The sequence below is a fragment of the Spirosoma jeollabukense genome, assembly GCF_054777855.1.
Window position 1 is genome coordinate 1,066,750 of the sequence record NZ_BAAHAD010000001.1, and the last position, 57,671, is coordinate 1,124,420.

Below are 57,671 nucleotides of genomic sequence, written 5' to 3' on the forward strand. Positions count from 1 at the left end.
GTGGACAGGTGTTACGCCCGGAGCCTATCGGCTTGCGCAAGCGTAACGTAGCGCACACGTCCCGCGACAGTGTACCGTGTCGTTGACGCTACTTACAGGCTCTCTAAACTCGTGTGCTTGAAACTGTCGAAGTATTTCAGGCCGTAACCAAACATACGATCCATACTCGAATGAGCGAAGAGAATAATGCCAGCCAGCATCAGCGTCTGCATACCCATCATCAGGCCAATTAATCCAATAACAATACCCAGACCTTTGTGATGGACAAGGTTATACAAGACTGCGCCAACCGCTGGATTAATGACATAACCAATCATGCTCAGATCAGGGACCAATAACAGGGCGGGGAACCACCACCAGGCGAAACTCAACCGGGAGAAAAGGTAAATAGCACCCAGAAACTGGAACAATTCTTCGGATTTCAATAGCGTTTTCATGTTTCTTCGTACGATTAATAGGAATGACTGTTGAGATAAGGGCGATTAATTTGTACCAACTGCGGGTGTAAATGGTCGCTTCAACTGGTTCTCCGCAAACCAGGTCAGCGTTTCGGTTAGTGCCTGATTCATGGGCGTCGGCTGGAAATCCGGGAATAAAGCCAACACTTTTTTATCATCGAGTATGATTGTGTTCTCGTAGAGATACAGCATCTCTTTCACTTCCCGCATAACAGGCATGAATAAGCCTAACACGCTGAATAAAAATCGACTATGTAGCTGCACGTTCAGCGGTTTACCGGTTTGGGCACTAATTTGCCCAAACCACGTCCGCATGGATGGCACCGTCGTTCCACCATAATTCCAAACTTCATAAGGTATGGTAGATGGAGAGTCCCACTGCCGTATCATCAGCCGGACAATAATTTCAGCGGCATCCTTCGTATAAACCACCTGATGCGGAATATCAGCGTTCGCAATCCAGGGCATGGCTTTACCATTCAGCGCATTTTCGAAGATGGGTCTTATACCCTCATTCAAGACGTTGGGTCCCCAGAAGTCGGGTAGCCGGACATTCAGTACGTTGCACTTTCCAGCGTTGGCGGCCTGTTCCAGCATGGCTTCGATCTCAACGCGTAGCTGACCTTTTCTTGTGCAGGGATTCGGACGACTGTCTTCCCGAATGGGCTCTTTCGTATTCCCGAAATTGTAGACGTTACCGGGGAGCACAATCGTAGCATGGTTTTGAGCAGCCGCGTTGATGATCTTCTGTGTAGCCGTGTCCATGTTTCCGAACCACTTGTTGTAGGGGTAGTTAATGCCGTGGAAAATGAAATTTTTATCAGCAGCAAGCTGATTGAGCAACCCCGCATCCTGCACATCCCCTTCAATAATAGTGAGCGTTGGCTCATTAGGGAACAAGGCCTCGGCTTTGGACCGATTGCGGACAAGGACCGTAACAGGGAATCTGCGGGCGAGGAGGTTAGCCGTTACAGCGTAGCCGATGCTTCCGGTTGCGCCTAAAACGAGGATAGTTGGTGTGGCATTCATGACGTTCGTGTGTTGATTAGTACACAACAAAGGTCAGGCTACCAGGTCACGTGGTCATTGACGAACTACGCAAATCGAGTGACCGATTGCGAAAAAGTGAACGGTAATTCACTAGCCGCAACGAAGGTAGTAGCACCTGCGTAATTAGTATTGTAGCCCTACTCGTCCGACCATACTCCTATTTTAGTATGAAACACATCTTCCTTCTTGCATTTTCATTCGGCTTATCGGTATCGGCGCTGGCGCAGGAAGTCGTGACTGATACGAACTATTACACGCCCCCGGCCCAACGTCGGCAAATAATTACCCCTGACCCAGATCAGCGGTATACGCCCTACCAACCAACCCGCACACCATCGACCGCCCGATACCACAATGGTCCGGATGCCGACAATCCGCTGTTTCACCAACTTCGTGAAGTGCAGACGTGGTATGTTGGTGCTGAAGGCGGATTCCGTTCCGATGGCAGTACATTAACAAATTCATTCAACGGCTTGATCAGCAATGTTACTCAGACAAAACCGTTCTGGGGCGTATTACTCGGATATACGTACCGAAACGCGTGGGCTGTTGAAACGGGCTATTCACATTCCCCTATCCACCTGAACATAACCATTGCCAACGGCCAGACGCCACTTATTTTCGATTATCAGAATAGTGGTTCCGGTATTCCCCTACGGCTGAAACGACGGATCGGCTCGGGTAAAAAATCGGCAAATGGTACGGGATTCTGGCTCACGGCCGGTGCCTGGATTGTACCGAACGGTTCTGGACCCATGGACGACTTTAAACTGATTGGCTACAGTTCCCGCAACAGTGGCCGAGTTCGTTCAACCGATACGTTACGACTCACTAACAGCACAACGACCTTCAACAGGATCAGCGGCCTTGCCGAATTGGGCGTTGATTATTCAGCTCGTTTGTCATCTTTTCTGGAATTGGGTTGCTACGTCCGTAAATACTGGGGCCTCAGTGACGCACTACGCTCTGATTTGCTCTATACGGTCAACAACAAGTCCGAACAGCAAGCCGTCGTTACCGCAAACGGCACAGGCTGGGGGGTTGGCATTGCCTTACGCTATATTTATGGGCGGCAACATGAAGTCAGAAACGCACTGAAGTAATTTCTCGAATCACTTCAGTGCGTAGAGTTCTCGGCCCTTGTATAGAATATTATTTTTCAAATAGTAAATTATACGAAATATTATAACAAAAAATCTTCAAAGTTAGCAACTACAAAAGGATAGTTTTTTTTAGTACATTGTCATGCATTCTACTGTATCACGCATGATAACGTTTCGTTTTCCGGATCAAAAGCAGTCATTTTTTCTTACTTTTCTTGCGCTTGCGTTCGGTTGGTCTGCTTCGTTCGCCCAACCTTCGACGGCCCTGTTGGATAAAGTTCGCCAGCTGGCCTATACCGATTCGGTACGTTTGGTGACGATGTTTAAAGACCTGCACACCCATCCGGAACTGGGTTTTATGGAAGTGCGGACAGCCAGCATTATTACGAAAGAACTCACTAGTTTGGGCTACAAGGTTTATTCGGGCATTGGTAAAACGGGCGTAGTAGGCATTCTGAAAAACGGCGAAGGACCAACCGTAATGTTTCGCGGGGATATGGATGCGCTGCCGGTTAAAGAGACAACGGGTCTGGCCTACGCCAGCACCGCTACCGTAAAACTGCCCGATGGCAACGAAGTACCAACGATGCATGCCTGCGGACATGACGCGCACGTTACGTGGTTGCTGGGCATTGCTAAAGTCATGAAAACGCTTCAGCAGGAATGGAAAGGTACTCTCGTGCTGGTAGCACAACCTGCCGAAGAGCCGATTATGGGCGCCCGCGCCATGCGGGAAGACAGCCTATTCATTAAACACGTCCCGCTACCCGACTATTTACTGGCGATGCATACCGGCCCGTTTCCAACCGGCATGGTCATGAATCTCCCCGGCACGCGTATGGCCGGTACGGATCAACTGGATGTGACGTTCCGGGGTGTGGGCGGTCATGGCTCGTCGCCACAAACGGCTAAAGATCCGATCATTATGGCCAGTGAGGCCATTCTCCAATACCAAACGATCATTAGCCGGAGTAACGATCCACAGACACCGGCCGTACTGACGGTTGGCTCGGTTCAGGCGGGTCAGGACAACAACGTAATACCCGCTTCGGCATTGGTTAAAGTGAATTTCCGGTGGTTAAAGCCCGAGACGCGAAAGCTTTTGTTCGATGGCGTTAGTCGAATTGACAGTGGCATCGCTATCAGTAACGGTCTGCCAATGGGGCTTTTCCCGATCATGAAGAAAAAGGGGTATTCGTTCCCCGTTGTCAATGATTCGGCGCTGGTAAGTAAAGTAAACGCCACGTTGCAACGAGTCGTGAAGAAAGGCAGCCTTATAACGTCCGGCTTTCCAACAGCCATGGGATCCGAAGATTTCCATCACCTTGTGCTGGACAACAAAAAATCCGTTTACGATTTTATATTCGTTGGAACAGCGCCCCTGGATATGGTACTGGCAGCAAGAAAAGAAGGAAAAGCAACACCGTTCTCCAATCACAACGGCAATTACATGGTCGATCTGGCGGGCCTCCCCTGGGGTGTGCAGATCGGCTCCGATGCGTTACTTGGTTTGCTGAAACCCCAGGCTAAAGAACTGACTAAGTCTGAATAGCGTAGGCTAACAACGCTTGTTGAAAGGCCCAGGAATGGATATCTTTCGGGCGTTGTTACAATGTCTATATGTTCGATGTCTTCAAAAGCTATCTAAGCAGCAAAATTCCGATTACCGACGAAGAGCTTGAGTTGATAAAGTCGCTCGGCATTATCAAAAAACTTCGCAAGCGACAATATCTTTTGCAGGCGGGCGATAGCTGGAAATATGATGCTTTCGTCTGCAAGGGATGTTTGCGGACGTATCGGGTCGATGATAAAGGGCAGGAACACATTCTGGGATTTTCGATTGAGAACTGGTGGACGGGTGACCGCGAAAGCCTGTTATCCAGCACGCCCGCTCAATCGAATATCGACGCACTGGAAGATTCGGTTGTGTTGCTATTTACCCATGAGAACTTCCTGCACATCTGCCACGAAATCCCGGCTTTCAATGAACTGATAAACGGCATTTTGGCTAAGAGTTTTGTGGCCCTGCAAAACAGAATTCACGCGTCGATCAGCTATACGGCCGAAGAGAAATACGAGAATTTCCTTAAAACTTCGCCCCAACTGGCGAATCGTGTGCCACAAAGTATGATTGCTTCCTATCTGGGCATTTCGCCTGAAACACTTAGCCGCGTCAGACATCAATTGCTTAAAAAATAAGTTCCTTCAATTGCCTAACGAACCAAATCTTCCCTAAATAAACCTCTCACTTTCAAGCCAATAATTTAAAACTCTTGATAAATATCAAGTGCTTTTTTATCAAATATCAAGGGAGTGAAGCTGCCTGTTATTGCACCTTTGTGTCATCAATTTATCAATTGATTTGAACACAAAAGACAATGAAAAAGGTAATTTTAATAACAGGAACGAGTACCGGTTTTGGTAAATTAATGGTGCAAACACTCGCCAACGAAGGCCACACTGTCATTGCTGGTATGCGGGGTACAATCGGTAAGAATGCTAACGTAGCAACTGAGTTAGCCGCACTGCCCAACGTAGACGTAGTAGATATAGATATAACCTCCGGGGAATCTGTAAATCAGGCAGTAAAAACCGTACTGGCGAAGTATGGCAAGATTGATGTGCTGGTCAATAATGCGGCAATGACGGGGTTTGGTCTCCTAGAAGGCTATTCATTGGAGCAGATTCAGAAAATGCTGGACGTAAACCTGTTTGGGGTATTACGTACCTACCAGGCCGTGTTGCCTTCCATGCGGGCCGCCCATAACGGACTCATTATCAACCTTACGTCAGGGGCCAGTGGCTTTACGGTTCCGTTCATGATTCCGTATCTCCTGTCGAAATTTGGGGTAGAGACGATTACGGAGGGCTTACAGGATGAGTTAAAAGATTTTGGCATCGAGAACGTAACGATTCAGCCGGGCGTCTATCCAACCGAAATGAACAATGGCAGCAAAGCCGCCATAAATGCCGACAGAGCGGATATTATCGCTGAATATGGTGATGCTGCGGTTCAAAAATTCAATGCCATTGGCGCTGGGCTATTTGGCAAAATGGCTGAGTTTAATATGAACCCACAAACCATTGCCGATGGCGTTCTTGAACTGATCAATATGGAAAAAGGGACCCGGCCACTACGTCTCCCGCTGGATGCCATTGCGCAGGGGACCGATAAAGAATTCATTCAGGCTCGGGCGGAGATTAAAGCTAAATGGGCGAAGAATTATGGGTTTCCTTTGTAAATCAGGGAACTCGCTTGAGTAAGAACAGGCCAAACGTATTCCTATAGCTGTGCTTTCATAGCTGTAGGAATACGTCCATTATAATTCGTTAACCATCTTTTATGGCTTAAGCAACGGCCTCCACTGTTACGACCCGCGCCATGTCGTCCCAAAAACTAGGATACGATTTGGCGACTACGCCCGGTTCCTCAATCACGATTTCCTGCTGCATGGCTACCGGAGCAAAGGCCATCGCCATGCGGTGATCGTCATACGTAGCGATGACGGCCGTCGAGTTAGGACGAACGCTGAACTGGCGAACAATGTAACGAGCGTTGGTTTCTACCTCAACTAACTCAGCCCCAATCTTCTGCAATTCGGTTTGTAGGGCCGCAACGCGATCGGTCTCTTTGATTTTCAGGCTTTCAATTCCGGTCAATGTCAGTGGAATGCCTTTCATAGCTGCGCAAACGGCAACCGTCTGCGCCAGATCGGGGCAGTTTGTGAAATCCCATTCCAGTGAGGATTCCGGCGCGCATTTGGTCAATTTAACCCCCGAATCAGTAAAGGTACTCTCTACACCCAGCGCCCGCATGATATCCACGATGGCGCTGTCTCCCTGTAACGACTTGGCTTTCAGACCCAATAATTCCAGTTCGGTGGTGAGCGGTCCGGCGTCCCGGTCGTCGGCCAGGGCAGCTACACTATACCAATAGCTCGCTCCTGACCAATCAGATTCAATGGCGTACGGTTTTGCTACGTATGGCTTTGGCCCAACAGTAATGATATTTTTCGCCCAATCGGCCTGAACATCAGCCCCAAAATACGTCATTTGTTCCAGTGTCATTTCGATGTAAGGCCGCGACCCAATGGCTCCGGTCAGTTCCAGGGTCAGGCCATCAGGCAGCGTTGGGGCAATCATCACTAACGCTGAGATATACTGGCTACTTACATCACCCCGAATCTGCAACCGGTTATTTTCAGCCGGTGAAAACCCGTTGATCTGCAAAGGCGGATAACCCTCTTTTTTCAGGTACGTAATGTCGGCACCAAGTGTGCGGAGCGCATCGACCAGAATGCCGATGGGTCGCTCACACATGCGCGGAGTGCCCGTCATGGTCTTTTTCTGGCCCGTCGCGGCAAAATAAGCGGTCAGGAAACGCATGGTTGTGCCGGCATCCAGAACGTCGGCTACCGCGTCGTCTGACTTTAGCAGACGAATCATCGTCTGTGTATCGCGAGCGGTCGAGAGATTTTGCAGGTCACACTGGAACCCAGTCAGCGCGTCGATGATGAGTGCCCGGTTGCTTTCACTTTTCGAGGAAGCTAGTGGAATCGTGGCCCGAACAGGACCAATGGGAGGAGTTAAGCGAACAGCATTCAAAGGAAAAACGAGTTGATTCTGGCACAAACCAGTTCGCAAAAAAACGAAAAATCGGCTACATTCCGGCCATAATTGACATATCACAGGAATGAAACCCGCTTTTTCGCATGAATCAGTTTATTAATGCTACTGTCTTCACAGGCAATGAATGGTTAACCGGCGCGTCGGTACGTGTCGAAAATGGTCGGATTCAGGCGGTTACTACGTCCCCCTTAGCCGCAGAAAGCACTGACAACGTAGCGATTACCGACCTTAATGGCGATTACCTCATTCCGGGCTTAATTGATCTGCAATTGTATGGTGGATCAACTCTCTTCCTCAATGACCAACCCACGCCCGAAACGGTTCGGCATATTTATGAAACTCACGCCAAAAATGGCACAACAACCTTATTGCCCACCATTCACTCCACCTCGCTTGCTATTATGCAGCAGTCGATGGAAGCCGTGGCAACGGTACGTAATGAAAATCCGCTGGGCGTGCCGGGCATTCACATCGAAGGACCTTATTTCAACCCTATCAAGCGGGGGGCACACAGCATGGCCTACGTTCGGACACCCGCCGAAGGGGAGCTGGAAACACTCTTCAGCACCAACGCCGATGTTATCCGGATTCTGACACTGGCCCCCGAAATATTGACAGCGGATCAATTAAATACGATCAACCGATTAAAACACGCCAATACGCTCCTTTCACTCGGCCACAGTAACGCTACGTATCAGCAGGCAACGGCAGCCTTCAACGAAGGCATTCCGCTGGCAACTCACCTCTACAATGCCATGCGCGGGTTCGAGAGCCGCGAGCCGGGCGTGGTTGGCGCCGTCTTTGACCATCCCACCATCCGGGCAAGCATCATTGCCGACAGTTACCACTGCAACCCAACCGCCATTCGCATTGCTTACCGGCTTCTGGGCGAACGACTATTCCTGATTTCGGATGCGCTGTTTGCCAACCCACCCCGGCCTACGTTCGAGTTGGGGCAGTTTGTTGTGCATTTTGAACCCGATACTAATGGGCCGGGCCGGTACGTCAACAACGAAGCAAATCTGGCCGGTTCGGCCATTACGCTCATCGACTGCGTCAAAATCGCGGTTGAACAGGCAGGTATTCCCCTGACCAATGCATTGAGGATGGCCTCGGTGATTCCCGCAGAAATTATCGGCCTGGGCGATCAACTGGGCAAAATTCAGCCGGGCTACGTAGCGAATCTGGTACGTACCGATACGTCCTTACAAACGAAAGGCGTATGGGCATCCGGCCAGAAAATCGCGTAACCAAAAGCAAGGAAGCCGTACCACGGTTTGGTATCGTGGTACGGCTTCAGACAAAACTCTTGATACAATGACAGGAATCAGCGCGCGCCTTTGGCCATTGCTTTCTCGTAGTTCTGGTTAAGCGTTTCGATGAACTTACCCGTTACCCAGCTAATATCTGAATCCCGGATAAACACAAACCGCTTCGGTATGGATGTATTCGTATATGCTTTGAAAACAGATTCTAACAGTAAAGCACCCGCAATAAGCTGTTTTTCGTTGAACTGATTCTGTGCATTGGTAAGGTCTGTTTCCGCTTTCTTCCGCACGACCGGGTCCATCAGATCAGTCAGATCGGGGTGAATCAGGCTCTGATAATCAGTCCTGGCCAACCGGGAAAACCGCTCGACATCGCTCATTGTCAGCGGTACAGCGGTCATTCCGGCTTTTTCAGGGTGCAGGTACACCGTCATTGCCCAGGCAATACCCCCGCCTAAAGCAACGGTTTTGCGCTGGTGCAAACCAGGGCTAGTTGTATTGAACTCAACATTTAGCGTCGTATCGGCGATCATTTTGATAACCTTTTGCGCTTCCTCTTTGTAGGCATCGATTGATAACGACCGATTATTATCGATCAGATTAGCCAGCGTTTTTGTTCCAAACGGCAGACTCACTGGATGAAACTGACGATCCGAATCATAATAGCCTCCCTTTGTGTTACCGCTGCCGATGTCGATACAGGAAGTTGTTGTCCATAACTTACGGGGAACAGAGCCAACCAGAAACAATTCGGCTTCGCGGGCAGCCGTCAACGTAGTATCGATGGCAAGCGATGAACTGTCGGGTGAATTAGCCGCCACAAGCGTCGAAAACAGCTCATATAGTTTTCGCTTTTTGGCCGGTGTTTTGCCCAATGTTTCGTTGACTCCACTACTAAAGGCCATATAAACGTGGTCGGCAGGAATCTTGTAATACCGGATCGAATCCAGGTAGGTTCTGAGCACTTCCTGTCCCGTTTGAAACGATTGCGGGGTTCCTGAAACTAACGTTACGTTAGGAGCTACCGGCTTGACTTTGACATCCTTGCTGTAAAAGCCGTTTTCGAATGACGTACGAAAAATAGCCAGTTTCACGCCCGACGCGCCAATGTCAATACCCGCATACAGATCTTTACTGGACGCTTCCCCGATCAGCTGGCGCATGGCGGTTTCACTGGCACTAAAGTTTAATTTCTGGTACAATTGATGGGCCTTCTGAAAATAGCGCAGGGACGCCTGGCTGTTCTCCTGCTCGCTATAGGCAAATCCTAAATTCTCGTAGGCCACGGCTTCCATGTAGGTGTCTTTAGCCTGCACGGCGGGTAAGGCCCTTAGTAGCAAAGCGATTGCCTGCTGCGGCCTGTCAACCATTCGTAACGTATTGCCCAATTTAATAAAATGCATGGCTTCCTCAGCATTACGAGCGTTTTGCGCACGAGCTGAAATAACCCAAATCATCCCTAAAGTCAAGAAGAGATATTTCATAGACTAGTAGATTACTGTATTGTTTATGGATAAGACTACTAAGTATAAAGATTAACTGCCAAGTTAAAACCAATCCCTGTAAATTCCCGCTTATCGACGAACTAAACTACCCGTTGGCCCAAATAACTACTCGAGAAGGCATAGGTAATATCAGGAGAAAAGTACTCAGAAAATTGACTATTGGCCGCTTGTGTTATCAATACATGCTTTACAGACAGACATATATTGTATTATTCCGACAATTAGATATTATATTTTGCTCTTTTATTTGTTAACACAATTATAATTGGCATATTTGACAAAGTACAACAAGAAAAGACTCTCAGTTTGTGCGCACAAATGGTAATGGAGGGTATATCTATTCATGAATTTTATGGCTAATCAACCAGTATTAATGGATTAGTCACAAACGTATTATAAACATAATTTCTAGGTATCTGATGCAGGTCTACTAAATCGACCTCAGGTAGTTTTTTGCCCAAATTTTTCCATTATCCATACGTAAAAATTCACCTTACTAACAACCTGAAACGCCATGAAACATATAGCGCGTATTCAAATTGCTGGAAATTTAGTGTCCAGGAGGTATTCGCCCGGTATTATGTTTTATACCTCTCCTACCTGCCCGGCAACCAACAACTACAGCGGGCGCCCTGTATCAGGACGTCAACAGAATTGGCACCGTAACGAGTCTACGACACAACCGATCAGTTCAACTTAACAGGGCTGAACCTGGCTCAACTCTCTTATTTCTTCCCTACAAGGTGTTTTTTTCCAGTCTTTCGAGCGGTCGTTTCTCAGGGAATTACCGATCAAAATAGAGATTGAGAAATCAATCCCCTGAGCCTGTTGCAGAGTACCTGCAATCAGTACTTGAACATGAGTTTTCCAACTTAATTCTCCCATAATCATGAAAAGAAAGTTACGTAAACATGATGTCATTCCGGTAGTGCTGCTGCTGTTTGCCCTCGTCATTATAAGCCCCACGACCGCCTGGGCGCAATCCAGAAAAATTACCGGTAAGGTCTACACCAGCATTACGTCCGAAGCCCTCCAGGGCGTCAATGTTCTGGTAAAAGGCAATTCGAAAAAGGGTGCGACCACGGATAATAAGGGCATTTTCTCGCTGGAAGCTGCGCCAAGCGACGTGCTGGTGATTAGCTTCATCGGGTTTAAAGCGCAGGAGATAAAAGTAGGCGACCGCACCTCGTTTGACATTCCGCTGGAAGAGAACGTGAATGAACTAACCGAATTGATTGTGACGGGAACCCGAAACGTTGGGCGCACGATCATTGAATCGCCGGTTCCAGTCGATGTTATTTCGATCAAGGATATAATGGGCAGTCTTCCTCAGATGGATCTGGCGCAGATGCTGGCGTTTGTTGCGCCCAGCTTCAATGCCGTTCGATCGCAGGGCGGGGATTTGAATTCCCACGTCGATCCCGTTCAGTTACGGAATATGGCTCCCAACCAGATTCTGGTTCTGGTGAATGGAAAGCGACGCCATACGTCGGCCCTGCTCATCACCGAAACAGCGGTCGGCAGTCCCTCTACCACCGTTGATTTGATGACCATTCCCGTTTCGGCAATTGATCGGGTCGAGATTCTCCGCGATGGGGCTGCTGCCCAATATGGATCCGATGCGGTGGCCGGGGTTGTGAACATCATCCTGAAAAAAGGAACGAATAAACTGACGGCCAGCCTCACGGGCGGAGGTTATGCCAATACAGGCGGACAAGCCGGCGCGCTGACCAAATCGGGAAAACCGGATGGCTTCAACTATCAGTTCGACGCCAACTACGGCTTTAAACTGAGCGACAAAGGCTACATCAACATTTCGGGCCAGATTACCCAACGTCGCCCAACGCTACGTCCGTTTGTGAATGACTGGGGCTTTTTTGACAATACGTACCTGAATAACCTCAGAACCGACAAGGCGGGTAATCCGGTGATCACCAACCCTGAATTGATCAATGCGCAGGTCGCCGGTAACACGTCATTAATATCCTCGCTGAAAACCGAAGATGGTCTGATGAGTGCCCGCGGCCTGACCAAGGCCGATTTCGCCGTATACGCCGGTATGCCTGCTATTACGCTCGGCAGCACGTTTTACAACGCAGGTTTTGAGATAAACCCGACCACAACGATCTATAGTTTTGGCGGTGCTTCGTACAAATACCTGGAAGGATTCTCCTGTTATTTCCGCCGTCCCGCGCAGACGGACCGGTTCAACTATCTGCTCTACCCCAACGGATTCCGGCCGCAGATGACCTCCAATACGTCGGACATTTCGAACACCGTGGGCATTAAAAGCAAGATTGGCAACTTCAGCGTTGATTTCAGCAATACGTTCGGCAGAAACACCATGCGGTTGGGTATGGTCAATACGTTCAATGCCTCGCTGGGCTCCAATTCGCCGGTCAACATGAACCTGGGCACGCACCAGTTCTCACAAAACTCGACCAACCTCGATTTCTCCCGGTATTTCAACGAAGTGATGAACGGGCTAAACATCGCCTTTGGGGCTGAAATGCGCGTAGAGAATTACAAAATCATAAAAGGTCAGGAAGAAAGCTATAGCTATGGAACGGCGGGTATCCTTACAGTGGGCAAAGATGGGCTGCTGGTTGGCCCGGATGGCAAGCCGCTGGAAGATGCAAGCAGCGCCCCCATTGTTGATGCCAACGGCAACCCATTGTCGGTTTATGCTGGTCAGCAAGTGACGGTTAAGTCGTTGTCGTCAAACTGCCAGTGCTTTGCTGGTTTTGGTCCCAAGAACGAACGGAATGAGTTCAGAACAACGATGGCGGCCTATCTGGACGCCGAACTGGAACTGACGCGAAAATTCTTGCTGGCCGGTGCTTTCCGACTGGAAAACTACTCTGATTTCGGTGGCGTAACGATCGCCAAACTGGCGGCCCGGTATTCCATCACCAAAACCCTGTCGCTACGCGGATCGTTTGCCACCGGCTTCCGCGCCCCGTCGTTGCAGGAGTTGAACTATACGCACACAGCCACGGCTTTCGTGCCGGATGCCAATGGCATTCCACAACCGCTGGACGTAACGACCTACCCAACCAACAGCACGGCGGCACGGGTATTGGGCATCAAGGGGTTGAAGCAGGAGCAATCCCGCACCTATGGCTTTGGCCTTACCTTCCAGCCTACTCAGGGCCTGGAAGTAACCCTGGATGCCTATCAGATTGATGTTGACAACCGTATTTTCAGAACCAGCTATTTCAACGCATCGGAAGTTGGCAATAACTACGGCGAAGTGATCGGCGATGGGGAAGCTCAGTTCTTCGTCAACGGGGCCGATGTACGGTCTAAAGGACTTGAGGCCGTTGGTAATTACACGCTCAATCTGAAAGGAGGCCAAAGCATTACATTCAGCCTGGCTGCCATTTTCAGCAAGAACACGGTCCTCAACCGGAAAACGCTGAACCTGAACGTAGCGAATCTTTCGGCCGAGCAGGTGGTGGGCAAATACCTCAGCCGCGACGTAGTGGGGCAATTTGAAACGGGTACTCCCCGAACTAAACTGATCGGTTCCGTTGCCTACCGTATCAATAAATTTAACGCCATGCTGCGAGGTACGTACTATGGATCGGTTACAGAACGGTCTGTATCTGCTGATAACGATGGCAATTTTTACGACCAGACGTTTTCTCCACAGGCAATTTTTGACTTAAGCGTTGGCTATGACCTGAATCGTAGTGTGAAGTTCTCCATTGGCGGCAGCAACATCTTCGATAAATACCCTCAAATACTGCGCTCTGAGAATCAGGGCTTCTACCTATATTCCAACAATCAACAGGGTTCCAATGGTGCCTATTATTATGGCCGTGTGATGTTCAACTTCTAATTGCTACCCCAGCTATGAACCAATCTTTCAATAAACGAAGCATTCTCCCTGTAGCGGGCCTTTTTCTGTCTCTGCTCGCGTTCCTTAGTTCGTGTGAGCAGCAACAATATGAACCAAATTTAAGCGTAGCGCAAGGCGGTGGCACGGTAACGACCTATAAGTCGTATACCCTAACGTCGGCCTCTGGATCAGCTGCTTACGGGCGAGTAGTGTTCTATAAGTACAGTTCCTCGGTTACGTTGGTCGAGATGGCTCTCTACAAAACAACAACCGGAACGACCTATGCGTCATCTATTTACCAGGGTAAACTTTCCGACAATTCCACCAAGGCGCTGAAACCGCTTGATGCCATCAGTGGGGCTACCGGCGAATTTGCGACAAACAAGTATTTCACGATCAATGAAGCCGGTTTCTACGACAAGCTGGCTACCTACAGCGCCAACGTCAAGATTACGTCAGGCACTACGTTGGTAGCGAGTGGGAATATTGGAGCCAACGCGACACCTGTTGCTCAATCGCAGTAAAGGTCGATTAATGTAATGCGTATAAAAATAGCCCCGGATTAACCTCCAGGGTTATTTTTATACATCGACAGTTCGTCCTTGCCCACCATTTCCCGACTTGCTAGTTTACCCCGCACGACGGGCGCTTTAATAGCATCGGCGAACCGTCCCGTGTCCAGCATCATCTGACTGCGAAATACCCGCATCTCATCCCAAAGGCCAGCGTCTATGAAGGATTGCAGCAATGTAGCACCGCCTTCTACGAGCACCGACTGAATGTTACGTTGGTGAAGGTCGGTTAACAGCTGATTGAGAAATGGTCCGGCACTCCGGGAAACGAAAGAGCGAAAGACATTGGGACGATCTGATACGTTGTTTTCGTCAACTTGATGATAAACAATAGTCGGTTGAGAGCCGTCGAAAAGATTTAGGCTTTGATCAAGTGAGAGTTGATTATCGATGACAATACGTACTGGGTTTTTACCCGGCCAGAGCCGGGTATTCAGGCTAGGGTTGTCATTGCGGGCCGTGTTGGTACCCACCATAATGGCGTCTTCTTCACCCCGCCACCGATGGACCAATCGATGCGATAGATCACCACTTATTTTTACGGGCGTCCCTCCTACTGCGCCAATAAATCCATCGGTGGTTTCAGCCCATTTCAGGATAATGTAGGGTCGTTTCTTCTCAAAGAAGGTAAAAAATCGAGCGTTCAATTCGCGGCCCAGGGTCGCCAAAACGCCGGTTTCAACAGCAATGCCAGCCGCCCTCAGTTTATCAAATCCCTGCCCCGACACCAGTGGATTAGGGTCGTCGTTGCAACAAATAACCCGCCCAATTTTATTTTCGATGAGCAAATCGGCACAGGGTGGCTGTTTGCCATAATGCGAACAGGGTTCGAGTGTTACGTAGGCCGTGCTTTCGGGCAGCAGATGCATATCGTCGGGACGAACCGAAAAAATGGCGTTACGTTCAGCGTGAGCTTCCCCATACCGCTGATGCCACCCCTCACCAATGATACGTTCGCCGTGAACAATTACACAGCCAACCATTGGATTCGGACTGACATATCCCCGACCGAGCGTAGCCAGTTCGAGCGCGCGAAGCATGAAGATTTCGTTCATTGTTTGCGATTGGTGCTGTCTCATTGACGGGATTCAATTTATGGTTTTCGGCATTTCACCACGACGATTCGCCGTAAACCAAACACTATAAACCGTGAAAACTTCCCTATTTTTGGCAAAATTACTCGACAGAACCCAATGGCCACCGCCAAGCCTCTATACGAACGACTCAGTAAAAACATTAGGGCCTATTCCCCCGAAGAAGCGCGGGAAATGGCGTTTATGTTGCTCGACCATTATTTTGGTTTGCGCAAAACGGATGTACTTACCGATAAACCGCTGCCGCCAAATCGCACTGAACCGGACTGGTTTAAAATCCTGGAACGACTCAATCGCCAGGAACCTATCCAGCACGTCATTGGCACGACGATTTTCTGCGGGTTAGAGTTCGAGGTATCGCCCGACGTATTAATTCCCCGGCCCGAAACCGAAGATTTAGTGCGGCTCATCATGCACGATTTTGCCGACCGTACCGACGACGTCCCGATAGTAGACATCGGCACGGGCAGCGGTTGTATCGCTATTACCCTAGCCCGCTTCTTGCCCCAATCGGTGGTGACGGGTTGGGACGTGTCGGATAAAGCCCTCGCCCTGGCACAGCGTAACAACGAAAACCTCAACGCCGACGTTACGTTCGAGATTCAGGACATTCTGAACGTCCCCCCCGATTTTAGCCGCCGGTTTGATTGCGTTGTGAGCAATCCACCTTATGTAACGCGTTCCGAAGCGGCCGACATGAACCGGAACGTACTGGACTACGAACCGGGTCTGGCGTTATTTGTGGAAGACAACGATCCACTGGTTTTTTATAAAGCCGTCGCTGATTTTTGCGTTCGCCACCTGACAAAAGACGGCGCTTGCTACGTTGAAATAAACGAACGATTTGGCGCGGCAACCCGGCAGGTTTTTGCCGACCGGGGTTTCTCTAATATTCAGGTCTATAAAGATATTCACGGTAAAGACCGAAGCATTCGGGCAACTTTTTAGTTTTTAGTTGAGGAGTTTACGGTTTACAGTTTACAGTTGGCTGGCGCAAAGTGCTTATACGCGCCAGCCAACTGTAAACTGTAAACCGTAAACTGAAAACTTTTGATGATGCAGCCAACCACCTCTTTTACGTATCATACAAAAATCCGCGAAGTATTCAGTGAGATGAGCCAGGTTGTGGTCGGGCAGGAACGGCTGCTTAATCGCTTGCTCATTGGACTCTTTACGGGTGGGCATATTCTGCTGGAAGGCGTTCCGGGGCTAGCCAAAACCCTAACCATCAACACACTGGCTAAAGCGCTGGAACTAGATTTTCAGCGCATTCAGTTTACCCCCGATCTGTTGCCCGCCGACCTGATTGGGACGATGATTTTCAATCAGAAAACGGCCGAGTTTGAGGTAAAACAGGGACCGATTTTCGCCAATCTTATTTTGGCCGATGAAATCAATCGCTCACCCGCCAAAGTGCAGTCGGCCTTGCTCGAAGCCATGCAGGAAAAGCAGGTGACCATTGGCGAGGAAACGTTCGTACTGGATCGACCGTTTCTGGTGCTGGCCACCCAAAACCCCGTGGAGCAGGAAGGTACATATCCGTTGCCCGAAGCGCAGGTCGACCGATTCATGATGAAAGTTTTCGTCGATTATTTGAGTAAAGACGACGAACTGGAAGTCATGCGCCGAATGTCGAACATGAACTTCAATTACGAAGTACAACCGGTTTTGGGCAAAGAAGAACTGGTTGCTATTCGCGACGAAATCAATGGAATCACGATTTCGGAAACGCTCGAACGGTACATTATCGAACTGGTTTTCGCCACCCGCCGACCGTTGGAATATAACCTCCGCGACGAAGCCCGCTATATTCAATTTGGCGTATCGCCCCGCGCCAGTATCAACCTCAACCTGGCCGCCAAAGCGCTGGCCTACTTCGACCGTCGCGACTACGTATTGCCTGAGGACATCAAGGAAGTAGCGCCAGACGTATTCAATCACCGCATTATGCTCAACTACGAGGCCGAAGCCGATGGCATAACGACCTTGCAGGTGATCGACTCGATTTTGCGAAAAGTGGCGATTGGGTAATTAATTTGGTCGCATCCGTGTTTTGACAGGGATGAAACTGAACACGCTCTTTCTCCTGATTGCACTTTTCCTAGCAGGTAGTTTGTGGGTCTACGGTACGTATCTGGCTAAGCCTCGTCCGCCACATCGTCGCCCACCCGGAGCCACATCGCCCAATGGGCGACGGGTTGAAAAAACGGATGCCGAATGGAAAGAAATTCTAACACGATCGCAATACAACATTGCTCGTAAAAGTGGCACGGAGTGGCCTAATAGCAGCGACCTGACGCATGAACACAGGCACGGTACGTATACCTGTGTCGCTTGCCACAATCCATTGTTCTCGTCTGCTACCAAGTTCGACTCCCATACGGGCTGGCCCAGTTTTTACGCCCCTCTTGTCGCTAATGCGGTTTATACTGAACCCGACGGTAATCGAACGGAAGTACGTTGCGCCGTTTGTGATGCTCACCTCGGCCACGTTTTCAATGATGGCCCCGAACCCACCGGATTGCGCTACTGCATGAATGGTGTAGCGATGGGGTTTTCGGAAGAGAAATAAGTGGCCCCTGCCTTCGGTTTGGAAGTACTGAAGATTTGCAATTCGCGAATTGCAAATCAGAACTGGAAGTAAATGAACTGATTCGAGGAGAAAACGCCGAATAGATACGTTACGAACGTGATTAGAGCGAACAATACCACAAAGCGGGCGGTATTACGTGTTGGAATCATAAGGAAAAACTGCTCTTTCAGCAAGAGAAACACAATCAGGGAAATGCTGAACCACATCTCTACCGAATTCATCGGACTGTCGATTGTGTCGCTTATCGACAACGTACCAATTCGTTGCAGAATCAAAAAGGCATCACTCAGGTTGTGGGCGCGAAAAAACACCCACGTCAGCATAATCAGGACGAACGTAACGAACGTGTTTATCACCACACGTACCGGCGATTTGCGGGCTTCTGTATCGTTAACGGGCGAAGTCACCGAGCCGGGTGGTTTGTTGGAAAAACCCAGTTTTGCCAATAGCTTATCGCGCAGAACGGCCAGTATCTGATACAAGCCATTCAGGCCGCCCCAGATCACGTAGGTCCAGTTGGGGCCGTGCCATAGGCCGCTGGCTAGAAATACAATCAGCATGTTCAGGTACTGCCTAACTTCGCCCTTACGGTTGCCGCCCAGCGGGATGTAGAGATAGTCCCGGAACCAGGTCGAGAGGGAAATGTGCCAGCGTCGCCAGAACTCCGAAATGGATTGAGCCATGTAAGGCGTTCGGAAGTTTTCCATCAGGTCGAAGCCCATAACCCGTGCCGCCCCGATAGCGACATCGGAATAACCCGAAAAATCACAGTAAATCTGAAACGTATAAAAGAACGTAGCCGCCAGCAGCGTCAACCCATTGTGCTGATCAGGAGACGTATAGGCATGATCCACGAGCAGCGCCAGCCGGTCGGCAATAACAAGTTTCTTGAACAGGCCAAAGGCCATTTGCATCAATCCGGATTTTACTTTCTCAACATCGTAGTTGAAATACGAATGAAACTGCCACAATACGTTCTGCGGCCGTTCGATCGGGCCAGCCACCAACTGTGGATAGAACATGACATAGAGCGCGTAAATACCGAAATGTCGTTCAGCTTTGTGATTTCCCCGATACACTTCAATTGTGTAGCTCATAGCCTGAAACGTGTGAAACGACAGCCCAATGGGCAGAATGCTCATGTTGCTTTTATAGGACGTAATGCCGCTTTGCCCAAACACATGCAACACCTTCACAAATATCCGGTTAATCAAATCCGTAACGGAATGGGCAACGTCCGGCATATTCAGGGCATCGAATAGGCTGGCTACGTTTTCGGTGAAGAATCCGAGGTATTTAAAGAACGCCAGAATGCCAAGATTGGAAATCAGGGATAAAATCAGTAGCCATCGCCGGGCTTTGCCACTTGTTTTCTCAATCCAGATACCAGCGATGTAATCAATGACAATGGTAAGAAACAGAATCAGGATGTAGGCTGGCTGGAAAACCATGTAGAAGTAGCAACTGGCTACCAGCAACAATATCCACCGACCCTGCCACTTCAGGCTGAAGTAACCGAGCGTAACGACAATGAAAAATAATAAAAACTGTAGCGAGTTAAAGAGCATCCGTTAGTCGATAATCGATAATCGGCAATCGTCAGTCATCCGATACAGTATACCGACTTTAATCTGACGACTAGCGACTAATTTTCAATATACCCGTTTGATCTGCAGCACGATAGTAGTACATACTCATTGGAGCAACCGGGCAATTAATGCGGGCAGAACAGGTAGTCAGATCAGGGTACTGCTACGTTGCCAGACCGCTAAGGTATTACAAAGGCTGACGTTCTTTATCCCGGATTACTTCCCGAATCACATACAGCGGGCGACCTTTCGCCTGAAAAAATATCCGTAGCACATACTCACCAATTAACCCCAGCGCAATGAGTTGCAGCCCACTAAACAGAACGATCGCGAAAAGAAGGGCGGTGAATCCCTGTGGTACATCGTGGTAAACAAACCGTTTGATCAGCGTCTGAATCAAATAGATCACGGCTACCGCAATGGTGACCATGCCAATCCGGGTGATAATCTTAATCGGATATTCGCTGAAGTTAAAAATGCCATTGTAGGCCAGGCGTTGCAGCATTTTGAAGGAGTATTTCGACTCGCCAGCCAGGCGGGCATCGCGCTCATATTCGACGCCAATTTGCCGGAAACCGATCCAGCTACGCATGCCCCGGATAAAGCGGCTCTCTTCGGGCATCTTGTTCAGCACATCGGCCACCCGGCGGCTAATGAGCGAAAAATCACCGCTATCCAGCGGTACATCCACGTAGGAGATGGAGCGCATCAGCCGGTAGAACGATGCGTAGGCCGTCCGTTTAAACCAGTTTTCCTTCCGCTTCTTTCGTACGGCATACACCACATCGTAGCCTTCCTTGTACTTCTTATAAAATTCCGTTAGTAACTCGGGCGGGTCCTGCAAATCGCCGTCAATAATAAAGAGAGCTTCTGTGGCGCAGGCCGTTGCAATACCAGCTGTCAGTGCAATCTGGTGACCGTAATTTCGGGACAGAAAAACGCACTGGTATCGAACGTCTGTTAAGGCTAGTTGCTGCATTAGTGCCGCTGTATCGTCGCGGCTTCCATCGTCAATAAGTACAACTTCAATAGCTAGTGGCGAGGCATCCATCACCGCATTTAATCGAGAAACTAGCGCTGGAAACGACTCGGTTTCATTAAATAATGGTGCGATAATTGAAATTTGTGGAGTTGACAACGTCGTATAGATTGAGTCGGTGGCAGAATTGACAAAAGTAAACTTTTTTGACGTTCAGGATATAATCCAACTCGTTTTCTTAAGGAACGGTAGGCCTCTGATGGCTTGTACCTATTGAACCGTGATCGTGTGATCAAGATACTGGATAGCCGAATCATGAGCTGGGTGTAACAGGATACCGACCTGATATGTACCGGGATACAGCGACGTTTTCAATATTTCGGACTCCAACCCAGGGATGCTGTGCCCCAGAAAAAAAGATCTAGGCGAAAATAGGGTAGGCACCGGAAATAGATACGTCCGTTCCGTTGACTTTACGATAAAACAGGCGTTTGACAAGCCATCAGGTACCCGCCACCCATTTGTCCGAACCAACTCTACATCAGGATACTCCTTCGTAAGTAAGGGGATTGCCTTAGTAGGTTTTCCGGCAATGGGTTCCTGCAACATCTGCTCATAAGGCGTATAAAAAGCCGCCGGATATTGATACATGCCTTTCGCAACCGCGTCATCCATCCACCGCTGTGCCGACTGGGCAAAAGTCGTACCTAACGATGCCCCCAGACCCACATCGTTGTGCTCCTGATTATACGCGTTGGTTAATAGTTCCTGTTTGCGGTATGCGACTTTGGGCATTCGGAGTACGTACCAGACGCCCCATACCATCAGGCTGATTCCGGCGCCAAGCGTCATCCAGCGACGTATCACCTTCCGGTTTTGATACTGCTCACTCAATACGTTAAGATACAGCAGTGACACCAGCAAAGCCGGGTAAATCATGTAGTTGCTAACCAGCATAACGAAATACCCAAAACGAGGCCGTAGGAAGGCGATAATGACCGCATTGACCATCAGAAATGTGTAGCAACCAGTGAAAAAATACCGGCGCTTCCATAGCGCTGTCTGTTCCTGATTTTTAGGTGTATCAGATGCCCAACCACCCTGCAGGAGTGGTTTATTCATACGCCAGAGCAGCCAGAGCATCACCGGAATCAGAATCATTCCCGCAATAGTGGGTAGTATGCTCCGGCGGAAAATATCGGACTCGAAGAAAAAATCGAAAAGGCCGCCTGTAAACGTAAAAAAGCCAAAGAAGGTGAGATGAGGATTCGCCAGAAAGAACGTAATGCTGCTGTCGTTTCCCTGCGCATTCTGAAAATCATGAAAATAATACAGGATAGCGCCGACACCTACCACAAGCCAGATGCCCAATCGCGCCCATTGCCGCTGTGTCGTGAGTAATACAGCCCCCGCTACCCATCCGAACAAGCCATTGCTCATCGAAAACGACGCCAGAATCTGCAAGCCAAGTCCACCGGCAAACCGATTGCGGCTACCGCCCGCCAGCAAGTAAAGCGCGGTGATGACCAGGGCTATGACCACCTCATGCTGCATCCCCGTAATGGCCCACATCGTCGTTAGGTAAGACTGGGGCTGAAGCATTAAAAAGGGAACCGGCACGAACGCGATCAATGGCAGATTTATGGACCGAAAAACCCGGTAAAGCACGAGTACAATCCCTAGAAAAAAAGCAAATGCCGCAAAGATCAGCCAGCGAAAGTTTACCGTTCCGGTCAGTTTATAGAGTACCAGTGTAATCAGTTTGCCGCCCAGCATCCGGTGTTCGTTGTTAGGCCGGAGCAGCCAGTCCACTTTCTCGCCAATCGTCTGGGAGCCAGTATAACCCAGCATAAAATTCAGGAAGGTTTCAATGTCATCCATCCAGGGTACGTTCACTACGTAGGTGAACAACAGTAAGCCAAAGCAAAAGAAAGGAATACCGATCAGCACGAGCGCCAGTGTCGTTGACCGGGAGATTAACGCTTGCCTAAGCGATATATTAGCTGAATTCATAGGTGGTTATTGGATCGACTTACTTGACTTGTCCGTTAGCCGAATCGTTTTTTTATGAAAATACTCAGCCCAGCAACGGTTCCAGAGATGCTCTGGATTCGCCTGAATGTCTTCGATATAAAGAGAAGCCGGGTAAACGAGCAACGGGGATAGCACCCCTTCAGAACTCGGCGACCCAGCTAATTGATCATACCGCTCCTGCATCGCCCGATCGTACTGGGCAGCACGGCCACTGAGCCAGTCGCCGTATACAACTGGTAACATTGGCCCAACTAACGAACTGATCAACGCCCAGACCACCGCTACCAGCATCAACGGACGGAGGTAAGGCATCAATACGGCAGGCTGAAATCGATGACGCAGCGCTACCACTAGAAGCGTTGCGTTATACAGAAAGCTAAGCCAGAACGTCAGATTGATCAGGTTAATCAACCGGGGAATAGGCGGAATCCCAACGCCATAAAAGTGCAACGAAATCATAACCAGCACTGTAGCGGAACCATGCAACAGACCCAACAGCGGATGCACACGCAGGTATGATGGCAATTCGGCGGTGGTTCGGTATGAACCAACCAGTTTCCAGGCAATGGGCAGGTACAGCAGCAAGAGGGGCACCCAGGGCGTTAACAACAACTGGCGCGGCACATACGTAGCGGCATACCGTAACGATGACACCAATGTCAGGGGAATATCCCGACTGTTTGGATTGCCGCCCATCCGGACAAAATTACCGGGTGCTTTCAGGAGATAGTAACACGATATGGCGGCCACAACCAGTAAAATCAACGTAGTAGCCGATACTTTCCGGCGTTGTATCAATTCCACCAAAGTAATCAGTCCTAACACCGACATGACCATCATCATGGTGGTCTCACTTGACCCGATAATAGCTACGACAAGAAAGCTTTCGCCCAGAATATAACCGGGTTGCAGGCCAAATCCCCGATGCTGATGCGCCAGCAGAATCGCCAGAAAAAACAAAACCAGGATGCTCGATAAACCATAGGTAGTCATACCCGTATACCAGAACATATAAGCCGAAACGCTGGGGAGTACCGTTACAAACCCTATGAAAATCCCCAGCGTCAAGGCCAATTTGACGTCTTTCCCGAAGAACCGATAAAGCCATTGACTGGCCAGGGCATAACAGCCACTTAACAGTAAGATCAATATAACAACCGGAAAAACTTTAAACCCGCCTAACCATCTAATCACTAATGGGTTGGCATGAACAATGAAATTTTGAAAGAACCGCCCCGACCAGCCATCGTAATAAAATTGCTGGGCCTGCCAGAATCCGAAGTGAAGGGCCGTATTGGCAAAACAATAATCATCGGTTGGCGAGGGATGATTATAGGTTGCCAGGGCAATTAAGGGGACTATTATTACTAACGTAAAAAGGACGAGCAGCCCTGTAATGACACGCGTTAAAGAAATAGACATAGTTCGTTTGATACGCTTAAATAGTAGTCGGCAGGGTGGCTTTGGTAAACCGACGGTTCATAAATGGATAAGCCAGCACAGCCGCCAGAATAACGAGCGTGCCAATGTAGAAACCTGGCGTCATACGTTCGGAATCGCCAAAAATCAATACAGCTAATAGAATGCCATAAACAGGTTCCAGATTAACGGTCAGGACAGCCATATACGGGGAGAATTTACGTAGCAACCGAACGCCAACCGAATAGGCATATACGGTGCAGACAAGGGCCAGTACCAGCAGCCATACCCACTGAATGGGGGCTTCAGGCACGTATTGAACAACGTGGTTTGCGGCCAGTGGATCAGCCGCACGGACGGCCATCCACAGCGCCAAAGCACCCACTACGGCACCGGCCATTTCATAAAATGAAATAACCAGCGCATTGTACTTATGCGTGAATCGGCTATTGATGATAGTAAACAGGGAGGACAACATGGCCGAAAATACGGCAATTGCCAGCCCAACGACTTTGTCGAATTCGAATCGAAAAATCAGGTAGAGGCCAGCCATAACTACAACCCCCATCACCACTTCGATCGTTCGCACCCGCCGACGTAGTACCAGCGGTTCCAGCACACTCGCCCAGAGTGAACTGGTAGCCATGCCCGCCAGACAAACCGACACATTGGCGACGCGGGCCGCCAGAAAAAACATCACCCAGTGCAGCGCGATAATGGCCCCGGTTCCCAGCAGTCGCCAGCGGTCGGCCGGCGAAACGTCAATTGACTGTTTACGAATGAGCAGCAAGGTTCCCATTCCGGCAACAGCCAGCAGCGTTCGAAACAAAACCACCGCCGACGAATCGAGCGGTTGCAATAGCTTGCCCAAAATGGCCGTAAACCCCCAAATCAGGACGATGAAGTGGAGTTGCAGGTAATCCGTAAGGGAAGGTTTATTGACCATGAATAAAGAGTGGAGAGTGAAGAATGAGGAGTGGAGAATAACTAATACTATTATATTCTTCACTCCTCATTCTTCACTCTTCATTAATTTTACCTCGGAATGGTATTGTACAACAATACACCGATGGCTGCAAAAATAGCGTTTGGCAACCAAACCGCCACAATTGGATTGAGGTTACCTGATTCGGCGATACCTTTCGCCAGCATGAAAAACAAGAGATATGTAAAGGCCAGAATGAACCCCAGGGCCACCTGCCAGCCCACACCCCGGCGACTCTTCCGAGCCGACATAATTACGCCGATAACGGTCAGAATAATAATGGCAAACGGTCTTGTATCGCGGCTGTATTTTTCGAGCAGATACGTCTCAACACCATCCGCCCCGCGACTTTGGAGAAGATCAATGCGCTTATTGAGTTCGGGACGGGTGAGCGTTTCATACAGGTTGAAATCTGAGCCGAAATCATCGGGTTTCAGGTTCAGTGTCGTGTCGATAAGGGAGCCCGATGTTAAGTTTTCTTTCAATCCGTCGATGCTGCGGATTTTGTAGTCATGGATAACCCATTTCTTTTTCTTCGCTTCCCATTCGATCCGATCGGCCGTTAGTTTTTGTTTGAGCTGATTCCCATCAACGCGCTCCAGCGTGAATTTATACCCTGTGTTACTCGTGTTATTATAGCTCTCCAGATAGGCATACGTATTAGGGGCAATCTTCAGATGCACATTACGACCAGAGTAGGTATAAGCATCGTTGATGTAGACGATTTCGAAGGCGATCCGGGTTTTGTTGGCCTTCGGGATTATATAATTAACCATGAAATAGGTGAGTACCGCCAGCACCGTTGCTCCCAGAACGTAAGGAAACAGCAAGCGGATAAAACTGACGCCACTACTCAGAATGGCAATAATTTCGGTACGGGCCGCCAGTCGGGAAGTGAGAAATACGGTGGCAATAAATACCATCAGCGGACTGATGTAATTTGCCCAGTATGGAATGAAATTGAGGTAGTAGTTAAAGAAAATCTCGTTTCCGGGGGCATGGGTCTTATGAAAATTATCCACCTTTTCGGTGTAATCGATCATCACAACGACCAGCACGATCACCAACACCACGAAGATGTAGGTTTGCAGAAAACGTTTAAGTATATACCAGTCTAGTAGTTTCATAAAACAGTTTTAGTCATTAGTCGTCAGTCATGGAGTATAGTTGCAGTCACAAACTCCTGTCAACTCCTGATGATAATTAATGACTATCTACCAATAAATTTTTAGCGACTTCGTAACTGACAAATACAGTCCGGTCATTTTCAATCTGCACCAGTACCGACTTGTCGAAGGCATTGATTTCGGTAACGGTTACCGAACAGCCAAGGGTCAGGTTGGAGTGATCGAGGTGTTGCAGAAACTCGGTCGAATGTTCCAACACAGCCCGCAAACAGACATCTTCTCCGGTTGCTACGTCCGATAATTTACGAAAACCCGTTTCGGGCATTTTGCCGGCAGGCGTCGGAATTGGATCACCGTGCGGATCAAACTTTGGTCGACCCAAATACGTATCTAATCGGGCAACCAGTTCTTCCGACCGGACGTGTTCTAACTCTTCGGCAATTTCATGAACAGCTTCCCAGCCAAAACCGAGTTTTTCCACCAGAAATACTTCCCAGAGCCGATGCCGCCGGATGACTTGCAAGGCCAGTCGCTCCCCTTCCTCCGTTAAGCGTACACCCTGGTATTTCTTATAATGAATAAGTTGTTTATCAGCTAGTTTTCGTAGCATATCCGTCACTGAAGCTGCCTTAGTTGCCGTCATTTCTGCCAGTGCATTCGTGCTGACTTCTCCCTGCTGCCGATTAGCGAGGTAATAGATGGTTTTCAGGTAGTTTTCTTCGGTGAAGGACTGCATAAACTCTTGATTACGTAACTGCAACAGCTAAACAATTGAAAACAGTTTACCGGCAAAGGTAGTTTTTATGTTAAACTTTCTAAAAATTTAGGCTAATCTAAAAATTTATTTAAACAATACATACCTTTGTTACGTTACACCTTTACTCAACGTCTTAGGCAGACATAGCGTATACTTTTCTCGATTCAATGGAGGTAACGAATACACCAACGAAAGGCTGGCGTCAGGCAAATGACACAAATTCACTGGCCGATGTACATAGCTCGGTGCATGTTCCGATTAACAGCGGTTTTTTCAAAACGCTAAAGGCATATGCTGGCCCTGGGTTGATGGTGGCGGTGGGCTATATGGACCCCGGCAACTGGGCTACTGATATTGCAGGAGGAGCCCGGTTTGGTTACCGCTTATTGTCGGTTGTCCTGATTTCCAATTTATTTGCCATTCTCCTTCAGCATTTAGCCTTAAAATTAGGGATCGCTACTGGCCGTGATCTTGCTCAGGCCTGCCGCGATCATTTTAGTCGTCCGGTATCTGTTGGCCTCTGGTTACTAGCTGAAATTGCCATTGCTGCTACAGACCTGGCCGAAGTAATTGGTTCAGCCATTGCCTTAAATCTGTTATTCGGCCTGCCGCTTACGGTAGGTATTCTTATTACGGCTCTGGACGTATTACTTTTACTCTATTTACAGAACAAAGGATTTCAGGTGATAGAACGTATCGTGGCCAGCCTGATTTTCCTGATCGTTGGTTGTTTTGGCTACGAACTACTGGTTTCACAACCCAACGTCGGCGAGGTAGTCGCTGGATTAGTGCCCCATACCGAAATTATTACCAATCCGGGCATGCTCTATATTGCCATCGGGATTCTGGGGGCTACGGTAATGCCGCACAACCTGTATTTACACTCCAGTATTGTACAAACCCGCGACTTCGGCCGCGACGATGTTGGACGGCAATCAGCCATTAAATTTGCCACCATCGACTCGACTGTCTCTCTGTTTCTGGCCTTTTTCATTAACGCGGCCATCCTGATTTTGTCGGCAGCAGCCTTTCACTTCTCCGGCAATCAACAAGTCGCCGACATTACCGATGCACACCGCCTGCTCGACCCGATTCTAGGCGTCAAACTAGCGGGAATTTTATTTGCCGTGGCTTTGCTGGCTTCGGGGCAAAACTCCACCTTGACGGGTACGCTGGCGGGCCAGATTGTTATGGAAGGTTTTTTAAATCTACGTATCAAGCCCTGGATACGTCGGCTAATTACGCGCTTGGTGGCTATCGTACCTGCCCTGGTCGTTGCCATTCTTTACGGCGAGCGAGGCACCAGCGAGCTCCTTGTGTTTAGTCAGGTTATTCTGTCACTTCAACTCAGTTTTGCCGTTGTCCCTTTAGTACAATTCACCAGTGATAAGCTAAAAATGGGTCGCTTTGCCAATCCTGTCTGGATGAAGGGCTTATCCTGGATTGTTGCTGTCCTCATCATGGGGCTGAACGGGTATTTGCTGTGGGATACGTTGTCATAAACACAAAATTTCATTACTTGGATAGACCATCGATTTTTTTCTTATCCATCTGTTCGTTTTAAAATCAGAGCTAAATGTATAGCAAAGTATAGCCACATTATACTTTCCCTTCAAGAAAATCAATAATCTATATGCTACTAGTTTCTACATATTGTTAAACACTAGCTTACAACATAAACCAGGTCGATAACTAAACAAATCGCCTGTGTCATAAAATAGAAAAAGCAACTCCATATACTAAGAAAACCACTCTGCCCTGGCCATAACTATCTAACTATCAACGATTTAAGAATTAATGATTTAAAATACTTCCTGTATTTAGGCTCTATCAATTAAATAAGTAGTGAACCCATAGTAATAAATTATTTCTTATGACTAATTTTCGTATTAGATCCGCTTTTTACGCCTGATTTAAGTCGAAAGTCAACGAAGCTGTATGTTTTTACAGATAGTATAGCAGCAAAATTGTTGGCAATTACAGAAACATGTTAATAATATAAACTTTTCATAAATATCTGACCAAAAACAATCCAATTATTTTACGTGGTGAAAAACGTTTTTGTACTAATTACCCCGTCAAAGGTTTACACAGTACGAACAGCTACTAACCACCCATTAACATCCTCTTTTTTTAAGAACTACTTATGAATTCTTTTCTACAAATGCCCGCCTGTCGTGGCGCTAATTTTATACGATTGAAGCGCATGCACTGGCAGTTCGTTTTTTTATTGTTGGGTTGCTTGGCAAATGGATCGATCAGGGCCCAGACCTTCACAACCAGCCATGGCTCTGCTAAACTCTTTAGTACTACTGACCTAACTTCCAATGCCGCACCAAGTTTGGGAGATATCGATGCGGATGGCGATCTGGATGCAACGGTAGGTACAGCCAGTGGAAAAGTGTTGTACTTTAAAAACATTGGTACGTCTAACAACCCTATCTATTCGCAGCAGACGGGTTCATCCAACCCCTATAACAGCACAGATGTAAACCCCAATGCCGCGCCAAGTTTGGGGGATATCGACGCTGACGGCGACCTGGATGCCATTGTGGGTACACTTGGTGGTACACTTATATTCCTCAAAAACGTAGGTACAGCTGTCAACCCTATTTATTCGCAACAAACGGGTTCAACCAACCCTTTTGAAGGTCAGGGCAATAGTGAGAACCCCAATGCCGCGCCAAGTCTGGGAGATATCGATGCAGATGGGGACCTGGATGCCGTTATTGGTACGGCTAATGGTAATCTTCTATACTACCAGAACGTAGGCACGGCCACTAACCCGATTTATAGCCAACAGACAGGAAGTGCCAACCCATTTGGTGGCTTAGCCCCGAATTTGCGAGTTAGCGCTAACGGTAACTTCAGCCCGAGCCTTGGCGATATGGATGGCGACGGCGATTTAGATGCGATTGTGGGCACGGCCGACGGTACGATTCTATTCTTTAAGAACGTGGGCACGGCCATCAACCCTATCTATTCGCAGCAAACGGGAAGCACTAACCCCTTCAGCGGGCAGGGTAATGGTACAGATCTCAATGCCAGTCCGAGTTTGGGAGATACGGACGGCGATGGCGACCTGGATGCGATCATCGGCACAGCCAATGGTAAGTTTTTGTACTTAAAAAATATGGGTTCGTCCAGTAATCCTATCTACTCACAGCAGAGCGGCTCTAGCAACCCTTTTCATTACGACCTGGTGCCTATTCTCTACACCAGCCCTAACACAACCTATGGCAAAAGCAACGTAGCAGTGGTCGTAAAAGTGGCCGAAATCAACGGGATAGCTAGCACAGGGTTCGTTTCACTGTATATCTCTAAAGACTTAATGATACCGTTGACCTTCGATCCGAATGCGGCCAGCATTCCGGGCTACCCCGGCTCTGTGGATAATAACCAGTGGAACTTTGATGGAGACTCCAATTCGGCCTACTACATCCTCACTAGCAAGGTTCCAATTGAAGGACAACAGATACTATCGGTGGGCCTGACTGGGCAGTTGAATCCGGGAAACACGAAGGGCCAATTAACGATTAGCGCCATGGTGCTGCAGGGGAGCGAGGACGAGGCTAATACGGCCAACAATTCCGATGCGGATAAGATCGATTATTTTAACAAATAAAGTTAGTATCCGAGTGCTCTGTTTAGACATGCAGCCGCTGCCCAATAAAGTTTGTTGGTCAACGGCTGCACGTCTAAACAGGCGGCTCATCGGGTATATCCACTTCATACTTCGCTAGCCCGTTTCTGAGTTTTTGCCAGATTCTTTTTTGTAACGCCGGGGGCGACAGTACCATCATGCCATCGGCAAAGCCCAGAATTTCGCGTTCCAGCTCAAAATTTAGCTGAACGGTTAGTTGAATCACAATACCATCCACCCGCCGTTCGGTAACTTGCTGCGAATGATGGAGCGGTTTGGTTTCAACATAGGGCGCATGTTCGGCAGCTACCCAGACAAGAACCCGGCTAGGGCGCGTTCGCGGGTTGACAGTCACACCAATAACGTCGTGATAATACGTATCGGCAGCCAGACCAGGATTATCTCGATAGGGGATCTCAATAGCCGACTCAATACTCAGAATACGGTCCAATGCCAGATGGTACACCTCCGTCTGATTCTCCCGAACGCCGACCGCAAACCAGCGATTTTTAAACTCTTTCAGCCACCAGACATGGAAGCCGAATCGATTGGGCAATCTGGCTTTAAACGATTGATACATAATACAAATGGGCCTCTTCTGAATAATCGACTGGTACAGACCATCCAGAAAGGTAAGCCCTTTTAGGTTGTCATTTTTCTCAAAATCGATTACCGTCCGCTGATTCATTGCTGCAGAATATACATGCGCTTCGAGTTTCTGGACGACGCCACTTAGCTGTTCAAAATGAGAAAATCCTTTGAACTGTTTGAGGACCTCAACAGCCTCACTGATACGTCCTAAATCCTGCCCGGTCAATGGAATTTGTGTGATGCTGTAGGCGGGGTCTTCGTAGGTATAGTACTTTTTTTCGAGCACAATGATGGGTGCATTATACCCCAGCTTATCACTGCGCATCATCTGCAAATCGGCCTGAATCGTTCGTCGGCTGATGCCTTTACCCATGCCTTCATATTCATACAATGTTTCCGAAACAGCTTCCATGAGCGCTTCGAGCGTCCACCGGCGAAACTTATTTGTCAGGCAATTATCAATAGCCCGGTAACGAATCAGGGCATTCCGGTTAGCAGGCATGATGTGAAAGGATCTTTTTTTTCAAAAAACTAAAAAAATATTCAACTACGCAAAGAGGCTGCGCAGATGGGCTAAACCTTTGTATCGTTCAGCTCTCAAAACACTTCCCCCGCTCATAAACTCAGAAGCGGGGCGCAGAACGGAGACGATCATGAGATTCAATCGAATTATCGAACCATTCTTCAACCGCCATATGGCAGAAATTACCAACGATGAACGTATACGAGATGGCCTGATGGTCAGCCGATGCCACTCAGTTCCGGTAACCGGAAGTAGTTTTCGGCGAAGTTTATGGTAAAACAGAGCTCTTCGCCTGTAGCCACAAGTCGGTGTCTACAAAGCCCCCTTGTGGAGCAATTCGCAATAGTTAGCTCAATAATGAGCAGTGGAGTAAAGCTTATATTATTTTTAACAAATTTCAGTATTATTATTTATTCAAAGTAAAAATTCCATATTTAATATTGTTATAAGTTATTTTATCCAAATAAAATTTTATTTTATATGAAATAATAGCATTTTTGACAATCTTAGTCAGGCATATCTGCAAAACGATACGTTTATTTACTACATATTCTGACCTACTCTCTATGCGCTCTTTTTTTATGAGTCACGGCTCTATAAGTTATCCTGTTGGTTACTGGGTTGCTTGTCAATACATTTCAGCTAACCTCTCATCAATTGACAACATGCCACCAGCCGCGCCAATCGTGGTCCCCGACTCAGCAATTCAGCGATTAGCTAAAGCCATACAGATTCCTACCCTTTACTGATCACACTCTGATGCTGCCGACCGCTATGTATCGGTTTTCACCCATACCCTTAAATGTTACCGAAACACAGGGCGTTCATGGCACAAATGAGCGTATTCACGTAAAAGATTATCTGATGTCAATTCGTTTTTATATAGCGCTTATTCACAATAGCCAGAAGTAATGCGTGATTATTCACTAACATTATACGTTTCAGGATTGGGACATAATAAGAGATGGCCCGTTAAATAAACGGGCCATCTACCAAACACACCTAATTAAACAAAACCCTTAGCCGTAGGAGAAATATCTATGCCTCCACGTCTGATGCCAATACATACGATAGATACAATAATCTGGTTTTCCAGGCCAGTACAATTTTTGAGTCCAATGGCAATCGTCAACTTTAAATTAAAGCAACGTTAATGAATCTAAACATCGGTTATCTTTGCCCCGTTTTGACCAGCTCGTACCAATAAGGCGAAAGCCTATTTTATGGAAGACAAGAAACATATAGATGCCGTTTCGGCCGCTGGATTGCTGGTGGCTATGGGTATCATCTACGGTGACATTGGTACATCGCCCCTGTATACACTCCGAGCCATTATCGGACCTGAAAATATAATCCGGGCCGACGTTATTCGGGGAGCACTTTCCTGCGTATTATGGACGCTTACCCTGCAAACCACGGTTAAGTACGTTATCCTGATTTTACGGGCCGATAACCGGGGGGAAGGCGGCATTTTTGCCCTCTACGCACTGGTAAGACGTCATGCCCGCTGGCTCACGCTACCAGCTATTATTGGAGGATCAGCCTTGCTGGCTGATGGTATTATTACCCCACCCATTTCGGTGTCGTCGGCAGTCGAAGGATTGCGTCTGCTCTATCCAGCGATTACCCATGTACAGATTATCGAGATAGTTATCGCAATTCTAACGATTCTGTTTCTGATTCAAGCCTTTGGGACGAATGTGGTAGGCACCGCATTTGGTCCTATCATGCTCGTCTGGTTCGTGATGCTGGGTACCCTTGGCGCCATTCAGATTGCTCATGCACCGGGCATTCTTGCGGCTATCAACCCCTACTACGCCTGGTGGCTCCTGTCCGAATATCCGGGTGGTTTCTGGCTGCTGGGTTCCGTATTCCTGTGTACAACAGGTGCCGAAGCCCTGTATTCCGATATGGGGCACTGTGGCCGGGCCAACATTCGGGTGAGCTGGGTGTTTGTCAAATCCTGTCTGATCCTCAACTATTTCGGGCAGGGTGCGTGGCTGGTGAGCATGCAGGGGCAGACGCTGAAAGACCGGATTCCCTTTTATGAGATTATGCCGCCCTGGTTCCTGACCGTTGGCATCGTTATCGCTACGGCCGCTACGGTCATTGCCAGCCAGGCCCTCATCAGTGGCTCTTTTACGCTTATCAGTGAAGCGATTCGACTTAATTTCTGGCCTAAAGTACAGCTACGTTATCCGAGCGTTCAGAAAGGTCAGCTCTACGTGCCAAGTGTAAATATGCTACTTTGGGCAGGTTGTGTGGGCGTAGTACTCTATTTCCGTGAGTCATCGAATATGGAAGCGGCCTATGGTCTGGCCATTACGCTGACCATGCTGATGACTACGTTGCTGATGTCCTATTACCTCTATACGCACAAGTATCAAGCCTGGTGGGTCGTCCTTTTCCTTACCGTTTACCTCGGCATTGAGGGATCTTTCCTGGTAGCAAATCTTATCAAATTCCCGCATGGTGGTTGGGTATCGGTGTTGATTGGCGCAACCATTGCGGGGGTCATGTACATCTGGTTACAGGCGTTCCAGATCAAACTGCGCTTGACAGAGTACGTCCGGATTGACCAGTACACTCAGGCGATTAAGGAACTCAGCCGTGATATTAGTATTCCAAAATACGCGACCCACATCGTGTTCATGAGCAATGCAGCCCGGCAGTCGGAAATTGAGTCGAAAATCATTTATTCGATCTTCCAGAAACGCCCAAAACGCGCTGATATCTATTGGTTCGTTCACGTCGATACCACCGACGACCCCTATACGATGGAATATAAAGTAAATACGATTGCGCCCGACGATGCCTACAAGGTGACGTTTAAACTCGGGTTTCGGGTTGAGCAACGTATCAACCTGTTCTTCCGCAAGGTGATCGAAGACATGGTAAAAAACAAAGAAGTGGATATCACAAGTCGTTACGAATCGCTAAGCCGACAAAACGTAATTGGTGATTTCCGGTTTGTGGTTCTGGAAAAATTCCTGTCGTTCGAAAACGAATTACCAGCCCGTGAGCGCTTTATCATGAATCTATACTTTACGATCAAAGGATTTACCACTCCTGAAGACCGCTGGTTCGGCCTGGACAGTAGTTCCGTTAAGGTCGAGAAAGTACCGTTGGTCATTCGTCCGGTCGAAAACGTCCAGTTAAAACGCATTACAACTTAATTATGAATGATGAATTATAAATGACTTGCGCCCCTAGTGATTCATCATCTATCATTCATCATCGCTCCGGCGACCCGGTCATCATTCCCTATGAAACTACTTATCACCGGCGGAGCCGGATTCGTTGGCGCTTCGTTAGCCATATCCCTGAAACAGAATTACCCTAACTACCAGATTTTTGCGCTGGATAATCTCAAACGGCGTGGTTCCGAACTAAGCCTGGCCCGCCTGAAAGCTGCGGGCATTGAATTTCTGCACGGCGATATTCGCAATAAAGAAGACTTCGATGCACTCCCTGCCGTTGATACGGTGATAGAAGCCTCAGCCGAGCCATCGGTACTGGCAGGGCTTGATGGTACGCCGGACTATCTGATCAACACCAATCTATTTGGTACGGTCAATTGCCTCAACTATGCGCTAAAGCATAAAGCTAATTTTATTTTCCTGTCGACGAGCCGCGTTTACCCAATCAAAACCATTGAAACACTTAATTTCGAGGAGGCCGATACACGGTTTGTCTTAACCGATGATCAACCCGTTCCAGGCGTATCGTCGCGGGGTATAGCCGAGAACTTTCCCCTTGATGGCCCTCGATCGCTCTATGGCACTACGAAACTGGCGTCGGAACTATTGATTCAGGAGTACAATGAGTTCTACGGCCTGAAAACGGTCATCAATCGCTGTGGTGTCATTACGGGTCCCTGGCAAATGGGAAAAGTAGATCAGGGGGTGATGGTGCTCTGGATTGCCAAGCATTATTTTGAACAGCAACTCGCCTATATAGGTTACGGCGGCACGGGCAAGCAAACCCGCGACATGCTTCATATTGCCGACCTTTACCGGCTCATCGACTGGGAATTGCATCATTTAGATGCCGTAAACGGCCAGATTCTGAACGCAGGCGGTAGCAATGAAAGCAGCGCATCCTTGCAGGAACTGACTAAAATCTGCCAGGAAGTGACAGGAAAAACAATTCCAATTAAGGAGGTCGCTGAAAATAGGGCCGCAGATATCCGGCTTTATATTACAGACAATACGAACGTAACGAAGCTAACCGGCTGGAAACCGGAACTCGGCATTCGCGAAATCGTGACCGACATTCATGCCTGGCTTAATGAAAACCGGGCCGCGCTGGAGCCGATTTTGACGTAATGCCAGAGGCACCATCCATCAACACCTTTATCCCCAACCGCTACGTTGGGGATTTTTATTTGAACTGAATTTTCGCTGAAAGCCAAACCAAGGTTCGTTTTTTACGCCATCAGAAACCATACCCGGCTTCCAGTGAAACTCCTGTTTAACATGAGCTGCAAGGCCCTGTATATACAAGAGCATTCATAGCGCGCGATAACTGGCGGGCTTGATACGTTCCCGAAGCCCGGACATGTATTTTAAAAATACATAGTCAGAATTTATCGTGTAGGTTTGGCAGACAACCGGCTACGTGTAATTTTGACGGATTAATGTTTTCATCCACAATACCCGAAATTTTCAGCGTCTTTAGCTTTCCACTCCTGTTTAATAGTAAGGCTACGTGCCTATTTGAAACAGCGATAGAAAAGCAGGGCTTCCACTAAATCTTTCTTAACTGGCAGTTAGCCACGCCTAAATGCTTTTGACATATTCCCGAAAATAATGTTCTTTTTTTAACATAAACCGAATACATTCATCCTGTAATTAATAACAGTTAGTTTAGACAAGCATGACAACGACCCTTGATCCTTCTACTCAGCAACGCGTTGACCAGTGGCTCGCTGGAAACTACGATAGCGCTTCCAAAGAATCTATCCAGCACCTGATTGATTCCGGCAACACCTCCGAACTGACCGACTCGTTTTATCGTGATCTTGAGTTTGGCACCGGCGGACTGCGCGGTATTCTGGGCGTGGGTTCCAACCGTATGAACCGTTATACCGTCGGAGCGGCTACGCAGGGACTCTCTAATTATATTAATGCGGCCTTTCCGGGTGTAGATATCAGCGTAGCCATTGCCCACGATAGTCGCCGGATGAGTCCTGAATTTGCCCGATTAGTCGCCGATATTTTTTCGGCGAATGGCATCAAAGTATACTTGTTCAGCAGTCTGCGTCCAACGCCCGAACTTTCGTTTGCGATTCGGCAATTGGGTTGCCAGAGTGGTATTGTTGTAACGGCTTCTCACAATCCACCCGAATATAACGGCTATAAAGTTTATTGGAACGATGGCGGTCAGGTAGTCGCTCCGCATGACAAAGCCATTATTGGCGAGGTGAACAAGATTACGTCGGTCGATGATATTAAGTTTGAAGGTGTTCCGGAGAAAATTCAACTGATTGATGAAATCATTGACGCGCCTTATGTGGAGCGAGTTAAGTCCAACGCTGTTAATCCAGACGTTATTAAGCGGCAGGCGAATCTGAACATCGTGTACACGCCTATTCACGGAACGGGCATTACGCTGGTACCGCGTGTACTCGATGCGCTGGGCTTCAACAACGTTCATATTGTTGAGCAGCAGGCTACCCCCGACGGCAATTTTCCAACCGTAAAATCGCCGAACCCGGAAGAACGGGCAGCGATGCAGCTAGCGCTCGATTTGGCCAATTCAATTGACGCCGACCTGATTATGGCTACCGATCCCGACGCTGACCGCGTGGGCGCAGGTGCCCGCAATCACCACGGCGAATTTGAGCTGCTGAACGGTAACCAGATGGCTAGCCTCATCATCTATTACCTGCTCAATGCCTGGAAAGATGCCGGAAAACTGACCGGAAAGGAGTTCGTCGCAAAAACCATCGTGACAACCGACCTGATCGACGAAATGTGCAGTCGCTACGGGGTAGCCTGCTACAATACGTTGACGGGCTTCAAATACATTGCCGAAGTAATTCGTGAACTGGAAGGCAAAGAGAAATTTATTGCTGGTGGCGAAGAAAGCTACGGTTATCTCATCGGTGATTTTGTGCGCGATAAAGACGCCATTGCCTCCTGCGCTATGATTGCCGAATTAACCGCCTACGCCAAAGATAAAGGCCAGAGTCTGTTCGATCTGCTGATGGCCATGTATCAGGAAAACGGTTTCTACTACGAATCGCTCGTATCGCTAACGAAAAAAGGTAAAACGGGAGCCGAAGAAATTCAACAGATGATGGCTGATTTTCGGGCAAATCCGCCTAAAGAAATCGCTGGATCAGCCGTAGTTCGGATGGATGATTACAAAGCACTAACACGTCTGGACGTTCAGGCAGGCACGACAACAGCCATTGAAGCGGGCAAAATGGGAATCGAGTCATCGAACGTGCTACAATTCTTTACGGCCGACGGCACCAAAATTTCGGCGCGGCCATCGGGTACGGAACCCAAGATTAAATTCTACGTCAGTGTTCGCGAACCACTGGCCAGCAAAGAAGCATTCGACGATACGTATGCGCAACTAAAAGCGAAAGTACAGCGAGTCATTGACGACTTGCAGTTGTCGTAGGCTTGTGTAATGTGGCTGGGAAGCCGCGAAGTCGTAGGCTAATTGGCAGTTAAATTGTAGCTTATGGTTTCGTAGCTTTCCAAAAGCATTTACAAAGCAAAAAGACCGACTGATCAACAGTCGGTCTTTTTGCTTTGTAAATGTCTTCGGAGACTATACAGCATTTGCTGCAACAGTACGTTGTCTCACCGCTTCATAAAGCACGACGCCTGTGGCAACCGATACGTTTAGTGAACCTACGGCACCCAGCAGCGGAATTTTAACGTGCGTATCCACCATTCTGAGCAGTTCAGGCGAGATACCGTCTTCTTCCGAGCCCATAATAATGGCCAGCGGTCCAGTTAAGTTGGTGCTACGTTCGTAGAGGTCACGGCTGGATTTCTCCGTACAGGCTACCACCGTAATACCCGACTCCTGCAGGTATTTCACGGTTTCGGTGAGTTCAGCTTCACGGCAAACCGAGATATGGTTCAGCGCACCCGACGATGTTTTCATGGCATCGGAGTTGATAGCGGCAGCACCCCGCCCCGGAATTACGATGCATTGTACGCCCGTACATTCGGCGGTGCGGGCAATAGCGCCAAAGTTCCGAACATCAGTAATGCGGTCGAGAAGCAGGAAAAAAGGTGCCTCGCCCCGCTCAAATACGTCGGCGATGACGTTGGACAGTTTAACGTATTGAACCTGAGCGACCAGACAAACCACGCCCTGGTGATTTTTGCGGGTTAGCCGATCCAGTTTTCCGACCGGCACACGCTGAATGGTGACACGGTTCTGAAAAGCCAGATTCTGAATATCGGGATTGCTCAACTCCCGTTCCATATATAGCTTATCGATCTGCTGATCGGACTTGAGCGTCTCGATAACGGATTGAATACCAAATACCATTTCGTCGGGTTGCGGACGAAATTGCGGTCTTGACCCACCGGGTCGAGAATGATTCGTTTTATTCGGGCGATTTACTCGCGGATTGCGCCGGTTCTCCATGCTTCGACAATCGGGTACCAAATCGGCTGATATTCTATGTAGCGCACCAGTTCGTAGTGATCCTCGACAAATTGATTCGGTTTCTTCGTAAATGTAAAATTAACCTCCGAGACATTAGCCCGGCGATTATAAACCCACACTTCGCGTTCCCGGTTCCGTTGCACCCGATCTGGCGCACCGAGTACGATATAGATCATGCCTTTGTCGGTCTTCCATCCCTCTTTATAAGTGGTAAACAGGCGATTGGCTTCTTCAACCCGATCGAAGTAGGCTTTCAGTGTTTTCCGGGCTACTTCTTCATTGCCCGACATCAGGCTTAACCAGTACCGATCAAAAGCTTTTTTGACGTCCTGTGCCTGATTCAGTTCGCCAATTTCGGTGCTGGTACTCATATACAGTACCGGTTTGATGAGCTTTTCGGGGCGAGTCAGTTTTGGGAATCGTTTGTCGGCAACCACTAAGCCAATGCCGGATGCATCGGTCGTGTCTTCCACAAAATAATACAACCCTTCGCGAGGCAGCACAAACGGTTGATTCGTGGTGATCGTGAGTGTCGAATCAACATTAAGCGATTTAGACGCTGGCCGGGGCGATGTATTCATGGGCGACGAAGCTGCATCGAAATCATGCCGGTAGCGAACCCCATAAAGCGATTTACTTGTCCCGCTGACATCCCGGATAATAACCGTATCGCCCGCATTTACGTAGCTACGTAGTTGTGGCTTTTGACCAGTCTTATCAAATAAGCTGAATCGGTCGCTCAATCTGGGCGCTCGGAACCGTAACGACAAATCATTTCGTGCCTTCGTGCCGTTACTTGTTTCCGTAATTTCGGTAAGCAAAACCGCGTTGACAGCGTCTTTTGGGCGTTTTATATCAAACGTCAGTGTAAGGTGATCACCTTCCTGCCCAACCGTCTGAGCATTAAGTGGCACCGTGCCATAACCCAACCGTTCGCGGTTGTTGTAGTCAGGATACATGACATAGGCAATCAGAAAGTGTTCCGAAAAATCGGTTGGGTTCAGCACAGGGGCACCCGTAGGTGTTTTGGCTGTTAAGTCCATATAAACCCGAACACTGGTGGAGTCATTCGCCAGAAATTTCCCTTTGATAGACGTAACGACCCATTCTCCTGTCGTTTTAGTTGACAGGCTCGTGCTCGTGCCCAGCGCGGGGCCATCTGTGGCAACCTTAACGGGTGGCGGTGTTTGCGCGACAGCCGGACGCGACTCGACGGGTGTAATATTGCTCGGACGGTCGTTTCGTTGAGGTTCAGCCCGTTGACTATCGGCTGGGCGAGAGGCCGACTGACTAGCCTGATTGTTAAGCCCTTTGGTGCGGGCATCGTAGTCCGCATTGATTTTGGCCTGCTGCGTTTTTTTGGTCGTTGAGCAGCCTGATACGAGGGCAATAAAGAGCAAAGCAGATAGAATACGCATAAACAACAGTGAAGTTGATCAACCTAAACTGATCCCAACCAGCATAGCTACAGCCTGGTTAAAGTCAATTTTAACAGCCCACAAAGACATTTTTGCAGGTTGCTTACTAATAACGAAAAAATGATACCATTCGGGTTACCAGAGCCGTTCATTTTTCTTTACTTATACAAATAGACTAATTTTACGGCACGAATTGCAAACGCATGTATAAAACCACTGAAATTACTTCCGCCGAAATCGCGTCTGATAACCCCGTTCACCAACGGCTTTTGTTTCCTTACGTCGAAGCGGCCAACCTGGTGAGCGGCAACGTCCTCGAAATCGGTTGCGGTTGGGGCCGGGGCCTCGAACTGCTCAACAAAGCCGCCAGACAGTATACGGGCATCGACAAAAATCAGGAGCTGATCTCGGCGCTTAGTGCTGAGTATCCGAACGCTACGTTCATTGCCGCCAACATTCCTCCACTGGCGGGTCTCGCTGATAATACATTCGATTTTATCGTAACGTTTCAGGTGATCGAACACATTGAAAACGACGATTTATTTATCAAGGAAGCCCATCGGGTGCTCAAGCCGGGTGGTAAACTCCTGCTGACAACCGTCAATAAAACGTTCTCGCTCACCCGTAATCCCTGGCATGTACGGGAGTACTACGCCGACGGGCTTAAATCGTTGATGGCCAAGTATTTTTCAGCTGTTGATACGAAGGGGATTCATGGCAATAAGAAGGTAATGACGTATTATGAGCAGAATAAGGAATCGGTTAAGAAACTAACCCGGTTTGATATTTTCAATCTGCAATATCGCTTGCCCCGTCGACTGCTGCAAGTTCCCTACGATCTGATGAACCGCCTGAACCGCAACCGGTTATTGCAGGCAGACGGCCTTGCCGCTGAAATCAACTATACTGACTACGTAGTAAGCAACGACCCAGCCGGAAGTCTGGATTTTTTTTATGTAGCAACGAAGTAATTAACTGATTTTCAGCAATACAGCTTTATAACTCATTTAGTAGATTAACATAAAGCAAACTACATAACAAATGTCGTTCGAATAGCTGATGGTAGTTTAATTTTTAGGTAGGCTGTTTTCATTTTTCGTCAGGATAAGTTTCGTCAGAATGTTCTTTTCAAATACGTCTACACATTGCCTAACCCCCTTATCATTTGCACGAGATCCACCAATATTCCTAGAAAGATCATAGGCTCCAATAAGCATAAGGCTTATAAACGGTTTGGTTTCTCCATATTGTTTTTCCAATTCATAACTAAAATCAAATCTATATTCTGCGCTATCAATCTTTAACTGGACAGTCCTATAATAACGGTACCCAACTTCTCCATCTCCAGTTTTATCCTCTCTAAGTATGCTCAAATTTTTGTCGGCTGATAATAAACGGATTTTATATTTAAATCCATTTAATGTCATATCTATTGGGTACTCCCTCAATGGAGGATATGTCGCACTTACTTGAGATGCAAAGTATATCATAGATCCAGCTAAAAGAAATCCAAAGCTAACCCCTAGAATTATTAAAAATTTCCTTAAAAAATTTCCCCAAAATTTCATGATAAATTGATATGCTTATTAAGCTATTAAGAGAATTGGTTAACATAATGCCACTTATACAACAGGTCTTAGTCGGCTATTAGATGTTAATAAACCTTAATGATTTAATTAGTTTACAACTATACCCATCCTGAAAGCCTCTCTACAGCAAACAAACTGTGTATACTATGAAACGGTATTTATTACTTTTTTGCCTGGTGAGTCCTTTAGTGGGGAAAACCCAAACTGTGAGCGATGACAAGCAACAGGATTTATTAGGAAAAGGACATATCAATGTAGGGGTTAATGTTGGGCAGGGCTACCGGGGTACTTATCCAACTACAACATATGTTTCACCTCGTATTCAATACTTTATTACGGACGGTTGGTCCATTGCGGCTGAAGCTCGCTATCTGGTCAGTAATATTTATCCTCAGACAGTTGATAAGCCTGACTATCGATTAAAAGGGGGTGGTCTCTCAACCCGCTATTATTTTCTCCGAGGTAAACGCTTAGCTATGTTTGGCCATATAGGGGCTTCCTACGGTCAAAGCACGCTTCGAATGAGATCAGATGCCCCTCCTGGCAGGGGGTATACTTGGCAAACGGAAGTAGGACTAGGTGCTCACTATCGAGTCGGTAAGCGATGGACAGTGGAAGCAATGACTGGCCGAAGCTGGTCAAGCAATTCGAATGATGGCTACTATCTAACACCACCGGACGATTTTAACCGATGGCAGGTCAGTATTGGCGTAAATTTCCGGTTGAAATAGCTCCTGCTTCAAGGCATTGATTATATTCCTGCACTTGATTTTGGGTTCTTAAATTCGAGCAATATTATAATAAACAAAATAAGAAAATGACGAAAAATCTATATCGACGTCCGAGCAGCTTCCTGGTTGTCTACGTCAATTTGGCAATGCTATTCTGGCTAATAGGCTGCAAAGGAAAGGAAGAGAATACCGCGCGACCAGCTACTACTCATGATATTTACGGTACATGGACGGCCAGCGGACTCGCCTTTGAATCAGGGGGTGAAGGAAGTAAGCCACTTACAAATGTTCAATTATCGTTGTTCGATAACTTTAAAGCAGCTTCTTATACTTTCAATATTGATGGCTCGTATATCAAGCGTTCACTCGACTCGACCGTCTCCTCGACTACCGTCTTGACCACATTGGAGCGGGGAACTTTCAAGTTAATGAATGGGCAACTCATTTTAACGACTCAAGACTTACTGATTAAAGCAAATCGTAATCAGTACTATAATTGTGATTTTGTGTCCACTTCATTGGGTTCGTTCGTGGTCTATACTTTATCGTTGCAAGCAACGAAAGAACAACTGTTGAAAGCTTTAGATGAACAAAAACAAGCTAATCCTTCGTATCAACAAACTCGTGATTTTCTGTTAGAGCGATATATGTTTAAAGTAAACCAGACTTTACGTCAATAATAGGTTAGCATTAATTATATCATCTTTCCAAGCCTGAGCTTAATACTCAGGCTTTTCTCTTTCTACAAATAATTTCTTTACATAGGTGTAGTTATACGACTATTGATAAAATAGTACACCTTTCCGGCAACCACGAGATGTAGGCTTTACATGTATTTTTCTATGATTACCAAAAAAACCTTTCGTGGACATCCAAAATCATAGCCTACAAAGCTTCCGCTGGCGTCACCGTAATAACAATCGACTTGGACGTAGGCGTATGACTTTTGTCGGCAATTGAATCAATGGGGACTAGTACGTTCGTTTCGGGGAAATAAGCGGCCGTACAACCCTGGGGAATGTTGTACGGAATGACTATAAACCGATGCGCCGTTCTCTTTTGACCATTGTACTCACTGTGTAAATCCACAACCTGTTTCTCCGTAAAGCCCAGATTGGCCATATCGTCAGCGTTCATGAAAACTACCCGCCGTTCGTTGTAAATACCCCGATAGCGGTCATCATTGCCATAAATAGTTGTATTGAACTGGTCGTGGCTACGTACCGTCATCAGCAATAACTCGCCGGGCTGTAGCTCATGATGCGTTGGCGTATTGATTGTAAAATGAGCTTTGCCATCCTTAGTCTTGAACTCCCGAACCCGTGGTCCATTTGGAATATAAAAGCCGCCTGACTTCCGCACTTGCACATTGTAGTTGTCGAAACCCGGTACCACCTGCTCAATGAGATTACGGATATTGTCGTAATCGGCAATGAGCGCATCCCAATCAACTGTGGATTTGCCGTTCAGGGTTGCCTTTGCCAACTCACCGATGATGGCTACTTCGCTTTTCAGGCTGGGCGAAATAGGATCGACTACGCCGTGCGATTGAGCCACAACGCCCGTCGTGCTTTCGCAGCTAACAAACTGCTCACCAGTTGCCTGTATATCTTTGTCGGTACGACCGAGGCAGGGTAAAATCAGTGCGGTTTCGCCATGAATGAGGTGGCTTCGATTCAGTTTGGTCGATACATGAACGGTCAGTTCGCAATTTTTCAGAGCGTCGGCGGTGTAGTTTGTATCCGAAACGGCCATTGCAAAGTTGCCGCCCAGCCCAAAAAATACCCTGGCTTTACCCTCTTTCATGGCCTTTACGGCCGCTACGGTATCATACCCATTTTCGCGCGGTGGTTCAAATTTAAAGACCCGTTTGAGCGCGTCCAGAAATTCGGGTTTCGGCTTTTCCCAAATGCCCATCGTTCGGTCGCCCTGCACGTTGCTATGGCCACGAATGGGGCTGGCCCCTCCCCCTTCAATACCGATGCTCCCTTTCAGTAGCAGCAAATTGACAATTTCGTTAATACTGTCTACGGAGTTCCGGTGCTGTGTGAGCCCCATCGCCCAGCAAATGATTAACTTAGGCGTGTATTTGAACAGGTCAACCGCTTCCTGAATCTGTGCTACGGTCAGTCCGCACTGTGCAGCTAACTCATTCAGGTCAAACTGCTCGAGACTCTTTACGTAGTCTTCATAGCCCGATGCGTATTGCTGAATGAAGTCTTGATCCAGAACTTTGCCAGGCGCTTTTTTTTCTTCTTCGAGCAGGATTTTGGCCATTGCTTTCATCAGAGCGAGATCAGAATTGATACGTACCTGTAGAAAGACGTCTGTCATTTTTTGCCCACCAAACAAAATATCACGGGGACTTTGCGGATATTTGAAGGCCAGTAGACCAGCTTCGTGCAGCGGATTCACGGCTATGATTTTCGCGCCATTTCGTTTGGCTTCCTCCAGGGGTGTAAGCATTCGGGGCGCGTTCGTGCCGGGATTTTGCCCCATAATCATGATGACATCGGCCTTCTCGTAGTCTTCATATTTCACCGATGCTTTGCCGAGACCAAGCGAATCCGCCAGGGCCACACTGGTTGACTCATGGCACATATTCGAGCAGTCGGGCATGTTGTTGGTGCCAAACATCCGCACGAACAGCTGATACAGAAAAGCGGCTTCGTTACTGGTACGTCCCGACGTATAAAAAATCGCTTCATCGGGCGAGTCGAGCGCATTTAACTGATCAGCAATAAGCCGAAAAGCATCATCCCACGAAATAGCTTCATAATGCGTAGCCCCCGGCTTAAGTATGAGGGGCTGCGTCAGACGCCCTTGTTGGCCTAACCAGAGGTCGCCTTTCTGGAGCAATTCGGCTACGGAATAACGCTGAAACAGGACCGGCGAGGCCGTGTGCTTATCCATGATTTCGTCCGCTACGGCCTTTGCTCCGCTTTCGCAGTATTCACCCAGCTTTGACCGGGGTCCATCGGGGTCGGGCCAGGCGCAGGACGGACAGTCGAAACCGTCTTTCTGGTTCAGATCGGCCAACACTTTCAGACCACGGATCAGGTCTGTGCCATTTACAATATGCTCAATCGATTTTACAATGGCCGTAACACCCGCGGCTTCGGTATAGGGCTTACCAACTTCAAGTTCACCAGTTAGTTCCTCGGGGGGCATGTTCTGATCCATACATAGGCAAAAACAGGCGCCGGCCGTTCTTAAAAAAATAAAGATGTGAAAGAAACAGCCGGAGCCTGTTTCAGCTTACTCCACGTAACGTTACGTAGCGACTAGGCCATTATCTATCGAGTGCTGTCGAGCCTCAGCACTGTGAGCAAAGTAACAGTAAGGTACGCCTTTCGCCTGAATTCCGGCTAATTTAGCTCGGGTTTTAGGCTCATTCTTGCCGTGAACCTGCCGGATATACACACAACGAATCTGAGTGGGAAAGTGCTCGACAATCGATGCATAAATTGTGGGGTCTTCCTGAGTATCATCGCCCAACAGAATAAATCGTTGGTTCGGGTAAGCCTCCAGTATGCGCACAATCCGCATGAACTTGGTCATGTGCTTATTCTGGCCGGTTGCCAATACGTCTTTCAGCCGTTTTAACGGGCTTAAAAAATAAACACCTTCGGGCAGGCCGTTCTTTTCCGAGAATTCCAGAATGTAGTCATACAGGTTCCATTCGCTGCTCGATACGTAGAAAAACGGATTGGTTGCGGCTGGGCCACTGTTCGCTTCGGCCAGCAGCCGGTAGTGCGCCACAACGCCCTCAAATGGCTTTCGGGTATGGGCATTCCGGGTTAGCAATACGGTCAGCCGTTTGGTAACCGTAGCTGAATGAGAGATCAGAAACGTATCGTCAATATCTGAAATACAGGCAAATTCCGTTTGATGTGGCACTAGTACACTCCCCTGGCTCTCGACAAGCAGCGTTTCATGCATAAGCTGTACCTGAACACGGTGCCAACCCGGCGGCAGTGGTTGTGGTAACTTAATTTCCAGCCGAAAATACCCGTCAGCATCCGTTTTTGCCTGCGCTGTCTGATCATTGGCACAAACATGAACGGTTACATGCGGGTAGGGTTTTACCAAAAACAATCGGATCAGGCCAAGTAGATTCACCCAGATGTTGCTCCTGTATTTTGTTCGGGGAAGTGCGCTACGATGGAATACGCTACCGTGAATCGTTAGCTGATGATCATTGCCAAAACCGCGATATACCTTTACCACAGGCCGTTCGGTCAGATGCAGCCACGACAAAAGACGACCTTTCAACCTGCCTTTCAGGCTTCCGGTCTTTTCATGAATGGGCAGCGGGGACAAAGTTTCCATAACGTTCAGTCAATACACACTGCTTATAACCTTTAGAAACGGTTTGAGTTATTGAAATAAGGTCGCTTTGACCATTGACTTACCACTGCTCACTAACTGCACTCCGCCGTTGACTTTTTTATTTGCCATTAATCCCGTTTCCGGTGGAAACGACAAAACCGTCTGGGAAGGCGGCATAAATGACTACTTTGCCGATTTGCCGCATACTGTCCATACGTTTTACCTCAATGGCAAAACCGACGAGGAAACGATACGTCAGCAAATTGCCGAGCATAAACCCGATCGGGTGGTAGCCGTTGGGGGCGATGGCACTATAAAAATTGTGGCTACTCAATTGCTTGGGACCAACCTTCTGCTCGGTGTTTTACCAGCCGGTTCGGCCAATGGCATGGCCCGTGAATTAAGTATCCCTTCGGCCGTTCACGAAAGTTTAGATGTGCTGGTGAACGGAACGCCTAAGCCACTGGACGTTATTTCGGTAAACGACGGCGACATCTGTTTGCACCTCAGCGACATTGGCCTGAATGCTCAACTGGTCAAACATTACCAACAATACAATTTGCGGGGCAAGTGGGGTTACCTGAAAGGGGTTGTGAACGTATTGCAGAAACGGCGATTGATGCGGGTATCCATTACGGTTGGGGACGAGTGTATAAACCGGGCGGCCTTTATGGTCGTGCTGGCTAATGCCCGCATGTATGGCACCGGTGCCGTTATCAATCCCGACGGTGACCCGTTCGACGGGAAGTTTGAAGTGGTTATTTTCCGGCAATTATCGTTCTGGGAAATTGTAAAGTTATTCTGGCAATATCGGCCGTTTGACCCCAAAAAAATTGAAATTCATCCGGCTACGTCTGTCCATATCGAAACGCATCGACGGGCCTACTTCCAGGTTGATGGCGAATACCAGGGACGTATCACCCAGTTAAAAGCCGCTATTCAACCGGGTGCGTTATCCATACTTGTGCCACACAATGCACCCGCTTAAGCAGATTGCATGAGTCGTACCCGGCTGGGCTCGCTGTACAGATTAAAGCGGTTATCTCTAACAAAACCGGCGACTGTCATGCCGGCCTCCTGCGCCATTTGCACAGCCAGACTGGAGGGCGCACCCACGGCGGCCAGCATCGAAACGCCCGCCCGCCAACTCTTCTGCACCAGTTCCACACCGATACGTCCGCTCAGGAAAACACCGTAATTACTCAAGGGAAGCCAATTTTGCCAGAAAGCCGCTCCGATGAGCTTATCCAGCGCATTATGGCGCCCAATGTCTTCCCGAACGAGTAGTAATTTCCCGTCAGCATCGAACAGGGCGGCTGCATGAATACCTCCGGTGTAGGCAAAGGCCCGTTGCGTTTCACGAACATGATCGGGCAACGTATGCAGCATGGCAGGTTCAACGGAAAAATCAGACAGGATTGGGCCAGCCGTGAGCGCCATAACAGCATCAATCGTCGTTTTGCCACATAGCCCACAACTCGACGATGTGAATGTATTACGTTCCAGCCTCGTCCAGTCCACCACTACGTCAGGGTGCAATTCAACCCGTAGTACATTCCCCTCTTTGGCCGCATCCTGCACACAATGTCGACACGAAACGATATCGGAGGGCCGATGAATGATACCTTCAGTGAACAGAAAGCCCATGCCCAGTTCTTCATCATGACCGGGCGTCCGCATCGTAACCGACACGGACCTTTGGTGCCGGTCGGTAACAGGCCCGAAACCCAGTTGAATTTCCAGCGGTTCCTCAACAGCCAGCAAGTCGGGAGACTCCACTATGCTTTCGCCGTTGACTTTCTGAACAGTAATAGGGGCAACAAGAGACATGGCAGTAACTGGCTATTTGTTCAATAACTCGTTGTGCCCTCAAATGATTACGTGATGACGCTAAAAGCTGATAGTTGCCGATGCTTTCAACGCAAATGAGTTAAGCGGTATGTTGTTAGGGCCGTCATCCAGATAATTTAGCCGGTGAATCGCCTGGATACGTATCAACTTAAAGATATTATCGATCCCGTAACCGACTTCCATATAAGGTTTATTAGCATCAAGCGCCCCAAAATAAATAGGCCTTACGCCATCCGGCAGGGGTTTACGCGATGCAACGGCCTCATTGGCCTTCGACATACTTCCCCACAACGCATCAACGTTGGCGATCAATCGCCAGTTGAATTTTCGAATGCCCGGTATGCGGTTGAACAATAGTCCTTCAAAGCGATGCTGGACATGAATGGCCACAAACCGATCGCTAACGAACTCATAAAACTGCATTCGGTTGAAGGTATTAGTCGTTAGCAGCGGAGTCGGATTTCCAATGTGCGGAAACAGCAGGGGAGCCGGCAACGTAGAGGGTGTATAACCCGCCGACAAGAGATAGGTGGTCCGGCCAAGGGGGCCAAGCCGAAACGTTTGCTGCGCTCGTAACGTAAACCGATCGTAGTTAAAATCGCCCCCCAGCATTTTAGATCCACGGGTATAGCGCAGGGTCAGGACAGGGGCCCGTTTTGTGCCGAGCGTGATCCGTTCATTCCCATCCATCAGGTATTTTTCTTTACGGGCCAGCCGAGCTTCAACGGCCCAGTAGGCATCGTTATACTCCGATCGCAGTGTCGACTGATCGCCTAATTCGGGGTCTACCCGATAGCGAAATGGAAATAGCGGATCAAATGTCCGGCTGCCCAGCATAGCCGTCAGGAGAATTCCTTTAACGGGTTCTGTTTTAAAGAAAACTTCTTTCTGATAGCTCTGGTACCCACCCCGATAGCGCCCAAATCGGCTGAAGGCGTAAAAAATCCGGTTACCTCCAATCAACTCAGGCGTCAGCCCCAATCGTTCCAGATCATTGGCAATACGAACCCCGGCTATGGTCCAATGCTGCCGCGAGAATAGATAATCTATTTCGGCTCCGTATTTAAACTGGGCATCCAGTGTACCATAAGCAACATACCCACGTAACACCAGGGTACGACTAAACTGCTCGTTGGTACGAAAGCCTATCCGGGTCCGTAACCCTTCAACGCTGTTCACGGCGAATAGATAAGGATATGGGCCTATGTCAAGCCCCCCTACTTTAAGAAAACCCGTAACGGCTACCTGCCCGACAGCTTCAGCTACTTTCACGGCTGGAACCGCCCGTAATTTTGCAATTATTTCACGGCTTTTCTGGTCCTCTTTACTCAAGGAATCAGCCCCGGCGAGTGTACTTTGCACCGTATGCCAGTAGGCTTCGTTCGTCGTGGCGACCGTATCACTTGGCTCAATGGGCTGTTCATAAAAGAGTACTGGATGCGGTCGGTTGACTACTACGTTGCTATTGCGCAGGGTTACCTGCGCCCGCATCCCAAGCGATTGCTTTCCAACGCCCGTTAGGTTGGCAGTCAGTTTGATGCTCACAGGCAACCATCCGGCAGAAGCTGTCTTGCTGGCACTGGAATCGATTGTTGTTTCCAGTTCCTGTTCAATGGTCAGGCCGCGCACGTAATTGAGGTTCGCGTCCTTGCCAATGCGCGTTTCAATCTGGCACAGCGCAAAAGACGTTGTGTCGATCCAGGCTTTCCCGATAAAGGCCAGGTCTTCAGGCCGTTTGGGATCGAAGTGAATTTCGTAACAGACGTGATCACCAATCTGCGTGGTATCAGCCAGAAAAAATTCGTACCAATTCTTCCAGTTATCGCCAATGGGTGACGCAAAATCCTTGCCCAGAATCGGAATGTAGTTGTCGTAGAAATTCTGACTGACCAGGTTTGTCCCGCCTAATAACTGCGAACTCAGCCCGGCATCGTCAACGGCTACGCCTTTGATGCGGGTTTTACGAATGTCTTCGCGTTTTCGCTCGGGGCTGCTTCTGAAATAATAGCGGGATACCGACTCAGAAGCCAGCAGCGGAAGCAGCCGGTGGCCTTCATCGTCCACGATCGAATCCTGCTTGCTCATGGCCTCATTAATCCGCTTGATCAGGGGATTCTTCCGCATCCTTTCCGTTATGTGGCTCAGGGCAATTTCCGTCTTTACGTAGCTGTCGTATTCATATGCTGACAGCCGCTTGCGGTCATTGATCGTCCTATTTTTCCGAACTTGACGGAGCACGCGCCACGCGGGATTTTCACCTGCTTTTACGGTAACTTCCTGTAGGGAGGTACCAGCCGACTCAAGCTTGAAATCAACTGCTTGGGTCGGTCTTTCCGGATCAATCGCCCGACGAAGAGGTTTATAGCCCAGTGAGCTGACAGCCAGTGAGTCCGTTAAAATTTTAACGGTCAGTGTGTAGTGGCCTTTCTCATCGCTGACCGTACCACTCCGACGCCCAACGAGGGCCACACTGGCAAATGGGATGGGATCTCCAGTTCGGGAATCGGTCACCAAACCGGTAACAGTGTAGACAGTTTGTGCCCTGGCTTCAGTACCCAGATAAGAAACTATCAAGAAAAGAAGTAGAAGTAGATTCAGAGGCCTCATTTTAGGTAATTACGGTCGGCTAAATTACAAAAAAACCGACAATCCAAATTACGTATATACCCTCAAAATCGGACAAATAAATCCTTAATTATTAAAACATCAACATTATCTGTTTTCTGCGGCTGAACAGGTATATATACTTAGGCTAAATGATTACTAAATGAGTAATTTTATCAGGGTAGTCTGAACGTATCTATTTCAGCCAGATGGCTCATCCAACGAGCCAGATCCGGTCGGCGTCGGCACCTTGTTCCGTCCATTCAACCAGTACCTGCTGCGACTCAAGGGTGTTCACCCGCATGCCTGTATAATCGGGTTTTATAGGCAGGTCGCGATTGTACCGTCGATCAATCAGCACCAGCAGCTCAACTTTGCGCGGTCGGCCAAAAGCCGTCATAGCATCCAGGGCTGCCCGAACCATACGACCCGTTGCCAGTACGTCGTCGATCAGAATTACGCGCTTATTTTCAATAATGAACGGCACATGTGTTGTATTGGGACGTAGTGGCGTATCGCGACGGCGGAAATCATCGCGGTAGAACGTAGCATCCAGATAGCCCAGCGGTACGTTATGACCCAGCGCCCGATTGACTTCGCGGCTGACACGTTCAGCAAAATAAATCCCCCGTGGCTGCATCCCCAAAAGAACAGTGTCACTAAAGTCCTGGTGGTTTTCGATCAACTGCTGCGCCAGACGGCTAATAACAATTTCGAGCAGCGGACTAGAGAGAATCAGGCGTTGTTGGTTCATCGGGTAAAAATAAGCGTAAGGTATCAATCTAAGAAAAATGTGAGAAAAAGTAGGCTTGAAAAATAGTCACCTATCCATAAAAATAATATACATTTACTCTTAGAGTATATTTTATGAATATCTATGTTTGCAAAAAAGTCACTATATCATCCATAAAGTATGTTTAAACTTCTACTTCTGCGTCATTTATCACTAATGGCCATTCTTTTCCTGTCAATTAGCCTTTCATCTTTTATCAATGAAAATTACTCCTATAAGGAGTCAAAGCTTGGTCCGTCCTTATATAAAGGCATTTTGGCCCCTCCAATGGCTTCCAAAAAGAAGCCTACAGAAGTAAACCAGCCTGTTATCAATGACCCGATCAGATTTGATATCAAGAGCAATACCCGGCAAATAGTTATTGGGGAAGAGATTGAGCTATCAGTTACGGCCAGATTAATGAATATCTCGCCTAATTTGATGTTCTTCCTGCCGGGATCGAATGCCTACTCACTCCGGATGTTGCTCCCTGCGGGTTTCCAGCAAACTGGCGGTAATTTAACTGAGTTCGTTTCAGGAGAATTAGCCTACCCCAGCCAATCAGAAGTCACCTACACTATTCGGGGCTTTTTTACGAGCACGACCGAAAATACATGTTTCCGTTTACTACGAAGCCACGGACAAGCTACCAGTCAAAGCCTTTTTGTCGAAAAAGCAACCCTATGTTTACCCAATCATTCAGGTGGTAAGCAGGGAGCAGGACGCACAGCAGCTACCAATTCGTCCTTTAATTGGTGTGTTGAAGCCGAAAGCGGTTCAGGCAATCGGGGTGTATCGAGCAGCGTGCAAGCTTCTGCGGGCCAGTACACGGGTAGTTTCGGAAATAATACCGAATACACGACCTACACCATAACCGGTGTTCCTTCAGCAGGCAGCTATACCCTTCATATTTGGTATGCCAGTGGCGATAATCCTCAATTGGGCATTGTAGTCAATGGTAATCTTCAAACTAGTTCTGCGTCCAGCACCAGTAATTGGGCCGGGCCTTTTGCGGAAAATACAGTAGTAGTCAATTTGCAGGCGGGTAGCAACAGCTTACGTATACAAGGCAATGGTGGAGGAAGCTTTAATATAGATCGGCTTTGTATAGATGGTGGTGATGGTGGGGGCGGTTGCACACCCCCAAGTTTAAGTTTAGGTACACCCAGTTGTAATGGGACGACTAATTATTCGGTGAGTTTTTCGGCTCAGGCTGGGTCAACTGTAAGCAGTAGTGCAGGCAGTGTGCAGGGGAACCAGGTGGTTAATATCCCCACTGGCACCAATGTTACGATTACGGCCAGTTTGAATGGATGTTCTTCTCAGCAAACAGCCAACTCACCCACGTGCAATTCAGGCGGGAACCCCAATCCACCAACCGGTACTTGTTCAGTAAGTAATCCCCAAAGTACATTGGATGATGCCGATTGTAATGGTATACGGGGCTGGGCCTTGGATGTAAATAATTTTAACCAAACTCAGACAATTGATATATACATTGATGGCGTGAAAACTTACTCTGGAATTAGTGCCAATGCAGATCGTCCAGATGTAGCAAATTACTATAATAATCCGGCCGCTCGCTATCACGGTTTTAACTATACTTTTCCTTCTGATGCACCTTGGAAAAATGGACAGAATCATACCATTTCTGTACGCATGTGTGGGGTGAATAGTGATCTGGCCGGTTCACCTAGAACCGCTAACGGATGCTCAGGGGGAACACCAAATCCACCATCAAGTAGTTGTGGTACAGGTAGTGGGCTAACTGGCTTCTATACAAATAGTACAGATCTATCAACAAATCTGGTTAGTATTCGAACTGATGCACAAATTGATTTTATTTGGGGAAATGATTCGCCTATTCCCAATGTGGTCAATGCGGATGGTTTCTCAGTACGCTGGTATGGGCAGATAGAAGCACCCGTGTCTGGAAATTATACCTTTAAAACTAACAATGACGACGGCACCCGTGTATGGGTAAATGGACAAATCATTATTGATGACTGGAATGGCCATGCTCCTACCTGGCAACAAGGAAGCATCTACCTGAACGCTGGTCAAAAGTATTACATCAATGTCGTTTTTGTTGACTATTGGGGAGGAGCGCAGGCTCAGCTCTTCTGGGAATATCCAGGTCAAACTATGCAACTAGTTCCCTCCTGTCGGTTGTACACACCCATCATCCCGACTCAGTATAATCCTGATGAAATTGCCAATATAACTAACTCGCCATTACCTTATGGCTTCAGCAGTGTGAGCCTTACTAATTTGACATTTTTTCTACAATCTTATACGGGTAATGTTGTAGACATTGTCTACACTCCTCCATATGAACCCGACCCTGAAGATCCAATTGATCCAATTTTTCACCCCAGCTCTAATTACCCCACTCTTCCTTATGGTGGTTCAAGTGGCGGTGGGTCGATTCCTGGGCCGTGGAATAATCCAGGTGTACCACGGTTTAATATCCAAACGGGTTTGACGGCCAAAGAAATAGCTCTCAACAGGTTTTACGCCAACATGCTTTACAAGGGTATTTCTTTTACCACGGATGAAAAAGCTTTAATTTCCCAGTACCCAGATTTAATAAGTAATATCAGCGTTTATGTCAATATATATGGTAGTAAACCGTATTCTTTAAAATATCTTTCATTAAACGTAAATTCTGTTTCAGACAGTGAAGTTGAAAATGCAATCGCTAACTTATTAGATCCTGGAGTTCCTCAAGGCTTAACACCTTTAGAGAATCAAATGCTTGGTTTGGGAACGCCTAATTACGGAAATAATTTAAGACAATATTATAAAAATGCAAGATCTGCATCAATAAGATGTATACTACATTACGGTTACCATAATACTATGGAAATCGGTATAAATGTTGCTAATGCGTTTAAACATGCTTTGTTATTTATTATCCACTCAATTTCACCTTTTGGTAGAACGTTTGCCAAACAATTGGTCGATGCTCATGAGAGTAATAGTCCTCTCATAGACGGAGATATGGATCGTTGGAATAACAATCAAGGATTTATTATTTATGATGCAGATCCCAATAGATCAATTACCCAATTTGACCAAGTGATTTGGGATGCTGTCAACAATGGTTTAATGCGCTATTTAGTACAACGTATGATTAATGGACAATTAGAATGGGTTCTTATTCCAACCAATGAACACTGACCCCTACTATGATTCGTACAGCGCTTTTTTTGATAATCAGTTTATTGATAACCAGATGTATGTCTGAATCGGACTCATTCTCAACTACTATTGAAGGCTACTCAATAGCGTTTCCTAAACTTGCTAAACAGTTACCTCAATATTCTACTAAAGACGCAATTGTTTATGTTGATAGCACACCTCGGTCACGAATAGAATGGTTATTCAACCCATACGAATTTGGGAAAGATACCCTTTATAAAATACCCGATCGTAGGCAAGCTTACGGAGTCAATATTTACCTAAAAAATAAAGGTAACCAATTAGATTCTGTGAAAGCGGCTTTAGAAGTAAAGTATAAGCATCCGCTAATACCAATGGATATAACGGCAACGGAAGATGAACCGCATTTCGGTCCCAGTGGGTATTACTGTGAACTCAATTCCAATGCTGTCTTATTTCTTCGCAGAGCAAGTTGTTCACAAGGTGATTCATGGTGCCAATATAATAGCCTGAGAATAGCAATTGGGTATAATTTAAGTAAGGCCGAACGAGAGCGGTTTGCTTCAAGCTATGGCATCATATGGTATAATGTAGATTAATTTTCTGTTTTTCTCACCTATTCAGTAAAAAAACAATCACCCTAACAGGGCTACTCGTGAGTACTTACTTGAGAGTAGCCCTGTTAGGGTATGTTATAAAACTCCAGACTGCTCCTAGCCAACTTGTTGAATGAGATCAATGCCCGACTCTACAGCCTTACATTGATCCTTTGGACTAGGGCTGATATTTTTTAATAAACTATTGTGCTAATGGTCAATCTAATAATCTACAAAATCACACAAATGCCTTATTGTCACTACTTTAGCTGTGCCGAAGCGCTGAAGCTATTGTGTGAACATTTCATTAGCGATGAAACAAGGATTTACAATCTGCCTGTGCATGTTGTTTGGGCTGTTGGCTGTCGTGAGCAAGGCGCAGAACGTAGCGGGTTACTGGCTTGGCATTACGTACCCAACCGATCCCAATCAGATCGTGTACAACTACGCCATGACCCTTACCCAAACGGGAAGCATCCTTGGTGGAACAGCGCAAACGTCAGACCCTGATGTACCTTTTGGAGGGGTAGCCTATCTATCAGGTCAGGTTAATCTACCATCTGTTACGTTCAGTGAGGCCGACAGAAACGGGAGTACGAAGATTAAAAATCTTTGTTTCTGGCGAGGAAAACTTACGTATAACTCTGCGGACGAGAGTCTGATTGGTACCTACGAAAACATTACAAATGGCACCACCTGTAAAGACTCATCGGGCGGCAAAGTCGAATTATACCGAATTGTGGTAAAATCGGGTACTACGTTTTGCAAGGGCAGCCCGGTTACTCTCGTCGTTACGGGTAAAAATATTAAATGGTATTCGTCAAAAGCTAAAACCAGCGTACTGGCCACGGGTAATACATACAGCCCGAAACTGACGCAAACAACAACGTTTTACATTACGCAGACGCTGTATAAAAACGAAAGTCCCCCAGTTCCTGTCACGGTTGAACTGGTTGAGCCCCTTTTTAAGACAACGATCATTAATACAGATTGCATTAAAACCAATGGTAGTATTGCCATCACAGGATCAACAAACTGGCAATACAGCCTTAATGGGGGTAGTTTCCAGACGACGCCCCTGTTCACAAGCCTCAGTCCCGGCAGTTATACGATCGTCGCGAAAGATACGGCCGGTTGCCAGTCATCACAAACCATAGCCCTCTCATCCGACGCCAGCCCCACCATCACCGATCTGAAAGTTACTCC

General features: G+C 47.8%; 45 protein-coding genes (2 of these 45 only partly in view). 24 read left to right on the plus strand and 21 right to left on the minus strand.

What is annotated here, in order from left to right; genetic code table 11:
• Nucleotides 1-46, plus strand: the final stretch of a protein-coding gene (locus ACYVEA_RS04330; RefSeq protein ID WP_461112100.1) for an AraC family transcriptional regulator. The gene continues 968 nt to the left of window position 1, outside the view; only the last 46 of its 1,014 coding nucleotides appear in the window; the start codon falls outside the window, past its left edge; it ends in the stop codon at nt 44-46.
• Between the two features lie 46 nt (nt 47-92).
• On the opposite strand, the gene ACYVEA_RS04335 is transcribed toward ACYVEA_RS04330, so the two are convergent.
• Together ACYVEA_RS04335 and ACYVEA_RS04340 are read right to left on the minus strand one after the other, a co-directional pair.
• The gene (locus tag ACYVEA_RS04335; RefSeq protein ID WP_461112101.1) at nt 93-437 is read right to left on the minus strand and encodes a DUF4260 domain-containing protein; all 345 of its coding nucleotides are present in this window, start codon (nt 435-437) and stop codon (nt 93-95) included.
• 45 nt (nt 438-482) lie between these two features.
• Nucleotides 483-1,487 carry an NAD(P)H-binding protein gene (locus ACYVEA_RS04340; RefSeq protein ID WP_461112102.1) on the minus strand — a complete coding sequence of 335 codons (1,005 nt, stop codon included), beginning with the start codon at nt 1,485-1,487 and terminating at the stop codon, nt 483-485.
• Between the two features lie 188 nt (nt 1,488-1,675).
• On the opposite strand from ACYVEA_RS04340, the gene ACYVEA_RS04345 reads away from it, so the two are divergent.
• The 4 genes from ACYVEA_RS04345 (at nt 1,676) to ACYVEA_RS04360 (ending at nt 5,853) form a co-directional block, all read left to right on the plus strand.
• Nucleotides 1,676-2,611: a hypothetical protein gene (locus ACYVEA_RS04345; protein ID WP_461112103.1), complete on the plus strand. Its 936-nt coding sequence runs from the start codon at nt 1,676-1,678 to the stop codon at nt 2,609-2,611.
• A gap of 163 nt (nt 2,612-2,774) precedes the next feature.
• The gene (locus tag ACYVEA_RS04350) at nt 2,775-4,163 is read left to right on the plus strand and encodes an amidohydrolase (protein ID WP_461112104.1); all 1,389 of its coding nucleotides are present in this window, start codon (nt 2,775-2,777) and stop codon (nt 4,161-4,163) included.
• Nucleotides 4,164-4,231: 68 nt separating this feature from the next.
• Nucleotides 4,232-4,810: a Crp/Fnr family transcriptional regulator gene (locus ACYVEA_RS04355; RefSeq protein WP_461112105.1), complete on the plus strand. Its 579-nt coding sequence runs from the start codon at nt 4,232-4,234 to the stop codon at nt 4,808-4,810.
• 179 nt (nt 4,811-4,989) lie between these two features.
• Nucleotides 4,990-5,853: an SDR family oxidoreductase gene (locus ACYVEA_RS04360; protein WP_461112106.1), complete on the plus strand. Its 864-nt coding sequence runs from the start codon at nt 4,990-4,992 to the stop codon at nt 5,851-5,853.
• 106 nt (nt 5,854-5,959) lie between these two features.
• Here ACYVEA_RS04360 and ACYVEA_RS04365 read toward each other — a convergent pair whose 3' ends face one another.
• Nucleotides 5,960-7,216, minus strand: a complete 1,257-nt coding sequence (locus ACYVEA_RS04365; protein WP_461112107.1) for a 3-phosphoshikimate 1-carboxyvinyltransferase — start codon at nt 7,214-7,216, stop codon at nt 5,960-5,962.
• Nucleotides 7,217-7,323: 107 nt separating this feature from the next.
• On the opposite strand from ACYVEA_RS04365, the gene nagA reads away from it, so the two are divergent.
• Nucleotides 7,324-8,490, plus strand: a complete 1,167-nt coding sequence (gene nagA, locus ACYVEA_RS04370) for an N-acetylglucosamine-6-phosphate deacetylase (RefSeq protein ID WP_461112108.1) — start codon at nt 7,324-7,326, stop codon at nt 8,488-8,490.
• 77 nt (nt 8,491-8,567) lie between these two features.
• On the opposite strand, the gene ACYVEA_RS04375 is transcribed toward nagA, so the two are convergent.
• Nucleotides 8,568-9,992, minus strand: coding sequence for a tetratricopeptide repeat protein (locus ACYVEA_RS04375; RefSeq protein WP_461112109.1), 1,425 nt, complete (start codon nt 9,990-9,992; stop codon nt 8,568-8,570).
• Nucleotides 9,993-10,902: 910 nt separating this feature from the next.
• Here ACYVEA_RS04375 and ACYVEA_RS04380 point away from each other — a divergent pair.
• Both ACYVEA_RS04380 and ACYVEA_RS04385 read left to right on the plus strand, forming a co-directional pair.
• Nucleotides 10,903-13,857, plus strand: a complete 2,955-nt coding sequence (locus tag ACYVEA_RS04380) for a TonB-dependent receptor (protein WP_461112110.1) — start codon at nt 10,903-10,905, stop codon at nt 13,855-13,857.
• Nucleotides 13,858-13,871: 14 nt separating this feature from the next.
• Nucleotides 13,872-14,381 (plus strand): hypothetical protein, encoded by a 510-nt coding sequence (locus ACYVEA_RS04385; protein ID WP_461112111.1) that lies wholly within the window; start codon nt 13,872-13,874, stop codon nt 14,379-14,381.
• Between the two features lie 38 nt (nt 14,382-14,419).
• On the opposite strand, the gene ribD is transcribed toward ACYVEA_RS04385, so the two are convergent.
• A complete protein-coding gene (ribD, locus tag ACYVEA_RS04390) occupies nt 14,420-15,484 on the minus strand; it encodes a bifunctional diaminohydroxyphosphoribosylaminopyrimidine deaminase/5-amino-6-(5-phosphoribosylamino)uracil reductase RibD (protein WP_461112113.1) in 1,065 nt (354 codons plus the stop codon).
• A gap of 138 nt (nt 15,485-15,622) precedes the next feature.
• On the opposite strand from ribD, the gene prmC reads away from it, so the two are divergent.
• The 3 genes from prmC (at nt 15,623) to msrB (ending at nt 18,095) form a co-directional block, all read left to right on the plus strand.
• Nucleotides 15,623-16,471 carry a peptide chain release factor N(5)-glutamine methyltransferase gene (gene prmC / locus ACYVEA_RS04395; protein ID WP_461112114.1) on the plus strand — a complete coding sequence of 283 codons (849 nt, stop codon included), beginning with the start codon at nt 15,623-15,625 and terminating at the stop codon, nt 16,469-16,471.
• Between the two features lie 108 nt (nt 16,472-16,579).
• On the plus strand, nt 16,580-17,554 hold the full coding sequence (locus tag ACYVEA_RS04400) for an AAA family ATPase (RefSeq protein ID WP_461112115.1): 975 nt from the start codon (nt 16,580-16,582) through the stop codon (nt 17,552-17,554).
• A gap of 31 nt (nt 17,555-17,585) precedes the next feature.
• Nucleotides 17,586-18,095: a peptide-methionine (R)-S-oxide reductase MsrB gene (gene msrB / locus ACYVEA_RS04405; RefSeq protein ID WP_461112116.1), complete on the plus strand. Its 510-nt coding sequence runs from the start codon at nt 17,586-17,588 to the stop codon at nt 18,093-18,095.
• Between the two features lie 56 nt (nt 18,096-18,151).
• Here msrB and ACYVEA_RS04410 read toward each other — a convergent pair whose 3' ends face one another.
• The 7 genes from ACYVEA_RS04410 to ACYVEA_RS04440 form a co-directional block, all read right to left on the minus strand.
• A complete protein-coding gene (locus ACYVEA_RS04410; RefSeq protein WP_461112117.1) occupies nt 18,152-19,684 on the minus strand; it encodes an MBOAT family O-acyltransferase in 1,533 nt (510 codons plus the stop codon).
• A 208-nt stretch (nt 19,685-19,892) separates the two neighbouring features.
• On the minus strand, nt 19,893-20,843 hold the full coding sequence (locus tag ACYVEA_RS04415; protein WP_461112118.1) for a glycosyltransferase family 2 protein: 951 nt from the start codon (nt 20,841-20,843) through the stop codon (nt 19,893-19,895).
• 111 nt (nt 20,844-20,954) lie between these two features.
• Complete coding sequence (locus ACYVEA_RS04420) at nt 20,955-22,697, minus strand: hypothetical protein (protein ID WP_461112120.1); 1,743 nt, start codon at nt 22,695-22,697, stop codon at nt 20,955-20,957.
• A 6-nt stretch (nt 22,698-22,703) separates the two neighbouring features.
• Nucleotides 22,704-24,140 (minus strand): DUF6056 family protein, encoded by a 1,437-nt coding sequence (locus tag ACYVEA_RS04425; RefSeq protein ID WP_461112121.1) that lies wholly within the window; start codon nt 24,138-24,140, stop codon nt 22,704-22,706.
• A 16-nt stretch (nt 24,141-24,156) separates the two neighbouring features.
• Nucleotides 24,157-25,083, minus strand: a complete 927-nt coding sequence (locus ACYVEA_RS04430; RefSeq protein ID WP_461112122.1) for a DMT family transporter — start codon at nt 25,081-25,083, stop codon at nt 24,157-24,159.
• 89 nt (nt 25,084-25,172) lie between these two features.
• Nucleotides 25,173-26,249, minus strand: a complete 1,077-nt coding sequence (locus ACYVEA_RS04435) for an LptF/LptG family permease (RefSeq protein ID WP_461112123.1) — start codon at nt 26,247-26,249, stop codon at nt 25,173-25,175.
• Between the two features lie 76 nt (nt 26,250-26,325).
• Nucleotides 26,326-26,985 (minus strand): metal-dependent transcriptional regulator, encoded by a 660-nt coding sequence (locus ACYVEA_RS04440; protein WP_093828274.1) that lies wholly within the window; start codon nt 26,983-26,985, stop codon nt 26,326-26,328.
• 188 nt (nt 26,986-27,173) lie between these two features.
• Here ACYVEA_RS04440 and ACYVEA_RS04445 point away from each other — a divergent pair, with 188 nt between their 5' ends.
• Together ACYVEA_RS04445 and ACYVEA_RS04450 are read left to right on the plus strand one after the other, a co-directional pair.
• Nucleotides 27,174-28,508: an Nramp family divalent metal transporter gene (locus ACYVEA_RS04445; RefSeq protein ID WP_461112125.1), complete on the plus strand. Its 1,335-nt coding sequence runs from the start codon at nt 27,174-27,176 to the stop codon at nt 28,506-28,508.
• A gap of 644 nt (nt 28,509-29,152) precedes the next feature.
• Nucleotides 29,153-30,631, plus strand: a complete 1,479-nt coding sequence (locus tag ACYVEA_RS04450) for an FG-GAP repeat domain-containing protein (protein WP_461112126.1) — start codon at nt 29,153-29,155, stop codon at nt 30,629-30,631.
• 73 nt (nt 30,632-30,704) lie between these two features.
• On the opposite strand, the gene ACYVEA_RS04455 is transcribed toward ACYVEA_RS04450, so the two are convergent.
• Nucleotides 30,705-31,742, minus strand: a complete 1,038-nt coding sequence (locus tag ACYVEA_RS04455) for a helix-turn-helix transcriptional regulator (protein WP_461112128.1) — start codon at nt 31,740-31,742, stop codon at nt 30,705-30,707.
• Nucleotides 31,743-31,893: 151 nt separating this feature from the next.
• Here ACYVEA_RS04455 and ACYVEA_RS04460 point away from each other — a divergent pair, with 151 nt between their 5' ends.
• The 4 genes from ACYVEA_RS04460 to ACYVEA_RS04475 all read left to right on the plus strand — a co-directional run bounded on the left by ACYVEA_RS04460 (nt 31,894) and on the right by ACYVEA_RS04475 (nt 38,399).
• Nucleotides 31,894-32,040 (plus strand): hypothetical protein, encoded by a 147-nt coding sequence (locus ACYVEA_RS04460; RefSeq protein WP_461112130.1) that lies wholly within the window; start codon nt 31,894-31,896, stop codon nt 32,038-32,040.
• A 946-nt stretch (nt 32,041-32,986) separates the two neighbouring features.
• Complete coding sequence (locus tag ACYVEA_RS04465; RefSeq protein WP_461112131.1) at nt 32,987-34,939, plus strand: KUP/HAK/KT family potassium transporter; 1,953 nt, start codon at nt 32,987-32,989, stop codon at nt 34,937-34,939.
• Nucleotides 34,940-35,029: 90 nt separating this feature from the next.
• Nucleotides 35,030-36,091, plus strand: coding sequence for an NAD-dependent epimerase/dehydratase family protein (locus ACYVEA_RS04470; protein WP_461112132.1), 1,062 nt, complete (start codon nt 35,030-35,032; stop codon nt 36,089-36,091).
• A 550-nt stretch (nt 36,092-36,641) separates the two neighbouring features.
• Nucleotides 36,642-38,399 carry a phospho-sugar mutase gene (locus ACYVEA_RS04475; RefSeq protein WP_461112133.1) on the plus strand — a complete coding sequence of 586 codons (1,758 nt, stop codon included), beginning with the start codon at nt 36,642-36,644 and terminating at the stop codon, nt 38,397-38,399.
• Between the two features lie 153 nt (nt 38,400-38,552).
• Here ACYVEA_RS04475 and rlmB read toward each other — a convergent pair whose 3' ends face one another.
• Both rlmB and ACYVEA_RS04485 read right to left on the minus strand, forming a co-directional pair.
• Nucleotides 38,553-39,386, minus strand: coding sequence for a 23S rRNA (guanosine(2251)-2'-O)-methyltransferase RlmB (gene rlmB, locus ACYVEA_RS04480; RefSeq protein ID WP_461112134.1), 834 nt, complete (start codon nt 39,384-39,386; stop codon nt 38,553-38,555).
• Entirely contained in the window at nt 39,359-40,825 is a 1,467-nt protein-coding gene (locus tag ACYVEA_RS04485; protein WP_461112135.1) for a GWxTD domain-containing protein, read from the minus strand. The genes rlmB and ACYVEA_RS04485 overlap by 28 nt, the downstream gene beginning before the upstream one ends.
• Nucleotides 40,826-41,028: 203 nt before the next feature.
• Between ACYVEA_RS04485 and ACYVEA_RS04490 the strand changes: the two genes are divergently transcribed.
• A complete protein-coding gene (locus ACYVEA_RS04490; RefSeq protein WP_461112136.1) occupies nt 41,029-41,796 on the plus strand; it encodes a class I SAM-dependent methyltransferase in 768 nt (255 codons plus the stop codon).
• Nucleotides 41,797-41,892: 96 nt separating this feature from the next.
• Here the strand turns inward: ACYVEA_RS04490 and ACYVEA_RS04495 are convergent, their stop codons facing one another.
• Nucleotides 41,893-42,393: a hypothetical protein gene (locus ACYVEA_RS04495; RefSeq protein WP_461112137.1), complete on the minus strand. Its 501-nt coding sequence runs from the start codon at nt 42,391-42,393 to the stop codon at nt 41,893-41,895.
• Nucleotides 42,394-42,560: 167 nt separating this feature from the next.
• Between ACYVEA_RS04495 and ACYVEA_RS04500 the strand changes: the two genes are divergently transcribed.
• Both ACYVEA_RS04500 and ACYVEA_RS04505 read left to right on the plus strand, forming a co-directional pair.
• On the plus strand, nt 42,561-43,145 hold the full coding sequence (locus tag ACYVEA_RS04500; RefSeq protein WP_461112138.1) for an outer membrane beta-barrel protein: 585 nt from the start codon (nt 42,561-42,563) through the stop codon (nt 43,143-43,145).
• 86 nt (nt 43,146-43,231) lie between these two features.
• Nucleotides 43,232-43,825, plus strand: a complete 594-nt coding sequence (locus ACYVEA_RS04505; protein WP_461112139.1) for a DUF5004 domain-containing protein — start codon at nt 43,232-43,234, stop codon at nt 43,823-43,825.
• A 205-nt stretch (nt 43,826-44,030) separates the two neighbouring features.
• Here ACYVEA_RS04505 and ACYVEA_RS04510 read toward each other — a convergent pair whose 3' ends face one another.
• Together ACYVEA_RS04510 and ACYVEA_RS04515 are read right to left on the minus strand one after the other, a co-directional pair.
• Nucleotides 44,031-46,328 carry an FdhF/YdeP family oxidoreductase gene (locus ACYVEA_RS04510; RefSeq protein WP_461112140.1) on the minus strand — a complete coding sequence of 766 codons (2,298 nt, stop codon included), beginning with the start codon at nt 46,326-46,328 and terminating at the stop codon, nt 44,031-44,033.
• A gap of 90 nt (nt 46,329-46,418) precedes the next feature.
• The gene (locus ACYVEA_RS04515) at nt 46,419-47,477 is read right to left on the minus strand and encodes an App1 family protein (RefSeq protein ID WP_461112141.1); all 1,059 of its coding nucleotides are present in this window, start codon (nt 47,475-47,477) and stop codon (nt 46,419-46,421) included.
• 109 nt (nt 47,478-47,586) lie between these two features.
• On the opposite strand from ACYVEA_RS04515, the gene ACYVEA_RS04520 reads away from it, so the two are divergent.
• On the plus strand, nt 47,587-48,465 hold the full coding sequence (locus tag ACYVEA_RS04520; RefSeq protein WP_461112142.1) for a diacylglycerol/lipid kinase family protein: 879 nt from the start codon (nt 47,587-47,589) through the stop codon (nt 48,463-48,465).
• On the opposite strand, the gene fdhD is transcribed toward ACYVEA_RS04520, so the two are convergent.
• The 3 genes from fdhD to pyrR all read right to left on the minus strand — a co-directional run bounded on the left by fdhD (nt 48,462) and on the right by pyrR (nt 52,686).
• The gene (fdhD, locus tag ACYVEA_RS04525) at nt 48,462-49,307 is read right to left on the minus strand and encodes a formate dehydrogenase accessory sulfurtransferase FdhD (protein ID WP_461112143.1); all 846 of its coding nucleotides are present in this window, start codon (nt 49,305-49,307) and stop codon (nt 48,462-48,464) included. The genes ACYVEA_RS04520 and fdhD overlap by 4 nt on opposite strands.
• A gap of 60 nt (nt 49,308-49,367) precedes the next feature.
• Entirely contained in the window at nt 49,368-51,902 is a 2,535-nt protein-coding gene (locus ACYVEA_RS04530; protein WP_461112144.1) for a DUF5686 and carboxypeptidase-like regulatory domain-containing protein, read from the minus strand.
• A 244-nt stretch (nt 51,903-52,146) separates the two neighbouring features.
• On the minus strand, nt 52,147-52,686 hold the full coding sequence (gene pyrR / locus ACYVEA_RS04535; protein ID WP_461112145.1) for a bifunctional pyr operon transcriptional regulator/uracil phosphoribosyltransferase PyrR: 540 nt from the start codon (nt 52,684-52,686) through the stop codon (nt 52,147-52,149).
• A gap of 159 nt (nt 52,687-52,845) precedes the next feature.
• Between pyrR and ACYVEA_RS04540 the strand changes: the two genes are divergently transcribed.
• The 3 genes from ACYVEA_RS04540 to ACYVEA_RS04550 all read left to right on the plus strand — a co-directional run.
• Nucleotides 52,846-55,887 (plus strand): PA14 domain-containing protein, encoded by a 3,042-nt coding sequence (locus ACYVEA_RS04540; RefSeq protein WP_461112146.1) that lies wholly within the window; start codon nt 52,846-52,848, stop codon nt 55,885-55,887.
• Nucleotides 55,888-55,946: 59 nt separating this feature from the next.
• Nucleotides 55,947-56,468: a hypothetical protein gene (locus ACYVEA_RS04545; RefSeq protein WP_461112147.1), complete on the plus strand. Its 522-nt coding sequence runs from the start codon at nt 55,947-55,949 to the stop codon at nt 56,466-56,468.
• 310 nt (nt 56,469-56,778) lie between these two features.
• Nucleotides 56,779-57,671: the start of a T9SS type B sorting domain-containing protein gene (locus ACYVEA_RS04550; RefSeq protein WP_461112148.1), read on the plus strand. Its footprint extends 964 nt past the window's final position; the window shows 893 of its 1,857 coding nt (coding positions 1-893); it begins with the start codon at nt 56,779-56,781; its stop codon lies beyond the right edge, outside the window.

Excerpts from the sequence above, each read along its gene's own strand:
- ACYVEA_RS04335 (WP_461112101.1), bottom strand. The coding sequence starts at position 437 with ATGAAAACGCTATTGAAATCCGAAGAATTGTTCCAGTTTCTGGGTGCT.
- ACYVEA_RS04340 (WP_461112102.1), bottom strand. The coding sequence starts at position 1,487 with ATGAATGCCACACCAACTATCCTCGTTTTAGGCGCAACCGGAAGCATC.
- ACYVEA_RS04345 (WP_461112103.1), top strand. The coding sequence starts at position 1,676 with ATGAAACACATCTTCCTTCTTGCATTTTCATTCGGCTTATCGGTATCG.
- ACYVEA_RS04350 (WP_461112104.1), top strand. The coding sequence starts at position 2,775 with ATGATAACGTTTCGTTTTCCGGATCAAAAGCAGTCATTTTTTCTTACT.
- ACYVEA_RS04355 (WP_461112105.1), top strand. The coding sequence starts at position 4,232 with ATGTTCGATGTCTTCAAAAGCTATCTAAGCAGCAAAATTCCGATTACC.
- ACYVEA_RS04360 (WP_461112106.1), top strand. The coding sequence starts at position 4,990 with ATGAAAAAGGTAATTTTAATAACAGGAACGAGTACCGGTTTTGGTAAA.
- nagA (WP_461112108.1), top strand. The coding sequence starts at position 7,324 with ATGAATCAGTTTATTAATGCTACTGTCTTCACAGGCAATGAATGGTTA.
- ACYVEA_RS04375 (WP_461112109.1), bottom strand. The coding sequence starts at position 9,992 with ATGAAATATCTCTTCTTGACTTTAGGGATGATTTGGGTTATTTCAGCT.
- ACYVEA_RS04380 (WP_461112110.1), top strand. The coding sequence starts at position 10,903 with ATGAAAAGAAAGTTACGTAAACATGATGTCATTCCGGTAGTGCTGCTG.
- ACYVEA_RS04385 (WP_461112111.1), top strand. The coding sequence starts at position 13,872 with ATGAACCAATCTTTCAATAAACGAAGCATTCTCCCTGTAGCGGGCCTT.
- ribD (WP_461112113.1), bottom strand. The coding sequence starts at position 15,484 with ATGAACGAAATCTTCATGCTTCGCGCGCTCGAACTGGCTACGCTCGGT.
- prmC (WP_461112114.1), top strand. The coding sequence starts at position 15,623 with ATGGCCACCGCCAAGCCTCTATACGAACGACTCAGTAAAAACATTAGG.
- ACYVEA_RS04400 (WP_461112115.1), top strand. The coding sequence starts at position 16,580 with ATGCAGCCAACCACCTCTTTTACGTATCATACAAAAATCCGCGAAGTA.
- msrB (WP_461112116.1), top strand. The coding sequence starts at position 17,586 with ATGAAACTGAACACGCTCTTTCTCCTGATTGCACTTTTCCTAGCAGGT.
- ACYVEA_RS04410 (WP_461112117.1), bottom strand. The coding sequence starts at position 19,684 with ATGCTCTTTAACTCGCTACAGTTTTTATTATTTTTCATTGTCGTTACG.
- ACYVEA_RS04420 (WP_461112120.1), bottom strand. The coding sequence starts at position 22,697 with ATGAATTCAGCTAATATATCGCTTAGGCAAGCGTTAATCTCCCGGTCA.
- ACYVEA_RS04425 (WP_461112121.1), bottom strand. The coding sequence starts at position 24,140 with ATGTCTATTTCTTTAACGCGTGTCATTACAGGGCTGCTCGTCCTTTTT.
- ACYVEA_RS04430 (WP_461112122.1), bottom strand. The coding sequence starts at position 25,083 with ATGGTCAATAAACCTTCCCTTACGGATTACCTGCAACTCCACTTCATC.
- ACYVEA_RS04435 (WP_461112123.1), bottom strand. The coding sequence starts at position 26,249 with ATGAAACTACTAGACTGGTATATACTTAAACGTTTTCTGCAAACCTAC.
- ACYVEA_RS04440 (WP_093828274.1), bottom strand. The coding sequence starts at position 26,985 with ATGCAGTCCTTCACCGAAGAAAACTACCTGAAAACCATCTATTACCTC.
- ACYVEA_RS04445 (WP_461112125.1), top strand. The coding sequence starts at position 27,174 with ATGGAGGTAACGAATACACCAACGAAAGGCTGGCGTCAGGCAAATGAC.
- ACYVEA_RS04450 (WP_461112126.1), top strand. The coding sequence starts at position 29,153 with ATGAATTCTTTTCTACAAATGCCCGCCTGTCGTGGCGCTAATTTTATA.
- ACYVEA_RS04455 (WP_461112128.1), bottom strand. The coding sequence starts at position 31,742 with ATGCCTGCTAACCGGAATGCCCTGATTCGTTACCGGGCTATTGATAAT.
- ACYVEA_RS04460 (WP_461112130.1), top strand. The coding sequence starts at position 31,894 with ATGAGATTCAATCGAATTATCGAACCATTCTTCAACCGCCATATGGCA.
- ACYVEA_RS04465 (WP_461112131.1), top strand. The coding sequence starts at position 32,987 with ATGGAAGACAAGAAACATATAGATGCCGTTTCGGCCGCTGGATTGCTG.
- ACYVEA_RS04470 (WP_461112132.1), top strand. The coding sequence starts at position 35,030 with ATGAAACTACTTATCACCGGCGGAGCCGGATTCGTTGGCGCTTCGTTA.
- ACYVEA_RS04475 (WP_461112133.1), top strand. The coding sequence starts at position 36,642 with ATGACAACGACCCTTGATCCTTCTACTCAGCAACGCGTTGACCAGTGG.
- rlmB (WP_461112134.1), bottom strand. The coding sequence starts at position 39,386 with ATGGAGAACCGGCGCAATCCGCGAGTAAATCGCCCGAATAAAACGAAT.
- ACYVEA_RS04485 (WP_461112135.1), bottom strand. The coding sequence starts at position 40,825 with ATGCGTATTCTATCTGCTTTGCTCTTTATTGCCCTCGTATCAGGCTGC.
- ACYVEA_RS04490 (WP_461112136.1), top strand. The coding sequence starts at position 41,029 with ATGTATAAAACCACTGAAATTACTTCCGCCGAAATCGCGTCTGATAAC.
- ACYVEA_RS04495 (WP_461112137.1), bottom strand. The coding sequence starts at position 42,393 with ATGAAATTTTGGGGAAATTTTTTAAGGAAATTTTTAATAATTCTAGGG.
- ACYVEA_RS04500 (WP_461112138.1), top strand. The coding sequence starts at position 42,561 with ATGAAACGGTATTTATTACTTTTTTGCCTGGTGAGTCCTTTAGTGGGG.
- ACYVEA_RS04505 (WP_461112139.1), top strand. The coding sequence starts at position 43,232 with ATGACGAAAAATCTATATCGACGTCCGAGCAGCTTCCTGGTTGTCTAC.
- ACYVEA_RS04510 (WP_461112140.1), bottom strand. The coding sequence starts at position 46,328 with ATGGATCAGAACATGCCCCCCGAGGAACTAACTGGTGAACTTGAAGTT.
- ACYVEA_RS04515 (WP_461112141.1), bottom strand. The coding sequence starts at position 47,477 with ATGGAAACTTTGTCCCCGCTGCCCATTCATGAAAAGACCGGAAGCCTG.
- fdhD (WP_461112143.1), bottom strand. The coding sequence starts at position 49,307 with ATGTCTCTTGTTGCCCCTATTACTGTTCAGAAAGTCAACGGCGAAAGC.
- pyrR (WP_461112145.1), bottom strand. The coding sequence starts at position 52,686 with ATGAACCAACAACGCCTGATTCTCTCTAGTCCGCTGCTCGAAATTGTT.
- ACYVEA_RS04540 (WP_461112146.1), top strand. The coding sequence starts at position 52,846 with ATGTTTAAACTTCTACTTCTGCGTCATTTATCACTAATGGCCATTCTT.
- ACYVEA_RS04545 (WP_461112147.1), top strand. The coding sequence starts at position 55,947 with ATGTCTGAATCGGACTCATTCTCAACTACTATTGAAGGCTACTCAATA.